General features: G+C 39.7%; 44 protein-coding genes (1 of these 44 cut by a window edge). 14 read left to right on the top strand and 30 right to left on the bottom strand.

The window, feature by feature from the left end; genetic code table 11:
• Positions 1-40 precede the first annotated feature (40 nt).
• Both ACTHN6_RS13890 and ACTHN6_RS13885 read left to right on the top strand, forming a co-directional pair.
• A complete protein-coding gene (locus ACTHN6_RS13890) occupies positions 41-520 on the top strand; it encodes a helix-turn-helix domain-containing protein (protein WP_440436372.1) in 480 nt (159 codons plus the stop codon).
• 136 nt (positions 521-656) lie between these two features.
• Positions 657-1,586 carry a polysaccharide deacetylase family protein gene (locus ACTHN6_RS13885; RefSeq protein ID WP_440436371.1) on the top strand — a complete coding sequence of 310 codons (930 nt, stop codon included), beginning with the start codon at positions 657-659 and terminating at the stop codon, positions 1,584-1,586.
• Positions 1,587-1,658: 72 nt separating this feature from the next.
• Here the strand turns inward: ACTHN6_RS13885 and ACTHN6_RS13880 are convergent, their stop codons facing one another.
• The 4 genes from ACTHN6_RS13880 to ACTHN6_RS13865 all read right to left on the bottom strand — a co-directional run bounded on the left by ACTHN6_RS13880 (position 1,659) and on the right by ACTHN6_RS13865 (position 8,125).
• The gene (locus ACTHN6_RS13880; RefSeq protein WP_440436370.1) at positions 1,659-3,941 is read right to left on the bottom strand and encodes a M4 family metallopeptidase; all 2,283 of its coding nucleotides are present in this window, start codon (positions 3,939-3,941) and stop codon (positions 1,659-1,661) included.
• A gap of 26 nt (positions 3,942-3,967) precedes the next feature.
• The gene (locus tag ACTHN6_RS13875) at positions 3,968-5,086 is read right to left on the bottom strand and encodes a hypothetical protein (RefSeq protein WP_440436369.1); all 1,119 of its coding nucleotides are present in this window, start codon (positions 5,084-5,086) and stop codon (positions 3,968-3,970) included.
• A 390-nt stretch (positions 5,087-5,476) separates the two neighbouring features.
• The gene (locus ACTHN6_RS13870; protein ID WP_440436368.1) at positions 5,477-5,998 is read right to left on the bottom strand and encodes a hypothetical protein; all 522 of its coding nucleotides are present in this window, start codon (positions 5,996-5,998) and stop codon (positions 5,477-5,479) included.
• A gap of 225 nt (positions 5,999-6,223) precedes the next feature.
• The gene (locus tag ACTHN6_RS13865; RefSeq protein WP_440436367.1) at positions 6,224-8,125 is read right to left on the bottom strand and encodes an ABC-F family ATP-binding cassette domain-containing protein; all 1,902 of its coding nucleotides are present in this window, start codon (positions 8,123-8,125) and stop codon (positions 6,224-6,226) included.
• A gap of 101 nt (positions 8,126-8,226) precedes the next feature.
• Between ACTHN6_RS13865 and ACTHN6_RS13860 the strand changes: the two genes are divergently transcribed.
• Complete coding sequence (locus tag ACTHN6_RS13860; protein ID WP_440436366.1) at positions 8,227-8,652, top strand: TerB family tellurite resistance protein; 426 nt, start codon at positions 8,227-8,229, stop codon at positions 8,650-8,652.
• Between the two features lie 6 nt (positions 8,653-8,658).
• Here ACTHN6_RS13860 and ACTHN6_RS13855 read toward each other — a convergent pair whose 3' ends face one another.
• Entirely contained in the window at positions 8,659-9,969 is a 1,311-nt protein-coding gene (locus tag ACTHN6_RS13855; RefSeq protein ID WP_440436365.1) for a prolipoprotein diacylglyceryl transferase, read from the bottom strand.
• 263 nt (positions 9,970-10,232) lie between these two features.
• Between ACTHN6_RS13855 and ACTHN6_RS13850 the strand changes: the two genes are divergently transcribed.
• On the top strand, positions 10,233-10,670 hold the full coding sequence (locus ACTHN6_RS13850; protein ID WP_440436364.1) for an Hsp20/alpha crystallin family protein: 438 nt from the start codon (positions 10,233-10,235) through the stop codon (positions 10,668-10,670).
• A 108-nt stretch (positions 10,671-10,778) separates the two neighbouring features.
• Here ACTHN6_RS13850 and yidD read toward each other — a convergent pair whose 3' ends face one another.
• The 5 genes from yidD to ACTHN6_RS13825 form a co-directional block, all read right to left on the bottom strand.
• The gene (gene yidD / locus ACTHN6_RS13845) at positions 10,779-11,009 is read right to left on the bottom strand and encodes a membrane protein insertion efficiency factor YidD (protein ID WP_415158327.1); all 231 of its coding nucleotides are present in this window, start codon (positions 11,007-11,009) and stop codon (positions 10,779-10,781) included.
• Positions 10,984-11,394, bottom strand: coding sequence for a ribonuclease P protein component (gene rnpA / locus ACTHN6_RS13840; protein WP_440436363.1), 411 nt, complete (start codon positions 11,392-11,394; stop codon positions 10,984-10,986). Before rnpA ends, yidD begins: the two co-directional genes overlap by 26 nt.
• A gap of 28 nt (positions 11,395-11,422) precedes the next feature.
• Positions 11,423-11,737, bottom strand: coding sequence for a chaperone modulator CbpM (locus ACTHN6_RS13835; protein WP_440436362.1), 315 nt, complete (start codon positions 11,735-11,737; stop codon positions 11,423-11,425).
• A 2-nt stretch (positions 11,738-11,739) separates the two neighbouring features.
• Positions 11,740-12,636 (bottom strand): DnaJ C-terminal domain-containing protein, encoded by an 897-nt coding sequence (locus ACTHN6_RS13830; protein WP_440436361.1) that lies wholly within the window; start codon positions 12,634-12,636, stop codon positions 11,740-11,742.
• 136 nt (positions 12,637-12,772) lie between these two features.
• A complete protein-coding gene (locus ACTHN6_RS13825) occupies positions 12,773-13,297 on the bottom strand; it encodes a hypothetical protein (protein ID WP_440436360.1) in 525 nt (174 codons plus the stop codon).
• 112 nt (positions 13,298-13,409) lie between these two features.
• Between ACTHN6_RS13825 and ACTHN6_RS13820 the strand changes: the two genes are divergently transcribed.
• Positions 13,410-14,777, top strand: coding sequence for a 3-keto-disaccharide hydrolase (locus ACTHN6_RS13820; RefSeq protein ID WP_440436359.1), 1,368 nt, complete (start codon positions 13,410-13,412; stop codon positions 14,775-14,777).
• Between the two features lie 52 nt (positions 14,778-14,829).
• Here the strand turns inward: ACTHN6_RS13820 and ACTHN6_RS13815 are convergent, their stop codons facing one another.
• The 6 genes from ACTHN6_RS13815 to ACTHN6_RS13790 form a co-directional block, all read right to left on the bottom strand.
• Positions 14,830-17,169, bottom strand: coding sequence for a hypothetical protein (locus ACTHN6_RS13815; RefSeq protein ID WP_440436358.1), 2,340 nt, complete (start codon positions 17,167-17,169; stop codon positions 14,830-14,832).
• 90 nt (positions 17,170-17,259) lie between these two features.
• Entirely contained in the window at positions 17,260-20,862 is a 3,603-nt protein-coding gene (locus ACTHN6_RS13810; RefSeq protein WP_440436357.1) for a BamA/TamA family outer membrane protein, read from the bottom strand.
• Positions 20,863-20,881: 19 nt separating this feature from the next.
• The gene (locus ACTHN6_RS13805; RefSeq protein ID WP_440436356.1) at positions 20,882-21,745 is read right to left on the bottom strand and encodes an SdiA-regulated domain-containing protein; all 864 of its coding nucleotides are present in this window, start codon (positions 21,743-21,745) and stop codon (positions 20,882-20,884) included.
• On the bottom strand, positions 21,742-23,778 hold the full coding sequence (gene ppk1, locus ACTHN6_RS13800) for a polyphosphate kinase 1 (RefSeq protein WP_440436355.1): 2,037 nt from the start codon (positions 23,776-23,778) through the stop codon (positions 21,742-21,744). Before ppk1 ends, ACTHN6_RS13805 begins: the two co-directional genes overlap by 4 nt.
• A gap of 35 nt (positions 23,779-23,813) precedes the next feature.
• Entirely contained in the window at positions 23,814-25,019 is a 1,206-nt protein-coding gene (locus ACTHN6_RS13795; RefSeq protein WP_440436354.1) for a Pycsar system effector family protein, read from the bottom strand.
• A 47-nt stretch (positions 25,020-25,066) separates the two neighbouring features.
• A complete protein-coding gene (locus ACTHN6_RS13790) occupies positions 25,067-27,283 on the bottom strand; it encodes a DUF4954 family protein (protein ID WP_440436353.1) in 2,217 nt (738 codons plus the stop codon).
• Positions 27,284-27,516: 233 nt separating this feature from the next.
• On the opposite strand from ACTHN6_RS13790, the gene ACTHN6_RS13785 reads away from it, so the two are divergent.
• Together ACTHN6_RS13785 and ACTHN6_RS13780 are read left to right on the top strand one after the other, a co-directional pair.
• Entirely contained in the window at positions 27,517-27,987 is a 471-nt protein-coding gene (locus tag ACTHN6_RS13785; RefSeq protein WP_440436352.1) for an RNA polymerase sigma factor, read from the top strand.
• Positions 27,984-28,544 carry a hypothetical protein gene (locus ACTHN6_RS13780; protein ID WP_440436351.1) on the top strand — a complete coding sequence of 187 codons (561 nt, stop codon included), beginning with the start codon at positions 27,984-27,986 and terminating at the stop codon, positions 28,542-28,544. Before ACTHN6_RS13785 ends, ACTHN6_RS13780 begins: the two co-directional genes overlap by 4 nt.
• A gap of 84 nt (positions 28,545-28,628) precedes the next feature.
• On the opposite strand, the gene ACTHN6_RS13775 is transcribed toward ACTHN6_RS13780, so the two are convergent.
• Entirely contained in the window at positions 28,629-29,345 is a 717-nt protein-coding gene (locus ACTHN6_RS13775; RefSeq protein ID WP_440436350.1) for a LolA family protein, read from the bottom strand.
• Between the two features lie 168 nt (positions 29,346-29,513).
• On the opposite strand from ACTHN6_RS13775, the gene trxA reads away from it, so the two are divergent.
• On the top strand, positions 29,514-29,810 hold the full coding sequence (trxA, locus tag ACTHN6_RS13770; RefSeq protein ID WP_440436349.1) for a thioredoxin: 297 nt from the start codon (positions 29,514-29,516) through the stop codon (positions 29,808-29,810).
• Positions 29,811-29,839: 29 nt separating this feature from the next.
• Here the strand turns inward: trxA and ACTHN6_RS13765 are convergent, their stop codons facing one another.
• Both ACTHN6_RS13765 and ACTHN6_RS13760 read right to left on the bottom strand, forming a co-directional pair.
• A complete protein-coding gene (locus ACTHN6_RS13765) occupies positions 29,840-30,166 on the bottom strand; it encodes a DMT family transporter (RefSeq protein ID WP_440436348.1) in 327 nt (108 codons plus the stop codon).
• A gap of 68 nt (positions 30,167-30,234) precedes the next feature.
• Positions 30,235-31,464 (bottom strand): NADP-dependent isocitrate dehydrogenase, encoded by a 1,230-nt coding sequence (locus ACTHN6_RS13760; RefSeq protein WP_440436347.1) that lies wholly within the window; start codon positions 31,462-31,464, stop codon positions 30,235-30,237.
• A 93-nt stretch (positions 31,465-31,557) separates the two neighbouring features.
• On the opposite strand from ACTHN6_RS13760, the gene ACTHN6_RS13755 reads away from it, so the two are divergent.
• Positions 31,558-32,307: an SGNH/GDSL hydrolase family protein gene (locus tag ACTHN6_RS13755; RefSeq protein WP_440436346.1), complete on the top strand. Its 750-nt coding sequence runs from the start codon at positions 31,558-31,560 to the stop codon at positions 32,305-32,307.
• Here ACTHN6_RS13755 and ACTHN6_RS13750 read toward each other — a convergent pair whose 3' ends face one another.
• Both ACTHN6_RS13750 and ACTHN6_RS13745 read right to left on the bottom strand, forming a co-directional pair.
• Positions 32,308-32,685 carry an RDD family protein gene (locus tag ACTHN6_RS13750; protein ID WP_440436345.1) on the bottom strand — a complete coding sequence of 126 codons (378 nt, stop codon included), beginning with the start codon at positions 32,683-32,685 and terminating at the stop codon, positions 32,308-32,310.
• Positions 32,686-32,735: 50 nt separating this feature from the next.
• The gene (locus tag ACTHN6_RS13745; RefSeq protein ID WP_440436344.1) at positions 32,736-33,536 is read right to left on the bottom strand and encodes a glycoside hydrolase family 16 protein; all 801 of its coding nucleotides are present in this window, start codon (positions 33,534-33,536) and stop codon (positions 32,736-32,738) included.
• Between the two features lie 291 nt (positions 33,537-33,827).
• Here ACTHN6_RS13745 and ACTHN6_RS13740 point away from each other — a divergent pair, with 291 nt between their 5' ends.
• On the top strand, positions 33,828-34,496 hold the full coding sequence (locus ACTHN6_RS13740) for an ElyC/SanA/YdcF family protein (protein WP_440436343.1): 669 nt from the start codon (positions 33,828-33,830) through the stop codon (positions 34,494-34,496).
• A 30-nt stretch (positions 34,497-34,526) separates the two neighbouring features.
• Here ACTHN6_RS13740 and cyoE read toward each other — a convergent pair whose 3' ends face one another.
• The 9 genes from cyoE to ACTHN6_RS13695 form a co-directional block, all read right to left on the bottom strand.
• Positions 34,527-35,462, bottom strand: coding sequence for a heme o synthase (gene cyoE / locus ACTHN6_RS13735; RefSeq protein WP_440436342.1), 936 nt, complete (start codon positions 35,460-35,462; stop codon positions 34,527-34,529).
• A gap of 68 nt (positions 35,463-35,530) precedes the next feature.
• The gene (locus tag ACTHN6_RS13730) at positions 35,531-37,360 is read right to left on the bottom strand and encodes a cytochrome c oxidase subunit I (RefSeq protein ID WP_440436341.1); all 1,830 of its coding nucleotides are present in this window, start codon (positions 37,358-37,360) and stop codon (positions 35,531-35,533) included.
• A 53-nt stretch (positions 37,361-37,413) separates the two neighbouring features.
• On the bottom strand, positions 37,414-38,490 hold the full coding sequence (locus tag ACTHN6_RS13725; protein WP_440436340.1) for a cytochrome c oxidase subunit II: 1,077 nt from the start codon (positions 38,488-38,490) through the stop codon (positions 37,414-37,416).
• A gap of 30 nt (positions 38,491-38,520) precedes the next feature.
• Positions 38,521-39,753: a quinol:cytochrome C oxidoreductase gene (locus ACTHN6_RS13720; RefSeq protein ID WP_440436339.1), complete on the bottom strand. Its 1,233-nt coding sequence runs from the start codon at positions 39,751-39,753 to the stop codon at positions 38,521-38,523.
• 28 nt (positions 39,754-39,781) lie between these two features.
• Positions 39,782-40,438: a c-type cytochrome gene (locus tag ACTHN6_RS13715; RefSeq protein ID WP_440436338.1), complete on the bottom strand. Its 657-nt coding sequence runs from the start codon at positions 40,436-40,438 to the stop codon at positions 39,782-39,784.
• Positions 40,439-40,450: 12 nt separating this feature from the next.
• Positions 40,451-41,038 (bottom strand): DUF3341 domain-containing protein, encoded by a 588-nt coding sequence (locus ACTHN6_RS13710; RefSeq protein WP_440436337.1) that lies wholly within the window; start codon positions 41,036-41,038, stop codon positions 40,451-40,453.
• A gap of 37 nt (positions 41,039-41,075) precedes the next feature.
• The gene (gene nrfD, locus ACTHN6_RS13705; RefSeq protein ID WP_440436336.1) at positions 41,076-42,518 is read right to left on the bottom strand and encodes an NrfD/PsrC family molybdoenzyme membrane anchor subunit; all 1,443 of its coding nucleotides are present in this window, start codon (positions 42,516-42,518) and stop codon (positions 41,076-41,078) included.
• A gap of 145 nt (positions 42,519-42,663) precedes the next feature.
• Positions 42,664-45,852 carry a TAT-variant-translocated molybdopterin oxidoreductase gene (locus ACTHN6_RS13700; protein ID WP_440436335.1) on the bottom strand — a complete coding sequence of 1,063 codons (3,189 nt, stop codon included), beginning with the start codon at positions 45,850-45,852 and terminating at the stop codon, positions 42,664-42,666.
• A 33-nt stretch (positions 45,853-45,885) separates the two neighbouring features.
• On the bottom strand, positions 45,886-47,142 hold the full coding sequence (locus ACTHN6_RS13695) for a c-type cytochrome (protein WP_440436334.1): 1,257 nt from the start codon (positions 47,140-47,142) through the stop codon (positions 45,886-45,888).
• Between the two features lie 154 nt (positions 47,143-47,296).
• Between ACTHN6_RS13695 and purN the strand changes: the two genes are divergently transcribed.
• The 4 genes from purN to ACTHN6_RS13675 all read left to right on the top strand — a co-directional run.
• On the top strand, positions 47,297-47,893 hold the full coding sequence (gene purN, locus ACTHN6_RS13690) for a phosphoribosylglycinamide formyltransferase (protein ID WP_440436333.1): 597 nt from the start codon (positions 47,297-47,299) through the stop codon (positions 47,891-47,893).
• A gap of 19 nt (positions 47,894-47,912) precedes the next feature.
• Positions 47,913-49,289 carry an alkaline phosphatase family protein gene (locus tag ACTHN6_RS13685; RefSeq protein WP_440436332.1) on the top strand — a complete coding sequence of 459 codons (1,377 nt, stop codon included), beginning with the start codon at positions 47,913-47,915 and terminating at the stop codon, positions 49,287-49,289.
• Positions 49,289-51,109 carry a cytochrome-c peroxidase gene (locus ACTHN6_RS13680; RefSeq protein WP_440436331.1) on the top strand — a complete coding sequence of 607 codons (1,821 nt, stop codon included), beginning with the start codon at positions 49,289-49,291 and terminating at the stop codon, positions 51,107-51,109. Before ACTHN6_RS13685 ends, ACTHN6_RS13680 begins: the two co-directional genes overlap by 1 nt.
• Positions 51,110-51,208: 99 nt before the next feature.
• On the top strand, positions 51,209-51,819 hold the 5' portion of the coding sequence (locus tag ACTHN6_RS13675; protein WP_440436330.1) for a hypothetical protein. Its footprint extends 472 nt past the window's final position; only the first 611 of its 1,083 coding nucleotides appear in the window; it begins with the start codon at positions 51,209-51,211; its stop codon lies off the right edge, out of view.

Genomic DNA, 51,819 nt, shown 5'->3' with positions numbered 1-51,819 from the left:
TTAAAAGAATAATACCGGTTAACAGAAAAACTTTCCATGCATGATTGCAGCAGGTGTTTTTTTTCTGCAAGCAAAACAATACGGCTATCTTTTTTTAGAGGTAATTAAGGAATACAGCTCTGAACACAATCTTACTTCGTCTGTTGCTGACAAACAACCTAAAAGAGAACGCAAACAGAAATCCGAAACGGCAAAAGAAGATACTAAAAACTCAAGCTATACATTGTTCAGGGAAGGAAATTCTGTAGAAGAAATAGCTAAGCTGCGCAACCTTGCTATTGGAACCATTGAAGGTCATCTTATATTTTATATCAAACGCGGCATGATATTAATTCATGAGCTGGTAGAGCGGGAAAAAATTGTTTTGATAGAGCCGCATGTAGAACATTTGGAAAACAGCGCTTCCATTACATCCATAAAAGAAAAACTGGGCGATAATATAAGTTTTAGCGAGATAAGAATGATGCTTGCTGCGAAAGAATGGGAAAGAACGAAAGATGAAACTGATAAAGAAGATTAGAAACCTGGGTCAACAAAAAATGCCATTAGCAGCTACCGGCCTGACGCCATTAAATGAATTAAGCGATTCCTGAAACGCCAGTATGACCCATTCTTAACCAAATTGAAATAATACGTTATATGTATAACTTCATGTTATGAAAAATCGTTTTTATTTAATCATCCCGTTGGTATTATTATGCCTGAATGTAACTGCGCAGCAAAGCATACAGGAAAAGTTAGGCTATTCAAAAGATGCAAAGCTGTTAATACTACATGCAGATGACCTGGGTTTGTCTCATTCAGAAGATTCTGCAAGTATTTACTTGTTGGAAAAGGGTTTAATAAGCTCGGGAAGCATCATCGCTCCTGCGCCCTGGTTTTCTGAGATAGCTGCTTATGCAGCAGAGCATCCCAGTGCAGATATAGGCATTCATCTTACGCTTACAAGTGAGTGGCAATATTATAAATGGGGCGCTGTTGCCGGTAATGACAAAACCAAAAGTTTGCTGAATACCAACGGCTATTTTTATAATGATTTAGACAGCCTTGGCAAGTTAGCCCTGCTTGCTGAAATTGAAACCGAATTGCGGGCCCAGATTGAAAAAGCAATTCATTCCGGCATTCATCCTTCACACCTCGATTCTCACATGGGCAGTTGCTTTTTCAATAAAGATTTTTTAAAAATATACCTGAAACTTGCGCGTGAATATAAATTGCCATGTCTTTTAAACACAGCCGCTTTTAAATTGGTTTACCAGGTGGATATAAGCGATTTGATTACAGACAAAGATGTGCTGACAGATAATGTGTATATGGCTTTTCCTGCCAACAGGCTGCAGGGCATGAATGCTTATTACACGCAGATATTGAACAACCTGCCTGCCGGCCTTAACTGCATTTTGTTTCATGCTGCTTATGATGACGATGAAATGAAAGCCATAACTATGAACCATCCTGATTATGGGGCAGCGTGGCGGCAGGAAGATTTTAATTTCTTTTCCAGCGATATGTGCAGGCAGCTATTAGCTAAAAATAATATTCATCTTATAACCTGGCGCGAAATAAAAGATAAACTAATGCCATAAAAAACTGATCCCCTCTTATTAAAGGGAATCAGTTTTAATCTTGTAAAGTTTAATATTCGTCAATTAATTTTACTAATTGCTCTTAATTATCTTCTTTACAAGCTTTGAATTGCCAAAGTTTACTTCGAGCATATACACTCCTGAGGCAAGCCGGGCGCCATCAAGCATCAACCTGTTGCTGCCTTTAATAAGGTTAACGCCAGGCCGCTGCAGCACTTTTGCACCAAATGAATTGTAAACTGTTACATCAGCCTTACCGTCACCTTTCGCGTTTATGGTTAATGTAAACGACTGTGCAAACGGGTTAGGTGCAATATTTATACTTTGATCGGGTAAAGTATTTGCTATAGCTGCATTGGGAGCCACTGAAGTATCAGCCTTCAAAGAAACAGGATTTCTTAACCCTTTTTCAGCATCACTCATTATTACCTCTTCAGGCATAGCCCATCTTGTAGCAGAACATGGCTCGAGATAAGCAACAAAATTGGAGCCGTTTTGAGCCGTAAACCCAGGTAGCAGGATTACTTTATCCCTTGCTGTAAAATAGGTGATAGTACTGCTTGGTGTAATGGTGGTTGTGGAACTACCGCCTCCATAAGTTGTGCTGATTGCCTGCACCCATGTTCCGCTTGCGGGGTAATTGCCATAAGCGTATTGAATGTAAGCAGGTGATTGTGATTCCACACCAACGGCATGCCAGGCATTGCCAACAGAAATGATTTCCTGTGAACACTGGCCGTATAAATCCCAGGCGGCCCGCAGCGATGCATACCTGGCATCAATATACTGTGAACCTGATGTCAGGTATTCCGTTAATGCACGATAGGCAATAAGCCTCGCCTTAAAACGCGTTATACCTATTACATTATAACTTTCTCCTTTATCATTGGTACCGCTTCCGCCTTCAGACAAAAGATAAAACCAGTGATTTTGAACACCGCTGTTTGTATGCACACCTCCATTATCCGCGGTTCCGGTATACCAATTCGTTCCCTTGTACGTGTCCGGATCGCCATAAGCATTAGGATTAATAAAACTTCTTATGGCGCCGCGATCTGCGCCAACGAGGTAATCATTAATGCCTTCAGACCAGCTTTCAACCATTTCTCCAAAAATATCGCTGAACGATTCATTCAAAGCGCCGGATTCATTTACATAATCCAGCCCGGCTTCAGACTGGGTAACACCATGTGTAAACTCATGTCCCATTATATCGTTTGTATTCCAGTCATCTGTGGCAGCGCTTGTGCTTCCTGCGCCAAAAATGGTACTGTTGCCGGTGCAACCCCAGCAGGCATTGTTAAGACCGAGGCCTGGTTGGTTTGAATTGTTATATGCAATCATGTCTCCGGCTGCATTATTCCAGCTTGTACGTGCATGCTGGCCCAGGTAATAATTATAAGTTTGCTGTGCACCCCACATTGCCTGAACAGCAGACTGCGTTAAAGCCGTTGCACCCCAGGTATTATCCAGGTCAGTATAGTAAGTGTTGGATGCCGAACCACCGTTGCAGTTATAAACATATATATCTGTTAACTGGCAATCATTGTGTGAGCGGTAGGTGCTCCCTGTATATTCGGTATTAACACTTACCGAACCGTTAAAGGCTGATGTACCGGTTCCTCCTGAACAAGCCATCGAAATATCAACAGTTCTCATAACCTGGCCGGTAAGTGCATTAACAAATACTTTTTTTGCCATTACTTCAGACTGGTCCGGATAAATGTTGAATTGCCACGCCAGCCTGTAATCTGCGGGGTTGAATTTACCATCATATTTAACAGGCGCATATACTAATGTTCCTTTTGGATAATAGGTGGCGTTTTGATCTTTTTGCTGGCGTTTCAGTTCTTTTTCCATTTCAGCATTCTGCCATAAATATCTACCGGCATTCATAAATTGCAAGGCGGCATCCAATGCACGTTTTTCTGTAACAGCCGGTGAGTTTCCCAATTTTAAGCCGGTAACGAGCCTGCCATTCGCTGATGCTACAAATCCATCAGGCTGCTGATGCACAATATATTCTCCATATACCACAGGATGATTTTTATAGTATTGCTGGTATCTATAGTGTGAATAATTTATTTCATCTTTTTTTACTTTTTGAATAACCATATCGTCGTTATCCGATAATTCAAAAGCGGCTTTAAAATCTTTAAATATAGATCTTGGTTTAATGGAAGAATCTTCGAAGAATGTTATCCATTCCCTTGTGCTGCCCGCTTTGGCCATTTTCTGAAGCTTAGCAGTAAGCGGCGTGCCCGCCTGCCCAAATGCAGAAGCAGTAATAATCACCAGCAACAACAATAACGGCGGGCGGATATTTTCCGTAATATATTTTACAAAGCTTTTCATGTCAATAATTTTTAGATTGATAAAACTTATTTCTTCAATGCTTCAATATCTGCCTGCAGTTTTTTGTTCTCTTTACCTAACTGGATAACATACAGGGTAAGTTCTTCAATCTTTTCCATCATCGCCTTATTCATTTCCGCTACTTTCAAACCGTCTTTTTCAACTTCGCTTGCCGGCGCAATACCGGGCAAATGTTTATTATCGTTTATATATTTTTCAAGCTCATCTATTGACCTGAGTTTATAATCTTTTTCAAATACATAATCGCACCAACCGGTTTCAACACGTACTTCCTTTGCGCGTATGGTACCGCATACCTCCAGCTTATAAACAGGCGCTGTAACACCAATACCAACATTACCATTTGAAAGATTTACCGTCATTCTGCTTGAACCGGCACCGAGAAAGTCAAACTGGTCGCCGTTATCAGAATATTGTAAGCCCCATGTTGGAAAGCCGGGCGAATGAGCGATGACCATGCGGGCAGTATTAACAGTGCCTGAAGCAAACATATACATCATAGGAGCTGGTGTAGTGCCAGGATTGGCAAATTGAATGGACTGTGTGCCTGCAGTGAAAGTTAAATTACCCGCCAGCTGTTGATTGCCTGCCACATCTAATTTAGCTGCCGGTGTAGCTGTTCCTATCCCAATATTGCCGTTGGAGAGATTGATAGCTAACTTACTTGAACCTGCGCCAAGAAAATCGAACTGGTCAATACCATCATTGTATTGCAAGCCCCAATCCTGATAGGTTGAAGAATGGGCAAACACCATGCGGTTGTTATTGGCGGTACCGGATTTAAACATGTATATCATGGGTTTAGCTAAAGCGGCCGGGTTTGCAAACTGGATAAGTTGGTTCCCACCAACGAAATTAAGATTGCCTGACAGCGTCTGATTTCCCACTACGTGAAAAATTGTAGAGGGATTAGTAGTTCCAATTCCAACTTTACCATCGGCCGTAATCCGCATTTTCTCAACCGCGTTTGTAATTATACGAAGTGCATGGTTATTGGTCGTACCCAAAGTTGTATCAGTAGCCGACGCATTACCGCCAAATTTCCAGTTTTGAGCGTTTGTTTTTTGCAGGCTGCCAATCATTAACGCAGCTACCGCCAATGCGAGTGTTAAATTCTTTTTCATGTGAGTGTTTTTATAAATAAAAGATTAGCGCTTACTCTTTTAAAAGGTTTTCAGCTTCCCCTTTGTTTGCAGATAAAAGCAGTAACAATTGATTCGTTAATCAATGATAAATAAATAGAAATAAAAGGATTGAAGACTTCAGTGATAAAGAAAGCTGTTTAAATAGTCGTAACCAATTTCCAATAGGGAACAAATCCGGCGGTTCCCTCGAAAAATATTAGCACATTAAAGGTTAGAAGTTTTTATCTTGATTTTCTGAAAAGAAAATTATTTAGAGATCAATAATCACATCGCAGGGAAAGCCTGGAAATAGAAATCAAACAGAAAACGTTTTCAAAGTAAAATTTTAGAAGGGCATAGCAATCTGATTCACAGCTTAACGCTTAATTACTAAGCTTTCTCTCCCACAAACTGATCGCTTTGATGTTTAAACAGCACATTAAAAGTGGTGAGGCTGCCGTAAATACGGGTGATATATTGCTGAAGATCTATCTTGTCTTCATCGGATAATAATTTATGGGCGTTAATGCGTTGTTCCATAACACGCAGCCTGTCGCGCAGCATAACAATCTTATGAAAGAATGTTTCAACGGGTACTTCCTTTTCTTTTAAGGCGGCATCGCCCGGTTTTAAAATCATCAGGCCGTTTTTCCACTTATCTCCCAAAGGAATTAATTCTGTAACATCACTCCATTCGCGTAATATTTTTATAAGCGCATCCTCAGCCTCCGAAAAACTCACATTATATTCCGGCTCTATTCTTTCAATAATTTCAAGCTCAAAATCCTTTGACACAGGCTTTATCCCTGCTTCTGTGAAACAAACATCATAGTTCCTTCTATGCAAACGGATAACTACACCTGTTCCAAAAGACGGATGCTTTACACGCGAACCAATTCCTAAAATTTCCATTGATAATTTTTTATAAAAATAATGATGCCGTTAATATTAAAAGATCAGAATAGCCTGAATATCCACTCAACTAAAAATATAATTATAATGGCGCCTACGATTATTATACCGAAAACATAAGGCATCAATCTTTTCTTTTCATCATCGTTGTTTAGCATAAAACAAATTTAATAATGAAACCGCAGGCGGGTTTATGTTTGTACCTGCGCCGGTGCTTCGCTTATGTTACGAAGTAAATTCGCTTAATTCCAGCCAGCGCATTTCCTTTTCTTCAAGCAAAGCATTAATTTGCTGCAACCTTTCGCTTACAGTGGTTATTTCTTCGAAACTAATATTGCTGCTCATTTTTTCTGTAAGCAGTTTTTGTTCTGCTTCAAGCGCCGGGATTTCTTTTTCCAATAATTCGAATTCACGCTTTTCTTTATAGCTTAATTTTTTACCGGTGCCAGGCTGTTGCAAACCTGCAGCCGGTTCAGTCTTTTTTCTGTTATCCTTTGCCTGCGAACTGTCACCCGTTTTCTTTTCCTCTAACCTATATTGCGTATAGTTACCCGGAAAATCTTTTATATCGCCATTGCCTTCAAACACAAATAAATGATCAACCAGCTTATCCATAAAATAACGATCGTGCGATACAATTAAAACGCAGCCGGGATAATCAAGCAAAAAGTTTTCCAGCACACTTAATGTTGGCAAGTCAAGATCGTTGGTAGGCTCATCCAGAATTAAGAAATTAGGATTACGGAACAAAACCGTTAATAACTGCAAACGCTTTTTTTCGCCACCACTTAACGATGATAAAAACGTGTATTGTTTTTCCGGCGGAAATAAAAACAACTCTAAGAACTGCGCTGCGCTTAAGCTGCCGCCTTTTGCCAGCGGGAAACTTTCGGCAAAAGTTTTTACATATTCAATTACCCGCATGTCTTCTTTTATCACCAAGCCCTCCTGCGAAAAATTGCCGAATACAACCGTGTCGCCAATATTTATTTTGCCGCTGTCCGCTTGTTCAATCCCTTGTAGAATGTTGATGAAGGTTGATTTACCAACACCGTTCTTACCAATAATGCCGATGCGTTCGCCTTTGTTAAACGTATAATCAAAACCCTTAAGAATAACTTTATCGCCGTACGATTTATAAACCTTTTTCATTTCAGCGATCTTGCCGCCAAGTCGGCTCATTTTTATTTGCAGCTGCAATTGGGCATCCACAATTTTTTGTTTGGCCTTTTGCTCTGTTTCAGTAAATGCATCTATGCGGCTTTTAGATTTTGTGGTGCGTGCTTTGGGCTGCTTGCGCATCCATTCCAATTCCCTCCTGTATAAATTTTTTGCCTTATCAATATTGGCCTGTTCATTTTCTATACGCGCCGCTTTCTTCTCTAAATAATTTTCATAGTCGCCTTTGTATGTATATAATCTTGTATTATCAATTTCCCATATTTCATTGCACACAGCATCTAAAAAATAACGGTCGTGCGTAACCAGCAATAAGGTTACATGCTGCTGGCCTAAATAATGTTCAAGCCATTCAACCATTTCTATATCGAGATGATTGGTGGGCTCGTCCATTATAAGTAAAGTATGCTTGTGCTCAAAACCAATATCAATAAGCGTTTGAGCGAGTGCAATGCGTTTTCTTTGCCCACCGCTTAATTCGCTGATATTGGATTGAAGATGATGAATATTGAGCTTGCCCAAAATTTGTTTTACACTGCTTTCAAATTCCCAGGCATTCAGTTCATCCATTTTAATTAATGCAGATGATAAGGTTTTTTCATCATTCAGCTCTATGGCGTTTTCATATTCCTTTATAGCAGCAATGATGGGATGATTAGTATGAAATATATTTTCAAGTACCGTTTTATTTTCATTGAATTTTGGTTCCTGTTCAAATAAAGCAACGGTTACATCTTTGTTTATCCAAACCTCGCCATCATCCACTGTTTCCTTGCCGGCTAATATTTTAAGCAAGGTGCTTTTACCAAAACCATTACGGGCAATTAAGGCAATTTTATCGCCTTCTGATATATGAAAGGAAATGTTTTTAAAAAGATCACCGGCGCCAAAACTTTTTGTTATTCCTTCTGCAGATACATAATGCATGCTGCAAAAATAGTTGTTCATAAATCGTAAACTGTTAAACTTCATAAGAGCAAACCATAAATTGATAACCCGCAAGCCTTCTTATCGGCATTAAAGTTGATTGAACCTAAAAAACATTTAATATGTACGAAGATTACATTACAACACAGGATGAAGCTATTTGCCATTTGTTTTTACATTGTTGCTTTAAGGATGGGAATTTCACGCAGGAAGAAGTAAATACAGTGGCCTCAAGGTTTGTTGACCTGCAAATTCATAAAGACCTGAATTTTAAAGAAGAGCTGGTTCATTACAAATCCTACAAAGAAACGATGGACGATGAAAACGAATACCTGCAATATTTATTAAAGCTGATAAATCCCGTGCAAAACCTGGCGCTATATTCTTATTGCATTGAATTATGTTTAAGCGACCAGCAACTTACAACTGAGGAAGATGGATTGCTTTCCAGGATCGCAGGCCGGCTTGATATTAGCAATGAGGATAAGAATATCATAAATAAACTTATTACCCAGCGCAAAGCCGTTGAAATAGAAAAAATATTTTAAACCGTTTTAAGAAGGTGTATTAATATTCGCCGCCAGTTGCCTTGAAGCTTTTAGTTTAGGCGCTAATATATATAAGGCAACCCCTGCTATAATTAAACCAAGCGAAATTATTTCAGCCTGTGTGGGATTGATGCCGAGAAAATGATATTTTGTATTTACGCGGATATGTTCCACCAAAAAACGCTCAATGCCGTTTACAAAAAGATAGATAGCAAACAGCCTGCCCGGCATTTTTATTCTCTTTCTTATTGACCATAAAAAAGCAAATAATAAAAGGCAAGCTACAATTTCATAAATAGGAGTTGGAAAAACAGGCAATGGCAAATGGTTGCAGTAATTATCCCAGGTGCAGCCAAATATGGGAATGCCTTCACTGTTTACGTTATGCGGGTAAGTATAGGCAAAAAGCCAGTCAGGCAAACCGAGGAAAGGCTTTACTGCCGCATGCTGCACTTCACTAAGTGAGCCGAACTGGCTGACGTAATAATGTGCATTATCAGCGAGCACTTTTTGAAATTCAGTGGATGAGCCCGCTAATTGAACACCGCCTTCTGCATTACTTACAAAAGCGCTGTTTATAATGCCCCAGTCGCCATCGCCGGCAACCTGGCAACCTATCCTGCCCGAGCCATAAGCAAACATTAAACCCGGCGCACTAGCATCTGCAACATTTATAAAACTTATTTTATTCTTCCTGAAATAATACAGCAATGCAAGCGAAGCCACAATAAGGCCTCCGTAAAAAGTAAGGCCGCTTGCAGAAAATAAATTGCCAATGGGATCCTGTATAAAACGGTCCCAGTTCTCGAGGTTATCGAAAATCTTTGCACCCGCAAAACCAGCCACAGCAGCAATAATGGTTATATCGCCAACGCGGTCGCTTGGCCATATCCGTATATTTCTTTTTTCCGGCTTCGGCAATTTTGATTTATTCTTTTCCCACCATTTAAAACCGGCAAAAAATAATCCCAGCAAAATACCCGCAGGCAAACTTCCCAACGAAGAAAAAATAAATTCCTGCGGATCATTCATCGCGCCCTTAATAATAAAAATGCCGAGGATTTTATACCCTAAAATAAAACCGAGGAAAAAATTTATAAGCAACTCCGTTATACCCGCAGGCTTACCCACTTCAATGGTAACTTCTTTATAGGTAAAATAACCTAACGCCTGTTTGCGCTTTAATTCTTTAACCAGTAACCAGGCACACACCAAAAAAGATATGGCAACGCAAAAACCAAAGGTGTTTACAATTTTGAACGCAGGCAAATTCCATCCAAAAGCATCTTTAAATAAATAATATAAATTGGGATACATGCATTTATTTTAAAACGTGCAATGATACTAAAAGAATAAACCCATTGTTTAAAACGCCTTGGTTATAGCTTAAACATAAACAAACAAATAATAGGAACGAAACTGAAATAAAGATTCTTGACAAAAAGTCGCAATATATGCGCAAATATTGAAATTTTGTCATGGTTTTTTATACAAATACTGCAAGCTTTTCCGTAAAAATGCTATGGTATATTGTTTGAACCTTACTAAGCAAATAATTAAAAAAACAAAAAAATAATACTATGGCAACCTTAGTAAAACGTAACTACAGAACCTTCGACAACTTATTTGATGAATTATTCAGCAACTTACCTGCAACAGTTGGTAAAGAGTTGGGCTGGAATAATCCCCCGGTAAACATTCATGAAAACAATGATGGCTTTCACCTGGAGTTAGTTGCTCCCGGTTTAAAGAAAGAAGATTTTAAAGTAAATGTTGAAAACGGTTTACTTACTGTGGGCTACGAAAAGAAGAGTGAAACAGAAAACAAAACCGATAACAACGATTACAAAACCCATCGCCGCGAGTTTACTGCTACAAGCTTTAAACGCAGTTTCCGCATAGATGATGTGGTAAACGTAGAAGGCATACAAGCTAAGTATGAAGATGGTATTTTAAAACTTTTTCTTCCTAAAAAAGAAGAAGTAAAAGTTTTACCTAAAGAAATTACTATTCAATAAGATTTTTTCGTAGCAGTTGGTTTTGGTTAAACCCCATGTTTTTACATGGGGTTTTCTATTGTGATGCTTAACTCGTAAACCCCGCAGGGCATGTAAAAGCCGAAATTTTTACGGTACAGGATCATAACCGCTTTTTCCCCATGGATGGCATTTTGAAATACGTTTAATGGCAAGCCATCCGCCTTTAAATACACCGTATTTTTTAAACGCTTCCAGCGCATAGTTGCTGCATGTGGGCGTAAACCTGCATTGCGGGCCCAATACAGGCGAGATTATTTTCTGGTAAATTTTTATCAGTAATATAAACGGGTAGCTAAGTATTTTTAATATCCACTTCATGAATTAATCGTTGAATACATAAAGGCATTTTTTCTTTCAGCAAAGAATATTCCGGTAATGTTTTATCAACAAACAATAAAAATATGGCGAGTTTTTTATTGCCCTTGTTAAGTGCCGCATGCAGTGATGTTTTTTCTGTTCTGTAAGCTTCACGCAGCAAGCGTTTAACCCTGTTGCGCTGCACTGCTCTTTTAAAATGCCTGCTGCTTACGCCAACGCCCGTTTTAATAATAGTATCCTGCGTATCATCTGCAAAAACAAAAAAAACTTTTAATGGAAAGACTGTAAAACTTTTGCCTTTTTTAAATAAGGCATCCAGTTGCTTCCTGCTTTTTAGCTTTTCCTGTTTGTTATATGAAAATTCTTTTGTCAATTTCTTGCGCAATCTATGCACTCCTATTTATTGAGGTTTATTACAGGTCATCATGAAATGATTTTGTTTCATACACATTTAACCTGCTTCTCAAATGGGCAATCTCATTCTTCATATTATGAACCCGTTCCAGCAGGAAATTAATAGCTTCAATGCCCTGCATATTTATATCGAGCTCATAATGCATCCGTATAAATTTTTCAAGTGTTTGCAGTTCATCTTCTTCAAGAAATTCATCTGCATCAACCCTTACAGTTTTTATAAAACCGTATTGTTCCAGTGAATGAATAAACGATAATTCAATCTTATAGTGTTCGCAGCAAACCATAGCAGGCACAAGGTTCTTATTTTCCATAACTATAATTTAGATAGTTCTTTAAATAATTCTTTTTGCTTTTCGGTAAGATTGGTGGGTATTTTAACCTGCCATGTTACAAACAGGTCGCCAAACCTGTCTTCCTGTTTATACACCGGGAAACCTTTCCCTTTTAACCGGACGACGCTGCCGTTTTGTGTTTCTGCATTTACTTTCAATTTTATTTTACCGCCAAATGTTTCCAGCATGTATTCGCCGCCGAGAACGGCTGTATATAAGTCTATTTCCGCAGTGGTATAAAGATCATTGCCAAGGCGTTTAAACCTGGGGTCATCTTCAATTTTAAATGTTATATATAAATCACCATGGGGACCGCCATTTACACCGGCGCTGCCATAACCTTTCAGTTTAATAACCTGTTCGTCTGCTACGCCGGCAGGCACAGTAATTCTCACTTGCTTTCCGTCTATAGTAAATGTTTGCTTATGGGTTTTATACGCATCGCGCAGGTTTAACTGCAGCGAGGCGTTATAGTCGTTCCCCCTGAATTTTGCACGCGTACTCCTGCCGCCGCCACTGCGTGCATGGCCAAACAAGGATTCAAAGAAATCTGAAAAATCGCCTTCATGCTGGCCACCTGAATAAGTGTATTCCTGCCAGCCCTGCGAAGATTGATTATGCTGCTGCTGTTTTGCCTGTTCATATTGTTCCGCATGTTGCCAATGCTCGCCATAAGCATCATATTTCTTTCGTTTTGCAGGATCGCTTAACACTTCATTGGCTTCATTTATCTGCTGGAATTTTTTATTGGCTTCAGCATCATTCGGGTTAAGGTCCGGATGATATTTTCTTGCAAGTTTGCGATAGGCTTTTTTTATTTCATCTTCTGTAGCATTTTTCTCTACGCCTAAAGTTTTATAATAATCTACAAATGCCATTCTAATATGTGTTTATCAGGCTAAGTTAAAAATGAATATAATAGTTTAATGCATCAATGTTCAATTTTATAGAAAGCTTAAACGCCTGCATTTAATAACAACGCCCCGTTAAATGCAGGGCGTTTATAAATTTTAATTATTGCAAAAGATAAGTCCGGGGTATGGGCAGGTTTTTACTTTCTATATCCCATATTATACTGGAAACTTTCCAGCCATCTTTTGTTTTAATCAGTTGAAAACTGTTAACGCCTCTTTCTGCAGGCATGTCCGTTCTGTTGATATACGTTTTATAAGAGCTGATGCGTTGTGCAATTTTTCCATATTGATCTGTCCTGCCATAAATCTCCTCTTCACTAAAAGATTGCACCTTGCTTGTTTCAACATAATTTTTATATGCTTTTACAAAATCGCCGATTGACAATATTTGTGCGGTATCTGTAATAAAATTTATGAGTTGCGCCTGTGGTATGAAAGCATATTGAATGCTATCAAATGCCGGTTGCGCTCCTGCTGAAAAACCAAGCGATTTGTAAGCATTATCAACCGCCTGTTTAATTGCAGCTTCATCAGTATTTGCTGCTGTGGCTGCAGGCGTGTTTTTATCAGGAGAACTACAGGCTGCAAAAAGAAGGAAAACAAGGGATGCATGTACAATCTTCATAAAAATTTTTTATTAATAAACTGTTTTTGGATAAATGAAGGTAAATTTTTTATTCTGTATATTGGCCGCAGCATAATGCCATAACCAAATAGTAAGTTTTAAATTTTTATAAATGAAATATTCTGCGTTGCTTTTATTCAGCCTGCTTTTAAGTACTTTTTGTTTTTCGCAAAATGGCTTTACGAGTTTGCTTGATGGTAAAACGCTTAATGGATGGAAACGCATTGTGGGTTCGGGCAATTATACTGTTGAGAATGGTATGATTGCAGGTACAACTGTTGCGGGTTCTCCCAATACATTCCTTGCAACAGAAAAAGAATATGGCGATTTTATTCTGGAGTTTGATGCAAAGGTTGATGATACGGCCAGCAACAGCGGCGTGCAAATAAGAAGCCACTACAATGCCAATGAAATAAATGGCAGTAACAAAGGCCGTGTGTATGGATACCAGGTTGAAGAAGATGCATCATCAAGAGCATGGAGCGGCGGCATTTATGAAGAAGCCAGGCGAGGCTGGCTCTATCCTGTCACACTTAATCCTTCAGCTAAAAATCTATTTAAGACCGGCGATTGGAACCATTATACTATTGAATGCATTGGCAATACTATTAAAACCTGGATAAACAATAAACCGGTTGCTTACTTAATTGATGATGCTGCTGCAAAAGGTTTTATAGCATTACAGGTACATGCAGTTTCCAATGCTTCAATGGCTGGCAAAAAAATGTATTGGAAAAATATTAAAATTAAAACCACAGGCCTTACGCCAACAGCTTTTCCCAAAGAGGTTTTTATCGTAAACACCATACCCAACAATCTTTCAAAAGATGAAGCGGGTGATGGATGGAAATTATTATTTGATGGAAAAACTTCAAATGGCTGGCGCGGCGCTTTTAAGAAAGGGTTTCCCGATCATGGCTGGAAGATTGATAATGGCATGATAACTGTTTTGAAATCGCATGGTGAACAGGGAAAGAATGGCGGCGATATTGTTACATTAAATGAGTACAGTGCATTCGATTTTACCTTTCAGTTTAAGTTAACGCCCGGAGCTAACAGCGGCGTAAAATATTTTGTAACACTCGATGAAAAAAGCGATAGTTCTGCTATCGGGCTGGAGTACCAGGTTTTAGATGATAAGCTTCATCCCGATGCCAAGCTCGGCCGGAATGGTAACAGAACATTGTCTTCTCTATACGATATGATACCTGCCAATAAAAGTGGAAGATATTTTAATGAGCCCGGCAAGTGGAACTGGGGAAGAATAATTGTTTATCCAAATAACCATGTGGAGCATTGGCTGAATGGTATTAAAGTATTGGAATATGAGCGTGGTTCAAAAGCGTTTAAAGACCTTGTGGCAATAAGCAAGTATAAAATATGGGAAAACTTTGGAGAAGCTAAACAAGGCCATATTCTTTTACAGGATCATGGCGATGAAGTGAGTTATCGCAGTATTAAGATAAGGGAATTACAGTAGGTGCTATTTCTGCAACGCTGTATTAATACGAAATACCGGTCTTTTAAAATTGCTATGCGCCAAGGTTTACTGCAGCGCGTATTGCCTTTAAACCTTTTACGCCCTGCAGTTGCTCCAACTCCAGTAATTCAATCGCTGGTTTTAAAACATTTCTTTTCTGTAACTCCTTTATATATTCCATGTATTCCTTTTCATGCTGCGGCTGTGTATAAATGATAGCCAGCTTTCCAGGCTGCGTAAGCCTTTCGCCGGTTTGTTTTACAAGCACTTTATCAATGCGCTTTTTTATAATATGATAACGAATATTATACCCGCCTTCCACATCAAACCTTTTTTCATCCATCCTGAACGTAATGGCTATTGAAGATGCATTTACATAAATAAGCTGCGTTGTTTGCAAAGGAACAGGCAAGGATTTCGCAGACGCATGCACCAGTTTTGCAACCGCTGCCATATTCTCAAGTTGCAGAAATCTTAGTTCATTCAGGAAGGTTTTTTGATAAGGTTTTTGAGGTGAAATGGATTGGCCGAGGTACATATCATATTCAATACCATCCGTTCTTATCTTCTCAAAATAGATTGGATATTTTTTTTGCAACTCCTCCTGCATCCTGGAAAAATGATCTGAAATAATAAAGTTGATGCACTGCATTGAATTTTCAAGTATCCGCCTGTTTTTATAAGCTTTTCCGTGTTTTATATCAATATCCCTGTAATAGTTATTGATAAGGTTTTTATTATGTATTTCATCCTCCTCTATTTTATTCAGCCAGGTGTTAAGCTTTTCCATAAAATTATCCATTAATGTTTCTTCATTGCCTGTAAAAGATGATTCCGGCAATTCCAAAAAACTATTGGCTTCATTCGTAAACATATTAACAGCACCTTCATCCTGTATATGCAATTGTTTTAAAAAACTTTTTACCATCTTAAAATAATAACGCATGTCTTTATGCAGTGCATTGTTTCTTTCGATGGTTGAATTGCGAATGTCAATGGCGCCATACAGCGGGTGCAAATGGTCGAAACGTATCTCCTCCATATTCCGCAATGAATCTGCGTTGGCATTCTTGATATAATTCCAGGCGACCTCATTAAACTTCCATAACACCGATGATTGAATGGCTGTAAAATTCTGCCTGATAACATTGATGATATTAGCAGCAAAATCTGTATGTGTCTGGTGCATTAACTGGCCAAGAATCGGAATGGCAGCATCAATTCTCGAAACAAGATTATCATCTATCATCTCTGCATGTTTTGAACCTATCTCTAATACACCGGCCACTTCATTATTGTAAAAAACAGGAATAATTATATAACCTGCATAACCCATTTGCCTGAAGGCTCTATACACACCATCGCCATGCTTATTTTCAAAATCGCACTCTTTTTTAATTAGTGTTTTCGGATGTTCGTAATATTTGTTTATCCATTCAACAAAAGTTGATTCAGGAATATTCAACTTTTTAGAAATATTGATTAAAATACTATGCGCATAATTGCCATAATATGAAACCAGCCGGTCATTTAATTTTAAAAAGGGCAATAAGCCAAATGTAATATGCGGCCTTCCACACAATTGCATTAGCAGTTCAATTATATTTCCATAGGTTGTGTTATAATTATCGGGATCATGTTTAATAATGGCGCTGCGCATTTTATGCAAGGCATGCCTTGCGGTAATATCTTTTGTAGTAATTATTGAAAAACCAGAGAAAGAAAACATAGAAAGCGGCAGTATCTTTTCAAGTTCTTTGAGAGAATCTATATCAGATAACTGCTGCTGTACCTGGCTGATATTAATTTCAGGTAATTCCCCGGTATATTCAATTTCAACAAAACGGTTATCAATGCTTAAATTAAAATACCTGGTAAGATGTGTTTCAGTGTCTGTTCTCGCATGCACCATTTCTTCCTGTACCAGCGGCTGAAAATCGTACAACCGTTCTAATATCAGTTCATATTTTTTCTTTAGCTGCCTGAATTGGATCAGCTCTTTCCGCTCTTCGGCGAATTCCATCTTAACATCAAAAGATTTGTTATGAAGAAGATGGTTGAACGCTTCTGTTTCCAAAAAGAATATGGGATTAAAAGGAACGCCCAGCGCCAGTGCAAAGTCTTTTTCATTCGCCAGGTGTGGCAGCACAACGCCTTCCAATAAATTAAAAAGATTGGAATAGTGCTTTAAATCGTAAATGCTTACCTGCTCAAGCAGTTCGGGATAACGTTTAAAATGCTTAAGTACAAACTTGAAAAATTTGGATTTGAGCGAATCGTCTTCCTTTGCTTTTTTATTAAGAAATTCAACAAATTTTTTAAAGGAAATACGCGTATTATCATTATTCAAAAAATCATCTGAAGGAAAAATATGAACTACCTGGTGCTTCATGGTCTGCTATTCTAAATGAGTAGTATTCATAATAAATACTATGCAAATTTTGCTTTTTATTAAAAAAACGACAAGATGTCTTATTCATGTTCAAAACCTGAAACCAAATGAAATGTATGGATACCAGCCTTCTTCAGAATAAGCCAATGTTGCACGCAACAAAAACAATTGAGCCGGGGCAAAATATATTCCGCCGCCAAAACCGTTATGCCATTTAGCGCTGTTTTCATTATTAACCCATACCCGGCCAACATCAAAAAAGCCAAGCAAACCAAACTGCCCCGGCAAAACATAACTTGCAATATCAGCAACCTTAACGCGCATTTCAGTATTGTTATATAACATTTGCTGCCCTGCAAAACGATATTGCCTGTAACCGGATAAATTATCTTTTCCATCCAAAAAAAGCAACTGATAAAAAGCGGGTTTACCAAATGTAACGCCGCCACCAAGCCGGTTTGCCAGCACAACAGAACCGCTGTTGGTAATGCTTTTATAAACCGCCACCTGCGGAATTATTTGCGTGAATGCATTGGAATAATCATTCAATCCCGCATACGATTGCATGCGGACATTTATATATGCGCCAAAAGTGGGCAGCATTTTATTATCCCTTGAATCACTTATAAAATTTATAACTGCACCAAGATGAAATTTATCATAGGCTATAACAGCACTGTCATCAGTATTTAACTGCGAAGTATGATCAATAAACCGGCCCTTGTTTTCGTCTATATCATAGCGATAATATTGAAATGAGGGGCCAATTGTAATACTTGTTTTATCACCCCAACGCAAGGCCGCGTTTGCAGTATATAAATCGAAACGAGCCCTGTAATATTTTTTATAATTCCCGGTCTTATCAAATTCGGTTTCATTGCCTGCGCCAAAAAAATTCTGTGTATTGTCGGGCGCTTTAGCCACACCATTTAATAACAGGTCAGCTTTACCAACCGCATCTTTCCATTCGCCGCTATAAACAATCCTGAACGCTCTTGTTGAAAAAGAATGCCCCACACCCAATTGCTGCACGCTGGCCCACGGTGTTTTCCTAAAACCTTTATGCGTGTATTTTAAACCGCCGCCAAGTATAATGCCGTCGTCAATATTATACCCGGCAACAAGTAGTGGCTGCCAACGGTTATACAAATCAACAGGCACATAAGCTGTATTGGCAGAATCGTTTGAAAAATGCGTGCGCAATTTACCTGCATCACCGGAAATGCTTACGTTATTGGTGTAGTTATAAACAATAGGCTGTTTATTTACCTGTTCCACATTATATGTTTTATTATCGCCCCTGCCAATCACTCGTATCAATATTTTTTTATTGGCAGTATTAAAAACAACGCTGTCATTTCCATCATTCACATACAATCTTATTTCTTTGGTGATGGATGGATCAAATGCTTTATAATATAATTGCTGCTTCACATTTCTTTCTTTTGAAAGCTTATGAATGTTAACAAGCACATTATCGTTTAAAGTATCTTTTATTTCAACCAGTTCATTCTTGTCTGATGTTTGTATATCCACAATTTTATTAAGGAAGGAATAATACTTATCAAAAGCTTTTGGCAACACCGCCCTCCTGTTTTGCAGGTTTTTTAATAAAGTGCTGTAACGGATATTGTAAGCGCTTGCAGGCAATCTTTTTAAAGCTGTATTTAATACACTGTCGTTTTCTGCAGCAACAAAGTTGTTTACAATATCCATCCATTGTTCATGATTTAACTGGTTTAAAAAACGGCTGTTTAAATCCCTGCTTTCCCACATAAAATCATTAATGCTGCGCAATTTTTTATAATCCTGCATAAACCACAAAAACCAGGGCAGGGAAGAAACGCCCGGCAGCAAACCTTCATTCACATAAAAAACCTGGTCTCGGTCTCTTGGCACAGCGAAATAAGTTTTACCACCATTGTTGTTTTTGTTATAAGCAAAGCGCCACTGATCATTATGGCGGTCCCAGTCGTTTATCAAAACATCTAATAACCTTGCCCGTAAAAAAAGTGCCGTGTCAAAATCATTATCGTTATCATCAATAAGCTTGCGCATCATTTTTTCTGTTTTGTCTGACTTTCCTTCCGGTTCGCGTTCTTCCAGCAGGTTAACCGTATTGGCAAAGGTGTTGGCATACATACCTAATTTTTTATCAGGTGCTACCCAGCCAATTTCGGGGTTGGTATGCGGCACATTGGCTGCATTGGCTAATGGTGGCACTATCAGCGCAGCATAAGGATGCTGGGCGCTCATGGCATCATTGATCCATTCTCCGGCAAAGGTTTGCCGCAAAGCCTGTGGCAGTAAGACCTCCGGGTATTTATTCACGCTGCGCAACACATATTCTTTGCCATTTTTATCTTCCAGCCTTAATGAATACGACTGATGGCCGCCGCCACGTTGTGTTGGCGTTAGGCCGCCTTTTTCACCTGATATTTTTATGACTGGCAACGTTGTTGGCGCTGCCCATTCCTTTCGATAATTATTACCAAATAACCAGCGGTGAAAACCACTGACAGCATCGTAGGAAGCATGTGCAGCCACTGTAATACTATCTTGCGGAATATTATTAATAGCTGTTTCTTCCAGTTGTTTTACTGGTGTATAATTAAACGTATAATTGAAAACATTTTTAAAGCTGCTATCAGTTTCGGCAACATAATAACTAAACCTTACACTATAATCCAATAACTGGTCGGCAACAACATATCCAGGCGCTTTTTCTGCATACATTGAATATTTGCCTTGCTTTACAAAAGCTTCTTTAGCGCCTGCGCCGCTTACTACCTGTATGTTATTGCCTTCTTTAATAAACTGCATGCCATGCTCATGGCCGGCAATATGCACCAGGTTTGGAAATGTATCAAACACGTTATTCACGCGGCGGATCATATCCTTATACCAGGGATGAAGTACATCTTCAGGGCTTGCAAATAATGTACGCAGCAATGGATATAATGAACCAACAACCGGCATAGGTATATACAAACTTTTATTAGCAGCAGTTAATGGAAAGATATGGTCTTTCCAGCTATAATATCCGCCATGATGGCCATAACTTTTAAATGGGTGATGATCTGCAAGCAGGATAGTTTTATAACGGTTCTTATAAAAAAGCTCATCAAGTTTTGCAATTACTTCATCATTGGTATTGCAATCGCAATCTGCTTCTGCATCTGTTTTATCGTATTTGAATAACCACCATTCGCTGTCAAAGGCAATGATAACAAGATGATCATTGATGCCGATTTCATAAGGGCCGGGACAGCCATCCTGTGGCACAACTTTTAATAAACTATCATTCTGCTGATCTATAAAACCCCATTGCGCTTTCATTTTGGCAAGGCCATTTTTACCCATCCTGTCCCAATCATGATTGCCGGGCAAAAAATAAACGGCAGCTTCATTGCTGCGCATAGGCAGATATTGCGCCCGCAAAATATTTTTGGTTTGTTGTTCCTCTTTACTGCCTTGCAAGCCCATGCCCGTGGGATAAACATTATCGCCAACATACACAACCGTTGTTTTATGTGGCAATACTTTTTGTGCAGCGCTGCCGATAACATTGTTCTGCTGGTTGTCAACTTCACCTGCATCACCAATAAAGATCATTCTGTGCATAATACTATCCTGTGAACAGGCTGTTGCAACTGTTGCGATGAAAAAAAATGATAGTAAAAATTTCATCATAGCTTGCCTGTTTTTACCACTACTTACGGTAGGGTATTTTTAAGATTGTTGCTGATCGACTGCTCCCTTTTTCATTTGATATATACAGGTTATTCGCTGCATCCAGCGCAATGCCTTCCGGCTGGTTATAAAGCGATGCCCCGAGCTTGTATGTTTCTTTCACAGTAAAATCAGCCGATGTGCAAACCATAAGTTTATTAACCGATGAAAGAATAAACCATTCGTTACCATCCTCTGTTTTTGTGAATGCAGATGGGCGAAAGTTCAGTTTCTTAAGCCCGGCTTTTTCAGCAACGGATTTAACATTGATGGTTGCGTTACTTTCTAATTTCACATTGCCAGTAGCATCCATTGACAGTATATAAACAGTTGTTGCATTGTCTTGTTTTCCTTCACAACTTTTACAAAGCACATACAGCTTTAAAGCACGGTTATCGGCATATAAACCTTCATATTCACCACCGGGTAAAATGTGCCTGAATTCTTTTGCGTTAACAGTTTCTTCTGCATTCATATCGTTAAAAGGAAATATGTATAAAGCTCCGTCACTACGCAGCATAACAATATAATTATTGAGTAACTGTATATCTTCATAATCACCTTTACCGGCAAACTTTGTTTTTCTTATGCTGCCATCATTCAAATTATATGCAAATACTTTTCCCTCTTCATCCTGCTCAGCATATATGGTATTCATTTCTTTTGGATGAAATACTATGCCTGAAATTTCATTCAATTCTTTCGGCATATTAAAAATCTTTTGAGGTTTATTCATTTCATAATGGCCTGCAAATAAGCCTTGTTCATTATTTGTTTGCACCTGCTGCCCGCAGGCCAGTAATACGCTTAATGAAAACAATACATAGTTGCACAATCCTTTCATACGCCGGTTTTTTCTTTTAAATAATCATAAATAGCTTGTTGAGAATTTACAGGTTTCTCTTTTTCATTTCCTGCAACAGGCACATTGTTTAAGTACTCATTTATATAAACAGCCTGCATATTGTCGCTCCACTCTATATTTATTATGTCGATTAGTTCCTGTTTAATGGCTTCATCATACACAGGAAAACAAACTTCAATACGTGTATGGATATTCCGGTTCATCCAATCTGCAGAACCCGCAAAAACTTTTGCATCACCATTATTATAAAATATAAATACACGGCCATGTTCAAGATATTTACCAACGATTCTTTTAACAGTAATGTTTTCGCTCATTCCCTTAACGCCCGGAATTAAACAGCAAATACTGCGAACAATTAAATTGATTTTTACACCTGCTCCAGAGGCTTCATATAACTTGTTGATTAAAGTTTGTTCTTCAATATTGTTGAGCTTGATGCAGACAAAAGCAGGCATTCCATTTCTTGCATTATCTATTTCCTGCTGTATCAATGCCAGAAATTTTTCCTGCAAATTAAATTGCGCTACCAGCAAATGTTCAAATGACAAGATATCATTTATGCCAGGCTCTTTTCGCTTATCCAGGAAATAAAAAAGCATTTCCAGTTCCTGTATTATGGGTTTGTATGCTGTGAACAACTGGTGGTCGGTATAAATTTTTGCAGTGGTTTCATTCATATTGCCCGTAGCTAATAAGGCCACGTGTTTTGCATCTTTCTTCTTTATTAACGCAACCTTAGCATGTACTTTAAGCCTGGGAATGCTGTAAATAACTTTTATGCCGGCAACTTTCATTTTTTTTGCCCAACGCAGATTATTTTCTTCATCAAACCTTGCCTTCAATTCATCAAATACAAAAACCTTTTTGCCATTCTTTGCAGCGGTTATTAATGCATGCGCAATTCTTGAATTGATCGCAATGCGATATAACGTGATATAAATTTCTTCTGTTTGCTCATCAATTGCGGCTTCATTAAAAAAGCGCAATACCGTATCATAATTATCATAAGGCGTATGCAGCATAATGTCCTTTTCAAGAATAAGCGCATGCAGGGTTTTATCAATTAACTGCAGGTTACTTGAAGGTTGCTTTGCATCGAACAAATTTTTTGGCAAAGGCAAGCCCATAATATCTTTCAGGTTATGATAGCGGCCGCCTTCAATGGTATTGGAGATAGAAATTTTAAACTGGTTACATAAAAGCTGTAATATCCGCAAGGGAATTTCTCTTTCGCATAATAATCTTGTCGCTTTCCCAAAATCCCTTTTTGCCACCTGCTTCTCAATCTTTTCCGCAAGTGTTTCAGGCAATTCATCTTCAAGGTACAAATCTGCATCCCGTGTAATTTTGAAACTGAAACAATGTTTAATTTTCTTTTCCGGAAAAAGGTATTGAAGGTTTTGTTTTACAATGTCATCAATAAAAACAATATACTGCTCCTTATCTTTTTCAATAGAAAAAAACCTGGGCAGTTCATCTGAAGGAATGTTTACAATGGCTGCATCTTCATGCTGGCCAGCAAAAGAAACCAGGAGGTAAAGTTTATTATTCTGAGGGAAGAAATTTGATTTCAGCGAGAGATTATTCACCTGCAAAAAAGCTGCAACCGTTGAAAAAAAATAATGGTGCAATGCATCATCTAACCATTCAGGAATAGGTTTTTCATACAGCCAGGTTATATTTTGTTCAACCAGCAACGGAATTAATTTATTCACGAGAATATCGCCATAATATTCCTGCTGGCGTTGTATAATATTTCTCGCTTCATCAAATTCCGAGGCCGCATCCTGCAACTCAGGCCTGGTGGTTTTTTTATTTAATGCATATATTTTTTTTGCCATCAGAACAGGCATACGTACACGATAAAATTCATCCAGGTTAGAAGAAAATATTGACAGAAATTTTAAACGTTCGCCTAAGCGCAATTGCTTATTCAGCGCTTCCTTCAAAACACGTTCGTTAAATGAAAGCCAGCTTATATCCCTGCTAAAAAATTTCGATTCGATCATTAATAAATAAGAGGATTTATGATATTGGTGTGCACCTAATTATCGATTACCGCGGCTATAATAAATGCCACAACAGAAATAATAAGCCCAAACATAAAAATATTATAGGCAGCACGCAGCAGTTTATATTTTCTCCCCAGTACCACTCCCTGCGCGTATATATCTTTTATTAGTGAACCATATAAAAAATCTCGGTCGCCCATCATTTGCAGCATGCCTTCTTTATAACTATCCAGACTCATTTTAAAAAAATTGCCAAAAAATAAAAGATTGGTTGTTTTATTACTTAATTCTTGTTGTGTAAATGTTCCGTTTGATATATTAGGTCTTGTTGCAAGAATAGACAAAACAATTGTTACAAGACTTACCAGCAATAATATAATAGCAGGAATAATAAGATTATTGTTCTCATCAAGTTTACGCAGCAGCAAACTCACTATCACCGATATAATAATTGAATTAACGGTAATAAGAATATGCGATTTATTGTCAGCCATATCGCTTAGCTTTTGATGATTACTGGATGCAACACGAAACATCGTTTCTATCCCGCGGTCGGGCCGTTTTTCATTCTTTGATTTATTGTTTTCTGTAATGGCTGTTACATCAGGCTTAGCCTGTTCTTCATTGTTGCTTTTCGGGGCTGCTTTATATTGCTGGTTCAACAACTGCTCCATGTTTTCCTGCTTTTTTGCATTCAGAATGCTGCGGCAATATTCTGTAAAATAATGATGTGCTTTAAGCAGCTCTATTGTTTTATTCCGCCATTCTTCTTTTGTAAAATCTTTACGGTAAAGAAAATTGGCCTCTTTACGCATGCGCTTGTTATTGTCTGAAAAGTCATCTGTTCCAAAATGGAATAAATCGGCATCGCAAATTATTTCCTCCAGCAAGTTTGTTGGATGCTGCGGCAATTTTGTAGCCAATATGCAATGCCTAATTTTTTCAATTATACTATCACTTACATCAAGCCTTGTTAATAAAGCGGCGGCTTCATCAGCGCCAATTTCTTCGTGCCCGGCTGTTGCATGCAAATAACCAATATCATGGGACCATGCAGCCGTAGCCACGATAAAAAAATCATGATCATTCAATGCATAATGATTGGCAATTTGCGTAGCAGCCTCAACAACCTTTTGCGTATGTGTTAAGTTGTGATATAAAAGATTGGACGCATCAGGCGTTTTAAATAATTGTTCAACATGATTTTGTACCTGTTCTAAAAGAATCCTATAATTCATGAGGGAAAATTTGTAACTGAAAGTAATAAAGAAATACGCTGCCCGCCTTAAAACTCAAACTTCATTTTTAATTTTTGAACAAGCTGCCAAAAGCTTTCCAGTTCTTCCTGCTTCTGTTTTATAAAACTATTGCCGCTAAAGCTACCCGTTACATTATTCATTTCCGCATCTGAATTATATACCATTTTGCGAAACGGGTTTGTATAATCCTTTTTTCTCGATTGAATAATGCGCTCCGTGATGCTTTCATTAATCATTACTGCTTTATCAAGCCATTCAATAATGCTTTTATTGGAAATATTTCCGGGCTGCATATTTTCAATTTCAAGCAGGGAAGCCAATGCATGCTGCGTTTTTTTGAATGGATAAACTTTGCCTTCATTATAATACGCTTCATGCAGATCGTCCCAGCTATTAATTGTTTGATTTTTGATTTGCGTCTTCAACGCTTCCACATCTTTTTCACGCATTAATTGCCCGCCGATGTTTAACCATTTTGCATTCCGGCCTTCTTCACTAAAAGCCGCTAACAGCTTTGGCGCATTCGTTATATCATTTGTTTCGATATACTTAATTAAATGTGTCAGGCCATAGTTCAAAATCATTTCTTTGTAAGCATTATATGCGGCCTGTGCTTTTCTTATAACCGTTTTGCGTTTTGAATTTTCAAAACCGGTTGCCACAATTTCCAGCTCATTAATAACTGCAGCATCCTGTTGCAATAGTTGTTTGCCTTTTTGTATGCATTCATCATCATCAATATCATTTTTATTGTTTTTTGCATGCCATGCTTTCCCTGTAAACAGTTCAAGTAATTGCAATGATGTAAACATTTCATTCACGCTGTCTGGCGCCAGGTATTCATATTCCAGCAACTGGAATTTTTCAGTACGGCTATCGCGGTCTTTATATTTCCATTCATTGCGTGCCAGTGCGTACATGTTGTACATAAACCAATAAGCCGGCATTACTTCAAGCGTATCATTTTTATAATTTAAACTGGTTAATGAAAAAGGCAGGCGAATATCCAGTTCATACAAATAGTCGCCTTTAACCAGCATGGTAAAACTCGCAAACCTTGAATTATGTTTAAGGCTTACGCACAAGCCAGGCCAAAACCCGCGCCCTGCAACGATTTCACCATCTGCTGCTCTTGAATTATGATTGGAACCAATAGTTGCACCAGCGGGAATATTGCTTTGCCCCATCACCAAAGCGGCGCATAAAAAAGAGTTGTTATGATGTTGTTCATGCGCAGGAAATATTAAGGAGTTCAGCACTTCACAACAGGAAATTGTGGCATTGTTACCGAGATAGGAGTTGATAAGCCTTGCACCATATTTCAATTGGGAATGCGATGCCATAACAAAGCGTACCGCCTTCACGCCATAAAATATCCGGCAGCCTTTGCTGATGATGCCATTTACCAGTTCGCAACCTTCACCAATTTGAGTTGGTGCTTCTTCTGATGAATGAATGGTGAGGTTCTTCAGTTTATTAGCGCCTTTGATATAAGCATCGGTACCAATCCAGCAATCTTTGATAATAGCGGAATTCTTAATAACTGTGCGGTCACCGATCTTTCCATGATAACCACGCTCTTTTTTAAATTCCTTCTCCGTTATTTCTTTAAACCGCTGCAACAATGCTTCATCATCCCTGTATTTACTCCATAAATAAGCATCGCCGGGCAGCATACCCGTAAAAGGTATTACGCTCCTGCCGCCGTTTTCATTGCATATTTCCATCCATATACGAATGTTTTCCGGCTCACCTTCTTTTACAATACCATTGCCAAACTTTGCGTGATTGGTGGTTGCTACTTCATTTGTGTTGGCAATGATAACTTCGTTGCCAAGGATATAATGCGACAGGTAATTTACATTTTCAACCGAGACATTATCGCCAAGATCGGAGCTTATAATATTTGAGTTGTACAATCCAACTGCATATTTCATATCCTTGAACTCAAGAAAATATGGCTCGAGTTTACCAATACGCACAAGGCCAAAAAACTTGCAGTTCTTTACCAGTTCAGGGTTGAAAGCATCGCTCACTAAAATCTTATTCCAGTCGTCGCTGGCATTGCGGTTCTTAACAAGCGCTTCAATTTCATAAGCCGTAAGATTACGATAGTTAATTCCGCTGCGGTTTTGAAGATTGCGCAAATAATATTCATCTTTCCCTTCGGGTAAAAACTGCGGCTTTATAAAGTTATAACCGAGCTTTTCTATTGGTGTTTTTATGATTGCATTTTTTGCCATGGCAATGAATGTACAAGTTTGAATGCAAACTTAAAAAGTGTAGGCCATACTGTTGTCAAAACAAATTAATGTTGCCCGTTATATCAATTGCCATCCTGCAATTCAATAAGCATTCGGCTATTAAAAATATTTTATAAATCTGTAAGATTTTACACTAATTAAGCAACTTATGCATTATACAATGTATTTTAAAACATTATAAAGAAATATTTAATGACTAAAAGAATGATAGTATGGAAAAGGAATTTGTAGCACTAATCCACGACTATCAAAATATCATCTATAAAATTTGCAGGTTATATAGAGATAATAAAGAAGACCAGGAAGACTTATTCCAGGAAATAGTTTATCAACTTTGGAAATCTTATCCGGACTTCAGAGGTGAATCCAAAGTAAGTTCATGGATGTACAGGATTGCTTTGAATACGGCGATCGCTGTTTACCGAAAATCAAAAATAGCTGTTGATTATTACGAGGAATTTCCCGAGCACCTTCATCTCGCTGACGAAAAAAACATTTCGCAAAATGAAGAGCGGTTATTCCAGGCATTGCGAAGATTAAACGATTCAGAAAAAGCCGTCATTTCTCTTTACCTGGAAGACTTCAATTACGCTGAAATTGCTGCAATAACTGGTTTGAGTGAAAGTAACATAGGTGTGCGATTAAACAGGATTAAACATAAACTGAAACAAATATTAAAATGAAAATTATGGAACTAAGTAATCTAAAATCAGGCTGGCAAAATGCTGGCGGAGAATTAAAAAGCGAAGGAGATTTACAACGAATGACTAAGATGATCAACCATCCGTCTATAAAAAAAATAAGAACAAAACTGGTGATTGAGACGATTATGCTGGTATTCTTTTTATTTATTTATTACGATTGGTTTGACGGTGATAAAAAGCCTTTTTATGCAAATCTATCATTGGCAATTGGTTTGTTATTGTACCTTTTCAATGATGTTATCGGTTATATTGCCCTAATAAGACCCATCAGGGGAGCGAACCTGAAACTGTCAATTCAGAATTATTTAATGAGAGTAAAGCAACTCTCCATTACTTCAATAATTATCACTTTCCTATATAGCCTTGCAATAATTATTTTTTTCACATCAGTAATCACTTTTACAAAAGAGAAAGGGCTGCTGCTGGTATTTAGTTCGGTGATTGTGTGCCAGTTGATTCTTTTATCTTTTAGAATATGGAAAAAATGGATTAAAAATTTGAAACAGCAGGTGAAGGATTTTGATCTTGATGAATAGAAGCAGTTTTTATTTAGTGGCTTCCGGCTAGCCGAAGAACGCAATACCGGCCTGCCGTTTAAAACGCCTGACCGCGTTTCCTTCTCATTGAATTAATATAAACTTATGCGGATCGAACATTCCAATATCGATTGCTTCATTGGCTTTACAATCATAGTATTTTTCTTTTTGAACAAGTTTATCATTCACATAAAAATCGCAGGCTGTTTCGCTCCAGCCATTTTCAAATTGCCTGTGATTATAAAAAATACCTTCTTCTTTTTCGCCATTTTTATAGCTGATAAATTTTACTACAATCAATTTTTGTTTGTCAATCCAAAGCTGGTTTGACTTTTCATTATTTGAGCCGGCGCCAATTACATAAACATCACTGCCGTTTAATTTCGTTTCATAAGATTTACTGAGGTCATAACCGCTGCGGCCCAGCATTATTTTTACGGAATCAAGCGGGTAGAAAAACATACCGCCCAATAAGAAAGTGAGATTATCATCGTTGCCGTAAGTGCGAACCAGCGCTGCATTTTTAAACCTGTATACAGAATCTTTTGTAAAGATGGCAGCATTGCCACTGTCTTTATTGCCGAAGTCTATGCGGAATTTATCAGGATAAATGATATGTTCATACCAGGTGGACGTTTTAATTAAACTATCGTTGCGATAACTTTCCGTTGTTTGAGTGAAGGTGAAACTTTTCATCCACTTGCCGGCATATTTTGCATGCATTCTGGCAACTATATCTTCACCCGTATCATGCGGCGCTGCAAACATTAAAACAAGAATTAGTAATGCCGGGATTTTCATAGCAAAAAGTTTATGGCAAAATAAGAAATGAAGATGGCTTTACATACTAAAGTTTACAGCGGGCTGCACTTTATGACAGTCGCAATATAAAATGCACAATTATTGATATAAATCTAAAGGGCTTTCCGGATTTAAGGCCTTTAGCATCATAACAATAAAAACAATTTTATGGAATCATTTGCGCAGTTAATTCAATCACAACAACCGGTATTGGTTGATTTTTTTGCTACCTGGTGCGGCCCATGCAAGGCTATGGAACCGGTGATAAAAGACGTTGCCAAATCAGTTGAAGGTAAAGTGCGTGTGGTAAAAGTTGACATTGATAAGCAACGGCAGATTGCATCTCAATATAATGTAAGTGCCGTTCCCACTTTTATGATTTTTAAGAATGGAAACGTTGTTTGGCGGCATCCGGGCATGATAGATAAAAACAGCTTGCTGAATATGCTTAATCAATCTGTGTAATTATTGTGAATGCGTAAGTCATTCAAACACTAATGCGATACAAACTTTAACCCGGCAACAGAAATAATAAGCGTTATAATAAAAAATAAACGCCAGAAATCGGCGGGCTCTTTAAATACCAAAATACCAAGCAAAGCTGTTCCCACAGCGCCGATGCCTGTCCACACAGCATAGGCCGTTCCAATTGGTAAGGTTTGCGTTGCCTTAATCAGTAATACCATGCTGATGATTAACGCAATCAGAAAACCGCCATACCACCAGTAAACTTCAATACCGGTGGCCTGTTTTGCTTTTCCCAAACAAAACGCAAAACTGGTTTCAAATAATCCGGCAATAATTAAAATAATCCAGTTCATATTTGCTTTTTAAAAAACAAAGCCTTCTTCGTAACAAAGAAGGCTTGTTGTTAGTAATACGTCTTTAATTACTTGCCCAGCTTCTTTTTCAGGTTCTGGTCAAGCGCTTCTAAAAATTCTTCGGTGTATAAATAATCTGTGCCATGCTCCACTTTTGGCTTAATGGTAATAGCAAGGTCCTTTGTCATTTTACCGCTCTCAACGGTTTCAATACAAACCTGCTCCAATGCATGGCAAAAATCAATCAATTCCTGGTTATTATCCAGCTTGCCGCGAAACTCCAAGCCACGTGTCCACGCAAAGATGGATGCAATAGGATTGGTAGATGTTGGCCTGCCTTTCTGGTGCTCGCGGTAGTGGCGTGTAACCGTGCCATGTGCAGCTTCTGCTTCCATAGTTTTGCCATCGGGTGTAACCAAAGTTGAAGTCATCAAACCCAGGCTGCCAAAGCCCTGTGCCACCGTATCGCTCTGCACATCGCCATCATAGTTTTTGCAAGCCCAAACAAATTCACCATGCCATTTTAATGCACTGGCCACCATGTCATCAATCAAACGATGTTCGTAAGTAATGCCCAGTTCATCCATCTTAGCCTTAAATTCATTCTCATAAACTTCCTGGAAAATGTCTTTAAAGCGGCCATCATATTTTTTAAGAATGGTATTTTTTGTAGAAAGGTATAAAGGCCATTTTTTCATAATAGCCTGGTTAAAGCAGGCGCGGGCAAAACCGCGGATACTTTCATCTGTATTATACATGGCCAAAGCAACACCATCGCCTTTGAAATTATATACTTCGTGTTCAATTACATTGCCATCTTCGCCTTCAAACTTAATGGTAAGTTTGCCTTTGCCTTTGGTAAGAAAGTCTGTTGCACGATATTGATCACCAAACGCGTGACGGCCAATACAAATAGGCGCCGTCCAGTTAGGCACGAGGCGCGGAACATTTTTACAAACAATGGGTTCACGAAAAACAGTGCCGTCCAAAATATTACGGATTGTACCGTTAGGGCTTTTCCACATTTGTTTTAAGTTAAACTCTTTTACGCGGGCCTCATCGGGTGTGATGGTAGCACATTTAATACCAACACCATATTGTTTAATGGCATTAGCGGCATCAACCGTAACCTGGTCGTCGGTGGCATCGCGGTGTTCAACACCAAGATCATAATATTTAATGTCAACATCAATATAAGGAAGAATCAGTTTGTCTTTTATGAATTTCCATATAATGCGTGTCATTTCATCGCCATCCAACTCTACTACGGGGTTGGCAACCTTAATTTTTTCAGGCATCTTTCTTATTTTTTGATTTTCGCAAAAATAGCCTTTTGATTATTTTTAAAAACTTATTGTAACACATTCTTTCATGTTCAATTATGATATTGCATGCACATAAAAAGAAAACAACTGTTAGTTGTTTTACAAACAATTTTATTTGGTTTAATTATTAGCTGCACGGTACCTGCAAATTCCGGCAGCACCATTTTTTCAACGCATAATAATGATACTGCCATGAGCGATTCATCAACTGCAGAAAATTTTTTCTGGCTTGCGTTGGGCGATTCTTATACAATTGGGGAATCGGTGAACGAAGAGGAGCGCTTTCCTGCTCAAACAATCACCTTACTGAAAAAGAAAAATATTCCTTTTAGAAAACCGGAATATATTGCTATAACGGGCTGGACAACGCAAAACCTGCTGGATGGCATTGCGCAGGAAAACCCGCAAAACCCTTTTGATGTGGTAAGTTTACTGATTGGTGTAAACGATCAATATCAACAGATGGATACTGCGGGCTACCGCATTCGTTTTATTGCATGCCTTGAAAAAGCTATTGAATTGGCAGGCAACAAAAAAGAACATGTTTTTGTGCTTTCCATTCCTGATTACAGCGTTACACCTTTTGCAGGGAAAATGGATACAGCACAAATAAGCAAAGAAATTGAGACATTTAATATGATTAATAAAGCTGTTACTTCATCTTATAATATCAGCTATACAGATATTACCCCGCTTACCCGTGAAGCTGAAAAAGACAATACGCTTATTGCTTTGGATGGATTACATCCTTCGGGGAAAGAATATGCCAGGTGGGCCGCATTGCTGGCACCTCAAGTACAAAAAGTACTGCAATGATCAGGTTTCAATTACAGTTGTTTTGCTTAGATAATCGTGTAAAGGGCCGTCAAAAAAAGGAATAAAAAAGCAATCGATAATAGTAAGGCGCACAAGGCTTCTTACAAGAATTTGCCAAAACGCAGGCCTCCCGCCATTGCTATTTGCCACCTTGCTTTTACTTAGCCATTTACCAGGTGAACGTTTAAATATGGATTCAAAAATGGTATAGTAAATAAACAGGATGATAAAAAACATGGTATAGAACTGCATGGGTGGATAATTCCAGTACATAACATGAAAATCCCACCAGGCGCTAACTCCGTAAGTAATTCCAAAGATGAGAACAGTATCCACTAAAAAATTCAATACCCTTATACCAACACCGGTTTTTTGCATACTGCAAAGTTGAAAGAATAAATCCTAATACTGCAACTTTTCACAGGATGTTATTGTTGTTGGTAAACCCGCACATAATCTACATACATTTTTGCGGGCAATAAGCTTTCATCCACTTTTTGCCCGGGCCAGTCGCCGCCAACGGCAAAATTCAGAAGTATAAAAAAGGGTTTATGAAATTCGGATTTAGCCCCGTCTGTAATATCAGCTTTATAATATTCTGTATTATCAACATACCATTTTATAGATGAAGCATCCCACTCTATACTATACACATGATATTGGGCAGGCGTTGACAAAAGCGTATCGCCTTTAAAAACATGGCCGTTATCATCCCAATGCAACGTGCCGTAAATAAGACTATCGGTATTGATGTGTTCCATAATGTCAATTTCGCCGCTGGCCGGCCAGTCAACCGTTTTAATATTTGCGCCGAGCATCCAGAAGGCAGGCCAGAAACCCTGGCCCACCGGCATTTTTATACGGGCTTCTATTCTCCCGTATAAAAATTCTTTTTTGCCTTCGGTTGTCATGCGCGACGAGGTGTATTTATTGGAACCTGCTTGTTGTTTCCTTGCAGTTATTACAAGATTGCCATCTTCAATTGAGGCATTATCACGCTGGTAATATTCCTGCTCATGATTACCCCAGCCCTGGCCGCCTGTTTCAAAATTCCAGGCAGTGGTATCAATAACAGGCTGGTTAAATTCATCTGCCCAAACAAGTTTGAATATGGAAGCACCCACCACATCGCGAATACTTGGCTGCGCCAATAACTTTGGGCTAAAGAAGAGAAGGCATCCGGTAAACACAAAAAAACATTTAGCAAAAGCGGGGAACAATTTTTTCATATAACAAGCTTAAAATTAACCAGGCAATTAAACGGCAATAATAAATAAAAAAAGCCTCACTGTAGAAACAGAAGGCTCATAAACTGATTGCTTTATATTATTCGTGAAGTCGAACTATTAATCGTAAACCCTGTGTAAATGGAAACAGGGCATTAAATTTATGTTCATGGTGAATGCTGAACAATTCCGGGTTTTTGGAATACATGTTGCAATTCTATATAATAAAAACGATTCCGGTGGCCAGGTACATTGCGCAAAATGCAACATGGGCCGGCACATAAAATTTATTTCATGTATTTATTCAGAGGCAAAACAGTAAGTTTTATATTGATCTTTCTTGTATTGTGCGGCTGTTCCTATTCTTCAAAAACATCCAAAAGGATGCTTGATTCTTCAGAACAGCTTGTATGCGACATCATTATTGTACCGGGTATTCCATTTGATTCAGCCGTTGGCAAATGGGGCGATATTATGAAAGCGCGGGTTTACTGGTCAAAATATCTGCTTGATAATGGCGTTGCCAGAAACGTTATGTATTCCGGGTCTTCTGTTTACACACCTTATTATGAAGCCAGGATTATGGCGTTGTATGCGGAAGCTATCGGTATAAACAAAAAGAATATTTACACCGAAACGCTGGCCAAACACAGCACTGAAAATATTTATTATGGCTACCGTAAGGCAAAGAAATTAGGGTTTAAGAAAATAGGGCTTGCAACAGATCCCTTTCAGGCCAAAATGCTAAGCAGTTTTGTGCAAAAAAAGGTAAGCCCGGAGGTTGAAATTATACCTATTATTTTTGATACGCTGAAAGCCATGGAGCCGCAGATGATTGATCCTGCCATTGATTATAGCAAAGCGTATAACAAAGACTTTGTACCCATTACCCAAAGTGAAAACTTCTGGCAGCGTATGCAGGGCACCATGGGCAACAGGATTGATACTTCAGCTTATAAATGATTGCTTTATTGCCTGATATCTAAACATCACTTAAACCTTATCGGCCAGCAATGAAAGGAATACGATAGGTAAATAAATATAACTACTGAACATAACACGCCTTGCGGCTGTTGCATTTAATTCTACCAGTAACCTTATGCATTGAATTAAAAGAAAAATATTGGCAGCCAGCACAATCCATAAACTTACATAACCGGTTATATGAAGATAATAAGGGAGCATTCCCACCGGCACCATAGCAATTGCATATAAAACGCTTTGCAAAGCAGTAAACCTTGTGGGGCCTTCATTTGAGGGTAGCAGTTTAAACCCTGCTTTTGCATAATCGGTGAAGGCAAGCCAGGCTATGGCCCAGAAATGTGGAAACTGCCATAAAAACTGTATGGCAAACAAAATCCATCCGGCCGCGTTGGAATAACTTATACCGTTTACTTCAAATGTTTTGAACGGACTGATAATTCCCGTTGCAGCAACCCAGCCGATAAGGCAGGGCAGTGCCCCCGGAAAAGCGCCTACAAGTACAGCAACAGAGCTGCGTTTTTTAAGGGGTGTGTATATAAAAGCATACAGAAAAATACTAAAAGCGGAAAGCAAGGCCGAGGCAGGGTTAAAGAAAATGTACATCAGTAAAATACCTGTAATACCGGAAACGGCGGCAAAGATATATGCTGCATTTATACTCATGCGGCCGGCTGCAACAGGCCTCTTTGCTGTGCGCCTCATTAAAGCATCTGTATCTTTTTCTACTGCCTGGTTAATAGCGTTGGCGCTGCCGGTTACCATTAATCCCGCCACAAACAAAAGGGTAATATATAGCCAATTGTATTCAATTATATTGGGTGCAATAAGATAACATAAAACACAGGTAAAAACAACCGTAAAGCTTAGGGTAAACTTCATCAGTTGAAAATAATCTTTCACCTTTAAAACCAGGTTATACGAGGATTCTGTATTATTTATTTTCACTCGGCAAATGTCAGTTAAAAAAAATGTCCCGAAGAATTTTCGGGACATAATATAATGGTTTGAAAATATTAATGCGAATCCTCATTTTCTCCCACAGGCACATTCTGCGGAATAAAATTACGGCCGTCTTTACCGTAATCGTATGGCCAGCGATGCACTTCAGGTATTTCACCAACCCAGTTGCCATGGCCGGGATGTATTGGCGTAGTCCATTCAAGTGTATTTGATTCCCACGGATTTTGCGTTGTTACCCTTCTTCCCTTAAAAATAGAATAGAAGAAATTAAACAGGAATAAAATCTGCACAGCAAAAACAATAATAGCCACAATACTAATTACCCGGTTCAGTCCTTCAAACTGATTAAAGCTAACCCACATGGAATAATCAAAATAACGGCGCGGCATACCTGCAAGCCCCTCATAGTGCATAGGCCAGAATATGAGGTAGGCGCCAATCATTGTAATCCAGAAATGAATATAACCGAGCGTGTTATTGAGATACCGGCCATACATTTTAGGGAACCAATGATAAATGCCGGCAAACATACCAAACATAGATGCAACGCCCATTACAAGATGGAAGTGTGCAATTACAAAATAAGTATCGTGGAGGTGGATATCAAGGGCTGAATTACCAAGCCAGATACCAGTTAAACCTCCTGAAATAAACATGCTTACAAAACCAATGGCAAAGAGCATAGCCGGCGTAAACCGGATATTACCCCGCCATAATGTGGTAAGCCAGTTAAACACCTTAATGGCAGAAGGTACTGCAATAAGCAAGGTAAGCAACACGAATATGGAGCCAAGGAATGGGTTCAATCCGGTTACAAACATGTGGTGCGCCCACACAAGGAAAGAGAGCGTGGCAATAGCAAAGAAAGATGCCACCATAGCCATATAACCGAATATAGGTTTTCTTGAATTGGTTGAAATTATTTCAGAAACTATACCCATTGCCGGCAAGGCAATAATATATACTTCAGGATGTCCCAGGAACCAGAATAGGTGCTGGAAAAGTATAGCATTACCACCTTCGTTTGGCAGTGCTGTATTGGTGGTAGCTACAAAAATATCTGAAAGATAAAAACTTGTTCCAAAATTACGGTCGAAGATGAGCAGGATGAAGCCTGACAAAAGAACCGGGAATGAAAGTACACCTAATATGGCCGTAAAGAACAAACCCCATATTGTAAGCGGAAGCCGCGTCATGCTCATACCTTTGGTACGCATGTTCAATATAGTTACAATATAATTAAGGCCACCCAACAGAGAGGAAACAACAAACACCGCCATGGCTATCAGCCAGAGATCCATACCATGCTGTGAACCAGGAGAGGCATCGTGCAAAGCGCTGAGAGGCGGGTAGGCCGTCCATCCACCGCTGAAAGGTCCTGTGGATACAAATATGCTTGAAAACATAATCACGCTGGCTAAAAAGAAAAACCAGTAGCTCAGCATATTCAATAAAGGAGAAGCCATATCTCTCGCACCCACCTGCAAGGGAATAAGCAAGTTGGCGAAAGTACCGCTTAACCCTGCCGTTAGCACAAAAAATATTAATACAGTACCATGGGTTGTTACCAATGCGTAATAAGCCTGTGCAGTTAAGTGGCCATCCTCAAACCACCACTTTCCCATTAAATCCTGCAGCCACATAAATTTTTCTTCCGGGTAACCAAGCTGAAGCCTGAATAATACAGACATCAAACCGCCTATTACAGCCCAAATCATGCCGGTAATAAGAAACTGCTTGGCAATCATCTTATGATCCTGGCTAAATACGTACTTAGTAATAAAGCTTTCATGATGATGGTGATGCACATGTTCGTCATGATGATGCACTTCAACCGGAACAGTCACACCTGTATCAGCGTGCATAGAGGCTTCGTTACTCATAATAATTCGATATTAATATTTTATAATAAAATACCTTTTGGGTATTGATACAATTACATTTTTGTCTTCACAGCATCAGTTTTTACTGAGGCCGTGGTTTTTGTGCTATCAATGGCCAGTTGAGGCTTTTGATTGGAAGGGTCTTTATCGGGGAACACAGTGTAATAATTTGGTTTTTGCTGGGCAAGCCAAACATCATACTCCTCCTGGGTTACTACTTCAATTACACCTTTCATTGAATAATGGCCATTACCGCACATCTGGTCGCAACTGATTTCGTATTGGAAATCGGGTTTTCCCAATTTTTCTTTCATTTCCTTGGTGGTAAATTTAGGCGTGAACCACAAAGATGTAGGAGTGCCGGGCACCGCATCCTGCTTTAACCTGAATGCGCTCAGGCCCACATCATGAATAACATCCCGTGAAAAAATTCTCAGGTTCACCGGCCTGTTTACAACACAATACATGGTTTGAGAAACCACAACATCATCAAAATTCTTGTCGTCTTTCCAATCCTGGCCCAATGAATTACTGTTAGCGTCATCAATAAGCTTATAATATTTTTTACCAAAGGTTTGATCCATTCCCGGATAGCGGAATATCCAGCCAAATTGTTTGCCGGTAATCTCAACCTGCAAAGCTTCTTTAGGGGCAGGGCCGGTAAATGCAAACCAGTTTTTCAAGCCGAATACAATTAATGCTGTCAGCGCTATGGCTGGCACTGCCGTCCATATTAATTCAAGCTTGTTATTATGGGGATAATAGTAAGCCTCACGCTTTTTGCTTTCCTGGTATTTGTAACCAAAATAAAACAGCAGTATCTGGGTGATAAAAAATACAACGCCCGTAATTACTATGGTAATCCAGAGCATAGAATCTACCTTTTCACCCTGTACGCTTGCCGATTCCTGAGCAAGTAATGTGTCAGGGTAAAGTACCTTATTACAAAAATATACACCGATTAATCCTGCTATTAAAAAAGCAATCATCAAAAAGCCGTTTACCTTATTTTGGTCTGCACGGGCTTTTTCTTCGCCTTTAATAACTGATACATACTCGCTTGCTTTAGCTATTTGAAATATGATCAAAAACACTAAAACTATAACCGCTATTGTAAAAAACATTGACATGATGCTGCTTCTGTTTTCTGTTTAATTATTCTATATGTGGTGAGCAATGCTTTCTTTTAAGAAAGGATGATATTCTGAAACAAGTGGTTTTTTTGCTAACGCACTGCTTGTAAAGCGTATCATCAACCCAATAAACAAAGATGCTATTCCAAAATCCAGCCAGCTTAATGAGGCGTCATTTTCGCGAACGCTGCCCATAACCATCTGGTAAAAATCAATCCAGTGTCCAAAGATAATCAATACTGCCATGAATGTCATCAGCGTATAATTCCTTTTAACCGAACGCTTCATTAAAATAAGCAGCGGGCAAACGAAGTTGATAATGATATTCATAAAGAAAATACCCTTGTAGGCGCCCTGCACGCGGTGCTTGAAATAAACGGTTTCCTCAGGAATATTGCCATACCATATAAGCATATACTGGGCAAACCAGAGATAGGTCCAAAAGATTGAGAATGCGAATATGAAGATACCAATGTTATGCAGGTGGTTCTCATTTGCATAACCCAAATAACCCTTATTTTTAAGATAGATGAGCCACAGGGCAATAAGACTCATACCCGATACGAAAGAACTTCCAAATGTGTACCAGCTATACATGGTGCTGTACCAGTGCGCATCAAGGCTCATCATCCAAAACCAGGGTACTGTTGAGCCGACTGTCAATGCAAACCATACGATAAACAAACCGGCGGTAACCGTGTTTCTCCAGATATAACTTTTACCGGCATTTAAATCCATTGGTCTTTCATCGGCCTCACTGCTGAGTTTGCGCATCCTGTGGCCTAAAATACTCCAGATGCCAATAGCAAGAATACTCCAGATCATAAAGAAGGCAGGATTTAAAAATCCACTCTTGCCGCTTAAAAGATGGTCTTTTGCCACAGCATCTTTATCAAGCCATTCGTATATGCTGGTTGTACGATCTATTAATACTACATATATAAAGATCACGAGGGTGATAATACCAAAAACAGGAACGAGGGTGGAAATAGCTTCGGGGATTCTTTTTATTACTGTATGCCAGCCGCCCATAGCAAGCGTGGTAGCGCAAATGAAGAACATGCTGGCGTTACAGATCAGCATCCAGAAAATACTGTTGTACATTAATGTTCCGATAAATGTAGCCTTCTCCTGCTCATCGCCGCTCATGCCCTTCGTTATAAGCCCAAGAATAAAAGTAATTATACCAATGACTATTAAAGCCATCGACCAGGTTTTCATTTTGGAAGGAACTTCAAATTGCTCTTTAATTGATGCCATTATAATTAATTTATCAATATCTGACTTTTTATTTAGCTGCTGAACTATCTGCTGCTGCCGGAGCTGCGGCAGCGCCGGTCTTTCCCTGCTTCGACTTAATATAGGCAATTACTTCCCAGCGTTGCACCCTTGTTAATTGAGATGCATAAGAGCCCATCAGGTTTTTACCATACGTTACAGAATAAAACATCTGGCCGGCAGGCATTTGTTCATATTTCGCATCGCCAACTAAGGTTGCGGGCTTTGCTGCAAAAGGGCCGTCGCCACCTTTATAGAGCGGTCCGTTACCATCAAGCTTGGCTCCGTGGCAGATACCGCAATTAATGAGGTATAAACGTTCAGCCTCTTTCATGGCAGCAGAGTCAAGGGATTTGATCGGGCTTTCAATTTGCTTTGAAGCCACATAATTGGTGGTGTCGCCCGGAGCGTCCATAGCCAGTGGAAAAGGCATATCTTCCCCCCTTGCAACCGTGCCGGCAACCGGCATATGATTATAAAATATTTTGCGTCCAGCTTCAGTAATATTCTGTGTAAACTTATTGGAGTCAAGCGCATCATAAGTTTCGTACGCACGGCTTGAACCCATATCAGGGACATATACTCGGCCCGGATCACGGCGCACATCGCTGCAACCGGCTATTATGAAACCTGCGGACAAACAAAATATAATCAATCGGATTTTCATCTTTAATAATATTTAAGCTACAGTCGGTTCATCTTTTATTAGTACTTGTTCTTTATCATACGTACCTAACCACCAGTTTGCTTCTGCCTCCTGCACATTTACATCAAATGCCCCGGTATTGGAAAGAAAAGCCTTTAAATCTTCAACATTGGTTTTCGAAGTACATTCTATCACCATTACAAAATGGTCGTCGGTTGCCCGTGAACTAAAATGATGCTTTTTTACAAAAGGTCCCAACTGGCACAAATAACAAAAAGTAAGCACCATACCCACTGCAGAAAGCAATACCGTGGTTTCAAACGTAATAGGTATAAACGCCGGCAACGGAAAATGTGGCTTACCGCCAATGTTCAAAGGCCAGTCGCTTACAAAAACCCAGCTCATAGCGCCCAAAGCAATGGTAGTACCTGTAATACCGTAAATAAACCCGGCGGTATGCAGGCTCGTTTCGCGCAAGCCCAGTGCCTTGTCTAATCCATGCACGGCATACGGCGTGTAAACATCGTGTATCTTATATCCTGCAAGGCGTACTTTTTTTACCGCAGGAAATAAAACATTTTCATCATCAAAACTGGCTACTACAAATTTCTTTTTTGCCATACTTTATAACTTAATAAGGCTTTTAAAATGCCAATGTTTAGTGCGCTGCTGCGTGCGCAAATTCTTCAACAGGTTCTTCTTCCAGCTTATCCATTTTCTCTTTATAGCTTTCACCTGAAACTTTTAATATCTGCTTCACTTCTGCAATAGCTATTACAGGGAAATATTTAGAGAAAAGGAAATAACAGGTAAAGAAGAGGCCGAATGTTCCAACATAAAAACCTATTTCCCAAATACTCGGGCTGTAATAATAAGGCCATGAAGACGGCAGGTAATCGCGGAACAGCGAGGTAACAATAATTACAAACCTTTCAAACCACATACCTATGTTTACCACGATGCTTAAGAACATGGTTACCCATAAATTCCTGCGCATTTTTCTAAACCAGAATATCTGAGGAGATACCACGTTACAGAACATCATACCCCAGTAAGACCATCCGTAAGGGCTGAAGAAATTTGCCCTGCTGTAGAAGAATGCATAGCTTTCATATTGGTTCTGGCTGTAAAATGCCATAAATAATTCAGTAAGATAAGCGCAACCCACTATGGAGCCCGTAAGCACAATTACTTTGTTCATTGCCTCAATATGCCCGAGTGTGATATAAGCCTGGAGGCCAAGCACTTTCCTCGTTATCAACAGTAATGTTTGCACCATTGCAAAACCCGAAAAGATGGCACCCGCAACGAAGTAAGGCGGGAAGATGGTTGTATGCCAGCCTGGTATTACAGAGGTGGCAAAGTCGAAAGATACGATCGTATGCACGGAAAGCACCAGAGGCGTTGCAAGACCGGCAAGCACTAATGATAAAGATTCAAGACGCTGCCAGTGTTTAGTAGAGCCTGACCAGCCAAATGATGCAATACCATAGGCAAATTTGCGGAACTTGGTTTTTGCCCTGTCGCGGATAGTTCCAAAATCAGGGATCAGGCCTGAATACCAGAACAAAAGCGATACGGTAAAATATGTTGAGATAGCGAATACGTCCCACATCAGCGGAGAGGCAAAATTTGGCCAGAGCGGCCCGCGTGAGTTTGGATAAGGAAATACGAAGAAGGCATTCCATACACGGCCCATGTGCCATACCGGAAACTGGCCGGCGCACATTACCGCAAATATAGTCATCGCTTCCGCAGCCCTGTTTACACCGTTACGCCAGGTTTGCCTGAATAATAATAAGATAGCGGAGATAAGCGTTCCTGCGTGACCGATACCTACCCACCATACGAAGTTGGTAATATCCCAACCCCAACCCACAGTGCGGTTCACGTTCCACTGGCCTATACCATACACCACTTCGCGGTAAACACTATAAATACCAAACAACAGTAAAGCAACTGAAATGTAAAATCCTATATACCACAGTTTACCAGGCTTGCCTTCAATAGGACGGCAAATGTCTTCGGTAACATCATGGTAGGTCTTGTTTCCGTCAACCAGCGGCTCTCTAAGTTGTGATTCGTATCTTAATAATGACATACCTTTTTCGTTTTTGCCTTTGGCTATTAACCGAACTTTTTATAAAGCCGGCTATTGTAATTTATTAAGCTTTTATTGCGTTGCAATCCTGTCTGAACGGTGTGAGCCGGGCAGCATTTCGGCTGCAACAATTATCATCAATTAATTAACCTTCGTGATGAGTGCTTACTGCCTCTTCTTCCCTGTTACGCACTTTTGCCAGATAATTTACATTAGGCAATACGTGTAATTGTTCGAGGGAATGGAACAACCTTAATTTGTTGTTTTGACGCACTTTTGAAACAGCACTGTTCTTATCGTTTGCATTACCAAAAACAATTGCCCCGGTAGCACAGGCCTGCTGGCAGGCTGTTTGAACGTCAGGCGTATTTTCCAATGTAACTTCACCGCTGTTTAAAGGCCTGCTTTCCCTTTTGGCATTTAGTTTACCTTCCTGGCAGCGCTGTACGCAGAATGAACATTTTTCCATTACCCCGCGTGACCGTACCGTAACATCAGGATTTAAAACCATGCGGGTTAAATCTTCATTCATTACATGTACCGCCGGATCTAGTTTACCAACACCGCTGAAGTTCTGATTATCGGGGAAGCTGTCAGCTCCGTTATAATCAGCCCAGTTAAACCTGCGGACTTTATATGGACAGTTATTAGCGCAATATTTTGTACCGATACAACGGTTGTAAGCCATTTGGTTAATGCCTTCACTGCTATGGTTAGTGGCACTTACCGGGCACACATTTTCGCAGGGCGCGTTATCGCAATGCTGGCACATTAAAGGCTGAAATACCACCTGCGGGTTTTCCATATCACCGCTGTAATAACGGTCAATACGCAGCCAGTGCATATCGTGAAAGCGTTTTACTTCACTCTTGCCAACAATAGGAACATTATTTTCTATGTGACAGGCTACCACGCAGGCACCGCAGCCAGTACAACTGTTCAGGTCAACACTCATACCCCAGTGAATACCTGGCTTATCGTAATAAGGATAAATCGTACCCTGTTTTTCATATCCCTCTAATCCACCATAATGCCTGGTTTCGTATTCCCTGTCGTTTAAAATTTCTTCGGGGTCCTTCTTGAAGGCTGCAAGAGTAAGTTCTTTCATCACTTCAGTTCGGTTACCCATCGGCGTATTATAAATATTATGGGTCTGAATCTGCGCTATATCATACGTATCCCCCGTTTTTTCAACGGTTACGCTGGATACTTCAAAACTAACGCTGGTGCCATTGAAAGAAGTAAGATAGAAAACATCTTTACCAACGCCTTCGGCAACTTTTCCCAATTTATCTGTACGCCCGTATCCAACCGCAATACCAACAGTATTAGGATGAACGCCGGGTACAATTAGTATTGGCAATGACACAGGGTCTTTTCCCTTTGCCGTAACTTTTATAACATCTTTCGCCGGATGAACCTCATAGGCATCAACATGGGCGTTATTATTTAAATCGATACCCAACAGGCTTTTGGCCATTGCCGGGGAAATAATCACATAGTTATCCCATGTTGCCCTTGTAACAGGGTCTGGCAATTCCTGCAGCCATGGGTTACCTGAACCTTCTCCGCAACCGATACCCACCTTTTTATAAAGAACAAGTTCAATATCTCCGCCTTTTGGCAGATTGCCGATTGCAGCAATAGCTGCTGCTACGCCGCCGCCGTTATAACTTCCTGCGTTACCCGTAAGTGCTCTTATGGGTGCCGCCAAGGTATCAGCAATTGACGATACGATTGAAGTACTAACAGATGCATTATTAACAACACCAGCCTGCAATGCTTTATCAAAAGCAGTTTCATTACCTAATTTTCCAAGCCAGTAATTCTTGAAATAAGTATGATAATCTGAAGCAGCGCCAACCCATTTTAATAAAGTATCCTGCCACTGGCGGGTCTTAAATAAAGGATTAATCGTTGGCTGCATTAATGATACAAAACCGGATTTAGGTTCAGCATCACCCCAGCTTTCAAGATAATGATGATCCGGGATTACATATTTGCAAAGCTGTGTGGTTTCATCGTTTTTTGGGTTTAATGAAACGGCAACCTTTACTTTCTTTATGGCATTTGTAAAAGCCTTTGAATCGCTCCAGGTGTAAGCTGGGTTTGAGCTGATGATAACTACTGCTCCTACCTTTCCACCATTCATATCGTTTATAAGGCCTGCCAAATCTGAGTCAACGCCAGCTCTGCTCTTGTTTACAGATGACCAGTCAATCGTATTACCGCCAGCGCCAATTGCATTATTGATGGCGTTTACTACCTGCTGAATGTTGGGATCGTTGCTGCCGCAAACTACAAGGCCGGCGCCACGGTTGGCGCTTAAATCTTTCGCTGCTTTAGCTATACCGGCTTTCAATTTAGCATCGCTGATATTAGCGGCGCCTTCACCCGTTAAGGCATTCAATAATGCTACAGCAATAGCACCTGTTTCGGAGGGCTTATGTATATAACGTTCATCCGCATTGGAACCGGTTATGCTTAAGATAGATTCAAACTGGTAGTGTTTGCTCATCGCAGGGTTCTGCTCATCAATCTTTCTTCCTTTCACATATTGCGGGGCAAACTCATCAGGGCTCAACCAGGTACCAAGAAAATCAGCACCAAGGCTTACAATCACTTTTGCTTTAGCAAAATTGTAAGAAGGTATGGCGCGTTTGCCATAGTTGGCTTCATTTGCAAGCAATAAACCTGTATAAGAATCTGCATCATATACCACATGCCTGCTGCCTGGGTATTTTGCCAGAAACTGACCTATCACTTCCAGGCCTGAAGGAGAATTGATGGTGCTGGTAAGCAACGCTACCTGTGCGCCGCCCAAACCAGCCAAAGCTGTTCCAACAGCCTGGTCAACATATTCAAGCGTAACTTCTTTGCCGTCAATTGTAGGGAATTTTAACCTTGCCGTATCATATAAACTCAAAACGGAAGCCTGCACTTTTGCAGAAGTACCTCCGTTTGTTAATGGCGACAGGTAATTACCTTCTATTTTTATTGGGCGGCCATCCCTTACCTTAGCTAGAACGCTGATGGCCTCTCCATCCTGTACATAAGTAGTGGCATAATAATTAGCAACGCCAGGTACAATATCTTCCGGCTTATTGGCAAAAGGAATAGCCTTCCGAACCGGCATTTCACAACTGGCAGCTATCATGGCCGCAGTAGTACTAAAACCGAGATATTTTAAGAAATCTCTTCTTTGAGTAGGCGCCTTGAATAATTTATCGGAAAGTTCAAAAGGCAATTCTTCACGAAATTCATTATCCGCTGCTTTTTTTGAAGCTTCACTATCATTCAGTTCACCAAAATTTTGCCAGTACTTTTTCTCCATAATATAATATTCGTAATCCTTATACTACCTTAATTAATAGTGACATTTTTGACATTCTGCACCACCAATATCTTTTACAGTTACACTGTCCATTTTATGATTCCTGATGTCTTCCTTATATTTTTCGTACATGCTGTAAAAGCCATTGCTTTCAAACTGAACTTTTGTGGTGCGGTGGCAGTTTATACACCAGCCCATGCTTAACGGGGCAAACTGGAACATTTCATTGTAGCTGGTAACTTCACCATGGCAGGTTTGGCACTGAACCCTTCCTGCATTTACGTGTTGCGCATGACTGAAGAAAACATGATCGGGCAGGTTGTGTATGCGCACCCATTCAATCGGCTTGGCTTTACTGGGATCCCATGGCTTGCCGGTTTCAAAGCCCGCATATTTATATAATTTCTGAATTTCTGCTGTACCATCCACTTCTTTTCCTTCTGCATTATACAACTTTTCCCCCTTGTATTCATTAATGGCCATGTGGCAGTTCATACAGATATTCACGGTAGGAATAGTTGCCTGCTTGCCCTGGTAAACACCAATATGGCAATACTGGCAGTTTATCTGGTTTACGCCCGGATGCACTTTATGAGAAAAGAATATCGGCTGATGCGGTTCATACTTTTGCTGGCGGCCAAGGCCCACGGCACCATCTGTAATCAGATACCCGCCTATAAGAAAAAGAATAAGTGTAAAAACAGTTATGTAAGCTTTATTTCTCCAGAAAGGAATAGGTTCTGTAGCAGGAACACCTTCCTTATCATCTGCCATCTTTTTAAGGTTGGCATTTATATATAATAAGGTAAAGGCAACAATGGCAAGTATTAAAGTAAGAATACCATATAATAAAGTTTGGTCGCCGTTATCGGCGGCAGTTTGCGTTTCCCCTGCTGGTGCTGTAGTAGCTGCGGCAGCTTTGCCAGCTTCAGCTTTTACGTAATCAAGAATGGCATCAATATCTTTCGTAGACAACTGCGGAAAGGGAGTCATCGGTGTTTTGTTGTACTCATTAAAGAGATTCACCGCATATGGGTCGCCGCTTTGAATAACCTTGGCACTGTTATGCACCCAGTCGTGAAGTTTTTCCCTGCTTGGCCAGCGATCTTCTACTCCGGCCAGTGCAGGCCCGGTTAGTTTTTTGGTTACGGAATGGCACGAAGCACAGTTAGCCGTAAACAAAGCCTTGCCATCCTGTGCAAACAAGGATGCTGAAAACAGAAAGCTTACAAATAATAATAAATATTTCTTCGGAGTAGTTATCGTAGTTAATTGCCTTAGTTTAAACATGTCACAAAAATCTGGTTGTTGCGATGTTGGGAAATTCTTCGACAGCGGCAAAAATATGACAGGATGCTGACAATTCACATCTGATTAAAAATTTTTTTTAACCATAACGAATATGTAAGTTAAGCGCTTTGAATATTTATCTTGCACGCAACAAATGAACACAGGTACTACGATCAGGATAGCTGTTTTTGCTTCAGGCGCCGGAACCAATGCAGCCAACATCATCCAATATTTTTCAAACAAACCTTCGGTAACAATAGCTTTAATTGTTTGTAATAATTCAAAAGCAGGCGTTCTAAAAATAGCAGCAGATAATCATATCCCCTCTCTATTAATAGAAAAAGAAAAATTTTTCCGCGGCGATGCTTATGTGCCTGAACTGCAAAATGCAGGCATAGATTTTATTGTGCTGGCAGGTTTTTTATGGAAGATACCTTCAACACTTATTAATGCTTACCGCGATAAGATTATTAATATCCACCCGGCGCTGCTGCCTAAATTTGGTGGTAAGGGCATGTATGGCGATTTTGTACACAACGCTGTTTTATCAGCGCAGGAAAAAGAAAGCGGCATCACCATCCATTTTGTAGATGAGTTTTACGATAACGGTAAAATCATTTTTCAAACCACCTGCCCGGTTTATGAAAACGACACAGCCGGGTCGCTTGCCCAACGTATTCATGCACTGGAATATGAATACTTTCCAAAAGTGATTGAGGAGTTGATTGAAAAAAAATTAAAATCAATTTAATATTAAAAAACTTGCCATTATGAATATCAGGCGCAACCTCAGTTTTGGAATTCTTGCCGGCTTGGCAACACTAACATTTATTGCCGGTTGCGGCAGCAGCCGGCGGGCGCAAACAACTTCCGCGGAGCTGTCAGGCTTAAAAGGCATGGAAAAAGTAAAACATGTTGTGGTTATTTACATGGAGAACCACAGCTTCGATAATTTGTATGGCGAATTTCCCGGCGCTAACGGCCACGCCAATGCTTCCGAAGAATCTGTTACGCAGTTAGACCGGGATGGCAAACCTTATCAGTACCTTCCTGCCATTCCGCGGTCAAGTGAATTTCCCACCAACATACCCAATGGCTTTTTCAATATAGATCAATACGTTCCTTCAGATAAAGAAACACCGGACGTTACACACCGCTATTACCAGGAACGCGCCCAGATTAACGGCGGCAAAATGAATTATTTCGCAGCTTACAACAGCACCGCAGGCATTGCGATGGGTTATTATAAAACTGAATTATTGCCTTTATATCCAATAGCCAAACAATACACGCTTTGCGACAACTTTTTTCACAGTGCTTTTGGCAGCTCATTTCTCAATCATCAATGGCTGATAGCAGCCGCCACACCTTATTTTCCCAATGCGCCGGAACATTTACGGGCAACGCTCGATAGCAATGGAAAAATGGAAAAAGATGGCCTGCTCACGCCCGATGGCTATGCCGTGAATACTATTTTTTCTGTAAACCAGCCGCATCCTGCCGGCGCAAAAGAAACCGATCTTCTTCCCAATCAAACAAATCCTACCATTGGTGACCGGCTTTCAGATAAAAAGGTTTCCTGGGCGTGGTATTCAGGCGGCTGGGACGATGCTATGGCAGGAAAAGCAGACGGGTTATTTCAGTATCACCATCAGCCTTTTGTTTATTTCGCAAAATATGCTGACGGCACGGCTGCTAAAAAAGCGCATCTTAAAGATGAAAAAGAATTTTTGCAGGCTGCCAAAGACGGCACACTACCGGCTGTTTCTTTTGTAAAACCCCAGGGGGCAAATAATGAACATCCCGGTTATTCTAATATTATCAGGGGAGAAAAACATGCCCTTGAACTAATTAATGCTGTTCTGAACGGCCCTAACGGCAAAGATGCAGTTGTTATATTAACGTATGATGAGAACGGCGGCTTCTGGGACCATGTGGCGCCGCCTGTAATTGATAAATGGGGACCGGGCAGCCGCATTCCCGCCATCATCATTTCGCCTTTTGCCAAAAAAGGATATGTTGATCACACGGAATATGAAACGGTAAGCATTTTAACCTTTATTGAAAAACGCTGGAACCTGAAGCCACTAAACAGCAGGGATGCAAATGCTAACCCGCTGCAGGGTGCGTTTGATTTTGGAAACTGATGTTGAAGAAAAAATATTCAAGGGTAATCCTGGCATTCGCGCTTGTCGTAACAATGTGTGAAGGATTGCTGTCTTTCGGGCCAAAAAATCAAACACCTGAAGAAAAAATCGCCAACACAGTTTGCCAGGATATAGATGCTTTTTCCCAATACATAAGCGATACGCTGCAACCGGCAATTCTTTCCAGATCTTCTCAAAACTGGCAGGCTTATTTTCTTGAAGCCCGCAAACATTATAAAAAGATAGAATGGGCCGCAGAATATTTTACTTACGCCACGGCACGGCTTATTAATGGCGCGCCCAAAACAGAAGCTGAGCTTGCAGGGCAAACGATCACGCAACCATCCGGCCTGCAGGTAATGGAACAATATATATTCCCTTTACCAGATACTGCAGCCGCACCATTATTATTACAACAAACAGCAATCATACTCGAAAACCTGCAGTTGCTTAAAGCCTATTTTTCCAATATACCCATAGCTTCCTGGCAAATTTTTGATGCAGCCAAACTTGAAGTGTTCCGCATGGAAACGCTTGGCATCACCGGCTTCGACAATCCGCTTAGCCGCAACAGCATGGAAGAATGCGCTGTAAGCCTGGCAGCGTTAAAAAAAGTTTTGTCGCAGTATGTTTCACCAAACGATAATATTCAAAACCTGTTTCATAAAAGCATTGTTTTTCTATCAGCTAATAAAGACTTCAATAGTTTTAACAGGGCGGCATTTATTCGCAATTATGCTAATCCTTTAACTGCCGCTATAGAATCTTTAAGAAGAAAATTAAACCTGCAGGGCTATCAATATAACCGGTTATTACGCCAGGATATCTTTACATTGTTTGATTCCAATGCTTTTAATGCCGACGCTTATTCGCCATTCATTAACCAGGAAAATAAGGCCGCTAAAATAAAGTTGGGCGGGGCATTGTTTACAGAAACAGCCTTTTCAGGTAACAATAAAGTAAGCTGCGCTTCCTGTCATCATCCTGGAAATGCATTTGCAGAAAACATGATAAAACATGCAAACATCGGAGGTACCGGCAGTATTGACAGAAATACACCTTCTTTAATAAACGCGGCATTACAGCCACAGCAGTTTTATGATCAGCGTGCAGAAACGCTCGAAAGCCAGGTGGCAGATGTGATGCACAATCCAAAAGAAATGAATGGCGATCTTAATGCAGCCTTAAAAAATATTATTGCTTCAGCAAAATATGAAACAATGTTTACCCATGCCTTTCCTGAAAAGAAAAGCATTGATTCAGCATCTGTAACGGAGGCACTGGCAGCATACATACGCAGCCTCGTAAAACTCAACAGCCGTTTTGATGAATACATGCAGGGTAATGATGCTGCATTAACAAGCGAAGAAGTACAGGGATTTAATGTATTCATGGGCAAAGCACAGTGCGGCACCTGTCATTATATGCCATTGTTCAGCGGTGTCTTTCCACCAAAATATATTACGCAGGATGCGGAAGTGCTTGCTGTTCCGGCCAGGCCAAAGGGAAAAATAATTGATCCCGACAGAGGATTATTCACCACACTACTACGCTATAATTATTACGACAGCACGCGCCTGCTGGAATTTGACCACGCTTTTAAAACGCTTTCTGTAAGAAACATTTCCCAAACAGCGCCGTATATGCACAACGGCATTTATGAGACGCTGGAAGAGGTAATGGAGTTTTATAACAATGGCGGCGGCGTTGGAGAAGGTTTGCAGGTACTCAATCAAAGTTTAAGTTCAGAAAAATTGAATCTTACACCGGCAGAAATAAAGGCGGTTGTTGCATTTATGAAATCGCTGGACAGCAGGTAAAGATTTTGCAGCGCAACCAATAAGATATATTACTTACATCAATCAGCATACATTATTCCTTTTGCTTCTTATATTTGATTCGCTACTAAATAACCACACATGAGAAATATAACCTTGCTGCTTCTGAGTGCCTTACTCTTTTCCTGTAAAAAAGAAATAAAAACAAGTGCCGTAACCGGTTCCGACATCGCTGAAGCAAAGGCCGCCGATGCAGTTGAAGCTGTTTACTGGGATAGTGTTTTTACAAGATATGGTAATGGATGGACGGGCGGCGACGGCGCCATATCTTACAAATTGCCTGATGGCCGTTCACTTTGGTTATGGGGAGATTCTTTTCTTGATACGGTTTATGCCGACAGGCACCGCCCTGTTGTTGGATTTATTCATAACCAGGTTACAACAATGGATGCCGATGGCGGAAATTTTAAAACCTATTATGGCGGCACAAAAGAAAACCCAAAACCTTTTTTTGAGGCTAAAGGCGATAGCTTCTACTGGCCTGTTTATACAATTATGAATCCCAATAAAACCAAACTCTATATATTTCTTGATAAAATAGTTGCTTTCGGCAGTGGCGCATTCGACTTTAAAGTAACGGGCGTAGATGTAGCCATTTTAAATTATCCCTCTTTATCCATACAACAAATTGTACCTTTTTCAAAAGACACGCTGGTAAACTGGGCCGGCGATGCTTATGAGAGCAGCGACGG

The sequence above is a fragment of the Parafilimonas sp. genome (assembly GCF_051953455.1).
Classification (GTDB): domain Bacteria; phylum Bacteroidota; class Bacteroidia; order Chitinophagales; family Chitinophagaceae; genus Parafilimonas.
Note: the sequence above shows the minus strand (reverse complement) of the source record. Positions and strands in the feature narration are given on the sequence as shown.

Bases quoted from the DNA above. Each gene is read 5' to 3' on its own strand.
- ACTHN6_RS13720 (WP_440436339.1), bottom strand. From the start codon at position 39,753: ATGGCATCAATTAAAGAGCAATTTGAAGTTCCTTCCAAAATGAAAACC.
- ACTHN6_RS13765 (WP_440436348.1), bottom strand. From the start codon at position 30,166: ATGAACTGGATTATTTTAATTATTGCCGGATTATTTGAAACCAGTTTT.
- ACTHN6_RS13680 (WP_440436331.1), top strand. From the start codon at position 49,289: ATGTTGAAGAAAAAATATTCAAGGGTAATCCTGGCATTCGCGCTTGTC.
- ACTHN6_RS13805 (WP_440436356.1), bottom strand. From the start codon at position 21,745: ATGAAAGGATTGTGCAACTATGTATTGTTTTCATTAAGCGTATTACTG.
- ACTHN6_RS13850 (WP_440436364.1), top strand. From the start codon at position 10,233: ATGGCAACCTTAGTAAAACGTAACTACAGAACCTTCGACAACTTATTT.
- ACTHN6_RS13875 (WP_440436369.1), bottom strand. From the start codon at position 5,086: ATGAAAAAGAATTTAACACTCGCATTGGCGGTAGCTGCGTTAATGATT.
- ACTHN6_RS13880 (WP_440436370.1), bottom strand. From the start codon at position 3,941: ATGAAAAGCTTTGTAAAATATATTACGGAAAATATCCGCCCGCCGTTA.
- ACTHN6_RS13830 (WP_440436361.1), bottom strand. From the start codon at position 12,636: ATGGCATTTGTAGATTATTATAAAACTTTAGGCGTAGAGAAAAATGCT.
- ACTHN6_RS13750 (WP_440436345.1), bottom strand. From the start codon at position 32,685: ATGCAAAAAACCGGTGTTGGTATAAGGGTATTGAATTTTTTAGTGGAT.
- ACTHN6_RS13725 (WP_440436340.1), bottom strand. From the start codon at position 38,490: ATGTCAATGTTTTTTACAATAGCGGTTATAGTTTTAGTGTTTTTGATC.
- yidD (WP_415158327.1), bottom strand. From the start codon at position 11,009: ATGAAGTGGATATTAAAAATACTTAGCTACCCGTTTATATTACTGATA.
- ACTHN6_RS13820 (WP_440436359.1), top strand. From the start codon at position 13,410: ATGAAATATTCTGCGTTGCTTTTATTCAGCCTGCTTTTAAGTACTTTT.
- nrfD (WP_440436336.1), bottom strand. From the start codon at position 42,518: ATGTCATTATTAAGATACGAATCACAACTTAGAGAGCCGCTGGTTGAC.
- ACTHN6_RS13740 (WP_440436343.1), top strand. From the start codon at position 33,828: ATGTATTTATTCAGAGGCAAAACAGTAAGTTTTATATTGATCTTTCTT.
- ACTHN6_RS13685 (WP_440436332.1), top strand. From the start codon at position 47,913: ATGAATATCAGGCGCAACCTCAGTTTTGGAATTCTTGCCGGCTTGGCA.
- ppk1 (WP_440436355.1), bottom strand. From the start codon at position 23,778: ATGATCGAATCGAAATTTTTTAGCAGGGATATAAGCTGGCTTTCATTT.
- ACTHN6_RS13700 (WP_440436335.1), bottom strand. From the start codon at position 45,852: ATGGAGAAAAAGTACTGGCAAAATTTTGGTGAACTGAATGATAGTGAA.
- ACTHN6_RS13790 (WP_440436353.1), bottom strand. From the start codon at position 27,283: ATGGCAAAAAATGCAATCATAAAAACACCAATAGAAAAGCTCGGTTAT.
- purN (WP_440436333.1), top strand. From the start codon at position 47,297: ATGAACACAGGTACTACGATCAGGATAGCTGTTTTTGCTTCAGGCGCC.
- ACTHN6_RS13870 (WP_440436368.1), bottom strand. From the start codon at position 5,998: ATGGAAATTTTAGGAATTGGTTCGCGTGTAAAGCATCCGTCTTTTGGA.
- ACTHN6_RS13695 (WP_440436334.1), bottom strand. From the start codon at position 47,142: ATGTTTAAACTAAGGCAATTAACTACGATAACTACTCCGAAGAAATAT.
- ACTHN6_RS13885 (WP_440436371.1), top strand. From the start codon at position 657: ATGAAAAATCGTTTTTATTTAATCATCCCGTTGGTATTATTATGCCTG.
- ACTHN6_RS13785 (WP_440436352.1), top strand. From the start codon at position 27,517: ATGGAAAAGGAATTTGTAGCACTAATCCACGACTATCAAAATATCATC.
- ACTHN6_RS13825 (WP_440436360.1), bottom strand. From the start codon at position 13,297: ATGAAGATTGTACATGCATCCCTTGTTTTCCTTCTTTTTGCAGCCTGT.
- ACTHN6_RS13755 (WP_440436346.1), top strand. From the start codon at position 31,558: ATGCACATAAAAAGAAAACAACTGTTAGTTGTTTTACAAACAATTTTA.
- ACTHN6_RS13795 (WP_440436354.1), bottom strand. From the start codon at position 25,019: ATGAATTATAGGATTCTTTTAGAACAGGTACAAAATCATGTTGAACAA.
- ACTHN6_RS13760 (WP_440436347.1), bottom strand. From the start codon at position 31,464: ATGCCTGAAAAAATTAAGGTTGCCAACCCCGTAGTAGAGTTGGATGGC.
- ACTHN6_RS13890 (WP_440436372.1), top strand. From the start codon at position 41: ATGATTGCAGCAGGTGTTTTTTTTCTGCAAGCAAAACAATACGGCTAT.
- ACTHN6_RS13865 (WP_440436367.1), bottom strand. From the start codon at position 8,125: ATGAACAACTATTTTTGCAGCATGCATTATGTATCTGCAGAAGGAATA.
- ACTHN6_RS13815 (WP_440436358.1), bottom strand. From the start codon at position 17,169: ATGAAGCACCAGGTAGTTCATATTTTTCCTTCAGATGATTTTTTGAAT.
- ACTHN6_RS13810 (WP_440436357.1), bottom strand. From the start codon at position 20,862: ATGATGAAATTTTTACTATCATTTTTTTTCATCGCAACAGTTGCAACA.
- ACTHN6_RS13835 (WP_440436362.1), bottom strand. From the start codon at position 11,737: ATGGAAAATAAGAACCTTGTGCCTGCTATGGTTTGCTGCGAACACTAT.
- ACTHN6_RS13715 (WP_440436338.1), bottom strand. From the start codon at position 40,438: ATGAAAATCCGATTGATTATATTTTGTTTGTCCGCAGGTTTCATAATA.
- ACTHN6_RS13730 (WP_440436341.1), bottom strand. From the start codon at position 37,360: ATGAGTAACGAAGCCTCTATGCACGCTGATACAGGTGTGACTGTTCCG.
- ACTHN6_RS13860 (WP_440436366.1), top strand. From the start codon at position 8,227: ATGTACGAAGATTACATTACAACACAGGATGAAGCTATTTGCCATTTG.
- ACTHN6_RS13775 (WP_440436350.1), bottom strand. From the start codon at position 29,345: ATGAAAATCCCGGCATTACTAATTCTTGTTTTAATGTTTGCAGCGCCG.
- ACTHN6_RS13855 (WP_440436365.1), bottom strand. From the start codon at position 9,969: ATGTATCCCAATTTATATTATTTATTTAAAGATGCTTTTGGATGGAAT.
- ACTHN6_RS13710 (WP_440436337.1), bottom strand. From the start codon at position 41,038: ATGGCAAAAAAGAAATTTGTAGTAGCCAGTTTTGATGATGAAAATGTT.
- ACTHN6_RS13780 (WP_440436351.1), top strand. From the start codon at position 27,984: ATGAAAATTATGGAACTAAGTAATCTAAAATCAGGCTGGCAAAATGCT.
- trxA (WP_440436349.1), top strand. From the start codon at position 29,514: ATGGAATCATTTGCGCAGTTAATTCAATCACAACAACCGGTATTGGTT.
- ACTHN6_RS13745 (WP_440436344.1), bottom strand. From the start codon at position 33,536: ATGAAAAAATTGTTCCCCGCTTTTGCTAAATGTTTTTTTGTGTTTACC.